Genomic DNA, 57128 nt, shown 5'->3' on the forward strand with positions numbered 1-57128 from the left:
AGGGAAAAAATAGGGCCTCGAGAAGCCTTAGAAAACTCACTGATGTCTTAGCTGTCTCAAAGATTAAGGAGCTACAAAGCCTACGAAGAACGCTCATGACATGGCGTGAGGAGATCTTAAATTATTTTGAGAATCGTATTACAAATGCGAGAACTGAAGGATATAACAATGTCTGTAAACAGCTCCAGAAGAGGGCTTACGGATATAGAAACTTTAATAACTATAGATTGAAAGTATTGAATGTCTGTTGTTAAGGGCTTGAGTGCAGAGCGTTCCACCATTAAGGGAGTAGAACCTAATTTAAGCTATGATTTAGCAGAGGCCTTTCATTTAGATTTCACTTTTGAAAAATTAATTCCCATTAAACCGGTTTATCTTCATTGAGGCTAAAGGATCTATTTATAAAATCATATAAAGATTTGATATTAACTACTGTAGGGAATGTTGTTCTGAGCCCGTAAATAATCAAATTTTAGATAAAAAAAAGCCGCTCTATAAATAAAGCGGCTTTTTTATGGTGCCCCGGGGGGGACTTGAACCCCCACGGCCGTGAAGCCCCGGGATTTTAAATCCCGTATGTCTACCATTTCATCACCAGGGCAAAATTTGGTTTAGTCAGATTACCAGAGTATTTCAAAATGTCTAGACCTCAAAACAAAAAAATCTCTTATCATTGATTGGCTTGCCTACTGTGCTAAAATTTAAGACAATATATTCTTTACGAGGAATAAAATAAAATGAAGTATCATTTGCTTATATTATTGGTTCTATTATTTAGTGGTTGCGCCAAGAAAACAAAAGTGACCCCTCCTGTTGAAGCTAAGGCCTCATGGCTTAAGACTAATACGCTATACAATCATAAGAGTGTCCATGGTGATTATCTAATTCACCCTTTCTTTGACCTCGTTCCTTTTGCTTCAAAGGAAGACAACTCTATAAATTTTGTCATGACGATGCCGGTCGGATCTAATAATAAATACGCCATTGATCTGCGCTCAGGAATGCTCTATCGCAAGCATCACAACTGTAGTCAAACAGATGTGTGGAAGAAGTATGGGGGAGACTTGTCTCGTCCTCCATTTACAGAGGGATTTGTTCCAAGATTGCTCGATCAGTTAGGCGCTCCGCAGAAAATTATTGTCTTTGGAAAGCGTAGATATTTTAATGAATTTCAACTTACACCGACTCGTTCTCAAAGGGTTAGAGTTGTTGGTGCTGTTTTGCAGCAGTACTGCGAAGATTTCCCATGTCGAGGTCGAAATAAGTGGCTCTCTAAGCTTGTTCTCATTGCAGTTAATCAAAATGATCCAAGCTATAAGAAAATTACTCATATCAATCAACTTCGAAAAACTCTCGATTGGAATTATATAAAGGCCTATATTGAAAATAGTGATGGAAGGCAAATCTCAAAGAGCGATGAGGTTCCAAGCTATAGAGTGATAGGTAATATTGGTCCTAAAGAGGCCTTGGTTAATGGACTTTCAAGAGGTCATCTCTTTCAATATGAACAATTAAGTGGCCTTAGAAAGAACTGTCATAAGCTCTATGACTTTTTGTGGAAGAGCTCTGAGCTCATTAGAAGTTCTAAATTAGATGTAAAAAAGAACTCAAAAATTTATAGCGAGTCTGTTTACGATAAAAAAGATACATTTACTGGAAATGTTATTAGTGCTGAGATCAATAAGTCATCTAAAGATAATGGACTCAGTGACGCAGAGAACTTCAAAGACTTTGCTATTTACTTTAAATCATTTCATGCCAATTACAAAAGTCGCTACTTAACTTGTCAAAAGTTTGTTCGAGACACTAGTATTAATGCTAACCCGAGAAGAATGTGGTTTTTTTCATATCTTAGTTCATTTCTCTATGCCGAAGATCTAGGACATGTTTATTCTTGCTCTAGACAGGCATGGATCGAAAACCCTATCCAAGTTTCAGGTAAGCGTATGTTCTCTGCTGAGAATCACCTGCGTAACTGTACCGCTCGTGAGCTAGATCGGGCCTTCGACATGAGCGTTACTCTATTTGCGGGTCTTTCTAGGTCTTCTAGGGCCCACTACCGCTATATTGAATATGATGAAGGTAATGGTGCGAGTCATCAGAAGCTTTATTCATGGGTCTTTAATAATGGAAGTGAGTACTCTTGTGATAAAGAGCGCGTAAAGAATCTCTCAATTTTTCCACGAGATATTAATTGGGAGAGTTTTGGCGCAACAGGTAAGAGAAAGAGAACTGATATTATTGAATAGATCAGTTTACAACCTCAAAGTAACTTCCTAAAATAAAAGAAACTTTTTATGAGGAGCTCTCTAATGAGAGACAATATTCCCACCTTTTTTGATACACAGCAAGGTAATGGGATTGAGAAATTATCTCTTACAACAAATGCTGCAAGCTTTCTTGAGAAGTTTAATAATTGGATAAATGTTAACTCTTCAATTCCATTTATATTTGATACTGCGTGTTGTAGCGTTGAGTACTCTTGGAGATATAAGTTTAATTACTTCGAAGAAGATTTTGAGCCGGAGCAATTACCGGCCCAACAAAGTGATCTTCTCTTTATCGGAGGAACGATCAATAGAAAACTCTTACCTTTTCTATTAGAAACATATGAGAAAATGCCTAAGAAGAAGTGGGTTGTTGCTATTGGAGCGTGTCCTTTATCTGGTGGACCATTTGACTCTTATAATATCGTCACTGATATCTCTAAATATATCCCAGTAGATATTGCTATTGCTGGTTGTCCTCCAAGACCTGCAGATATAGAGGCCGCAATGACTCTTTTAAAAGAGAGAATTGCTGCTGGAGTAATGGCCAGTGAATAAATCTAATAATTTGAGAGACTTTTTTCAAGAAGATATTTCTTTTATTGATGATCATCAAGCGGTTCTAAATGTTAGTATTTTAGATCGTCTGTACCCATCTCTAGAGAAGTTGAGAGTTGATTTTGGCTATATTCTTTTAGTCGATATTTTTGGACAAGACTTAAGTGCTCTTAGTACTCAGGCCAGCTCTGATAAACCATTTCAAGTAACTTATGTTCTACTCAATATGGAATATCATCATAGAATACGAGTTAATGTTTTTGTTGATCTCGATTCTGGAGATGTTCTTCCTTCTGTTACGGGACTGTGGCCTTGTGCTAAGTGGTGTGAAGTTGAAGCGTCGGAAATGTTTGGTATCGCTTTTGGAGACAGTTCAAAACTGAGACTACTTACGAAAAATGACCTCCAGGGATATCCTCTTCGTAAGTCTTTTAAGTTCTCTGATGAGCAGTGTGGGCGCTCTAGTTTAGAAAAAAACTCGCAAGAGTTATTTTCTACAGATCATATAAAAGAGAAATATAAGAAGAACTTTATCGACGAATTTTCAATCGGACCTATTCATCCTGCTATGAAAGGGGCGATGATGCTTCACCTTCAGGTAGAGGGTGATGATATTATTCAATCTAAGCTCGAAGTTGGTTTTCTACATCGAGCAATAGAGAAGTCTGTTGAGTCAAAACGATACTCACAAATTATTGGACTGACTGATAGATTGAATTACTTCTCAAGTGCATCGAATAATGTTGGTTGGACTAAGGCCGTTGAGGAGTTAGTTGGACTTGAAATTTCAGATAGAGCAAAGGCCATGCGAATGGTTGTTTGTGAGTTAGCTCGTATTACAGATCACGCCCAATGTATTGGTTCGATGGCCCAAGGTGCAAAAATCCTTGAGTCCTTTGAAATAACTCTTAAAATTAGAAAGATTATCTTCTCTCTATTTGAGCAATTGTGTGGCGCTCGTGTAACTCATGGGATTACTCGAATTGGTGGAATGGCATATGAGTTACCAAACGGATGGTCCAATGATTGTCTGCTAGATCTTAAGCAAGTTTCCAAATATGTTGATGAAATCGAATCTTATTTAACTAAGAATACTTTGTGGATGGATAAATTAGCAACGGCTTCTCTTAAGGCCTATGATGCAATCTCATGGGGGATTACTGGTCCAAACCTAAGAGCTTGTGGTGTAAATTACGATATTAGAAAAGTTTCTCCATACTACTTCTATGAAGATGTAGACTTTAAAATACCTTTAGGAATTAATGGAGATAGTTACGATCGTTACTTAGTAAGGTTAGAAGAAATTCGACAATCAGTTAAAATCATTACTCAAGTCTTAGATAGCTTACCTCCAGGCAAAATGCTAAGTGATGATCTTGTTACTGAGTTAGACTTATCTTTATTAGGCTTTAAGTCAGATGCGGGGGAAATCTATTCAATGACAGAGGCTCCAAATGGAGAGCTAGGATTCTATATTCGATCTGACTCACAAGTGTGCCCGTACCGCGTGAAAATTAGACCACCATCTTTCTTTAGTGCTCAGGCCTTTCCTTCTTTACTAGAAGGGGTCAGAGTAGCAGATGCTATGGTTTCTCTCAGTTCAATGAATATTGTGGCAGGAGAGCTAGATAGATGATTTTAGAAAAAGAATTATATAATTCAATAAGTGAAACCAAGTCTTTTTTTAAGTCCCTCTACACCTTCTTAATTTCAAGTTCGAGTAGTATTTTTAATAAGCCTAAGAAGACCCAGAGTGCGAAATTTCGTGGACTACCAACATTAAGCAGTGCAAAGGATTGTACTGGCTGTAGTGATTGTGTCGAAATTTGCCCAACAAACTGTCTCACCATTGAGCTTAACAATGACCGTCTTGTTAAAATGAACCTAAATGTTTTGGCCTGTACATTTTGCGGACTATGCGCGGAAGTATGTGCAGATGATCTTATTAGTCTAAGTGGAACACGTCCTCTGTCATCGCACTTTGAGAGCAGATGGACTATTGACTTAGTTTCTGAAAATGAACAATAGGGTAGAGCTATCAATCGTTATTTCTACGTTCAATGAACTTTCTCTAGGTTATCTAGAAAACTCTCTCAGCACTCTATCGAAAATAAGTAATCTCGAAATCATTTGTGTCGATGGAAAAAGTACTGATGGAACTTTAGATCTTTTGAATAAATATAAAGTTAAATTAATTGAAACACGTAGCCACTCTAGAGCACATCGACTTAACCTTGGAATTCAAGCGTGTAGTTGTGATTTAATCCTCTTATATCATCCTAGAAGTTTTGTTGATCCTGCAGGAATAAAATATCTTATGAAGCATTCGCAAGACCTTCTTTGGGGAGGCTTTACTCACCAATTTGATAAGAAGCACTGGCTCTTAAAGTTTACTTCTTGGTATTCGAATGAAGTGAGGGCACGTTTGCGTGAGATCTTCTATCTCGACCATTGTATCTACTTTAAAAGGTCGCTGTTACCGGAAGATCAGCAAGTTGTTAATGAAGTCGTTATTTTTGAAGATACTTTATTTTCTCAGAAGTTGAGTCGTTTAGCTCCTGCAAAATTATTAGAGTTTTCCTCAATAACTTCTGCTATTAGATTCAATAAGAATGGAGTATTTAGGCAAGCTCTTTTGAACCAGGTTTTAAAAGTGTGCTTCTTATTAGGTTTATCTGATGAGCAAATGAATAAGGTCTATGAAAAAGGGTTGGCCTTAAACTCTAAGTATTAAAAATCTTAGATGGCCTTCTCGAATGAATATCTGCTTGCTTAATCATTTTTAAAAAATCACTACGTCTCACTTCGCTTCCTCCAAGGTCTTTAATAATAGGAGTTACCATTTGAGTATCAAGCCACTCAATTCCATTTTCATGAAGTTTATTCATTAGGCTGTAGAGTGCAAACTTTGAAGCGTTATCCTGAGTGTAGAACATGGATTCACCAGAAAAGAAATTTCCAATACATACCCCATAAAGTCCACCAACAAGTGTTTTCTGATTATCAATCATATCGTAGGTCTCAACACTATAGGCCAGACCACAGCTATTAAAGTCGATATAACTTTGAATGATTTCATCTGTTATCCAAGTATCATCTTGGTCTTTACGTTTTGCTGTGGCACAGTTTTGTATAACCTGAGAAAAATTTTGATTATATTCGACCCAGTAGCTAGTGTTCTTGATAAATTTTTTGAAACTTTTAGAACAATGAAAGTCTGAATATTTCAAGACTCCTCGCGGATTTGGTGAAAACCATGCCAGCGGATACTCATCTGAAATTGGCCAAGGAAAGATACCATTTTCATAGGCCAGAAGAAGGGAATCAATTTCAAGATCTCCTCCAATAGCGAGAAGTCCACTTTCATCGGCCGACTCAACTGGTGGAAACTTTAAGATACTCATCTGCTCATGAACTCAATTAGTTTTGAAGAAATGGCCGCCCCATATGTTAAAGTCGTATATGGCTCGGCATGCTCCACATGATCAGCGCACACTAGTGGCGCAATCTCAACCATATCTGCACCAGTAATTGGAAAAGATTCGGCCAGAGTCGATATTATAGTAACAGCTTGATCAGGTGACATTCCACCCGGCTCCGGTGTTCCGGTGGCACTCGCATATATTTCATCTAGGGCATCAATATCAAAACTTACATATAGCTCATCAATTGACTCTTTTTTTAAATACTCGACAGTTTCAAGAGCTATTTGTTGAGCGCCTGTTTTAGAAATTTCATCAGACCAGAATTGTTGCACACCAAAGGTTGATTCCCAGTGACCACGATCTTTACCACTAGAGCGTATTCCATATTGCATGAGGTACTGCGGCTTTTGTAGATACTCTAAAATATGAGTACACCAACTACCAAAACAAATATCTATACCCAATCTCTTCGTGAGTAAATCTGTGTGAGCATCAAAGTGAATAATTGCTACTTTCTTTCCTTGCTTGGCCTTTGCTTTTAGATAACTCTTTACTAGGGGATAGCTTACAGAGTGGTCTCCACCGATACTGAAAAGTTTCTTATTTGGAAAATTCTCATGTAACTCATCACAGAACAACTCCGTTAAACTAAGAGGGCTAACTGGTAGTTCTAAATTTTCGTTTGCGTATAAGGCGGATCTGCAACTATCGATTGTTTCATCATTTAAATACTTATCATGAAGCAAGTGAGGAATGACTCTAATATCTCCAAGGTCACTATATATTAAGTCCTCATGTTCTTGAAGTAATGTATTTCTTAAAAAAAGTGGACCCCAGTTTGCACCTCTTTGGATTCCACCTCCGGTATCACTACAAACACCTAGTAGGCAAACTTGATCATTATTTAAAGTTTCCTCTAACGAGTCTTGCCAAGATTTTTCAATATCTGTTGAATCTTTATAGAGTGTTTTATGGAGTACTTCTTTTCTCTCTTTTGCTGTATTAACCGTAAATACTCCATTACCAGGAGGACATAACACATTCTTTGAAAGATTTAAAAAATCATTATTCATAAATTTCCTTATATGAGGTAATTTTCAGTAAGTTTATTTTGTAGTAACGAGTCTTGATACTTCGTCGTAAATTTTTCAATAGTGTCGCACTTATGAATGAAGTCATTAACTATTGCCCACTCAAAATTAAGTATCGATGTATTTAAAGTATTGTGAACTCCAGCAATATGAGAAGTCAGAGTAATATTTTGAACTCCAATAAATTGCTTATTATCAAAAGGTTCTTCTTCAAAGACATCTAAATAAGCATGAGATCTTTTATTCATTAGAAGACTATCAATCAAATCACTTTGAACAACGCACTTTCCTCTCGCCGCATTTATGAAAAGAAAGTAGGGCGCAAGCTTTGAGAGAAAGTCCTTATTTATCATTCCTTCACTTGTAGGGTTAAGGCTACATGCCATAATGACAACTTCAACACCTGTTGGGTCTAGATTATCAAGACCTTTGAAAGGATCGTGAATAATTGGACTACAGCCAATAGTTTTTAAAAGTAGCTCAACTCTCTTTCCAATATGACCATTTCCAATGATGAGTATTTTTCTATCACTTAAAAGGTTACGAGACCACTTTCTAGAAACATCCCAAGAGGTACTGTGGTGAATAGGACTTGTATGATTAAAGAGGGCCGACATAATATAAGAGACGACAGCATTCATTCGAATTTTATTACCAATAATAATTGGAAACTTTGCATTCTTTACAAAGTCTAGAGGATAGTTATCGTAGCCTGAATTAGGATGAATCATTAAGTCTATGTCGTCGCGCCCTTGGAGTTGCGAGATATCTGTGTTGCTTGTTGTTATGATGATCTTTCTTAGGTCTTCTTGTGGTTGTCCTCCGTAGAGGACTTCCGGTATTATTTCAAGATGTTTTCTTTCAAGTTCAGCAAATTGATGACCTTGATAAGAGGAGATATTTTGTCTAATTACCTGATACTTTTTTTCTATACCCATAAATCTTAGCTCTAAGTGTAGTAGGGCCTTGATAAACTCTTTGCTCAAATTTATCTCTACAAACCCTAATCTCTAATCTTCTGCTTCTTCGGCTTCCGACTCGAATATTATTCTTTACTACAGTCTTACATACAACGGACTTCTTGTCATATGAAGTTAGCTGCTTAGTGCTTCTTTGTTTATTTACTGTATAACCTAGTTTAAGGGCCAATTGCTCCTTGCTGACGTATGTAATGGTACCTCTTTTTTTAGACCAAAGGTTTAGTGTAAAACTCACAGGTGTATTCTTAAAATAAATAAGCTCTGCGACATTGTCTGGTGATATAGTAGGGCGTCCTAATATATATTCTGTTGGCCAATTAATTTTTCCAAAAGCAAAGAAGATAAGTTCAGAACATACAATTTTATCTGTTGTTTCTACGTCAAAATTGAAGTCATAATCTTTTCCTAACTGATCGAAGGCCCGCTTATAGACTTCTAGTGACTGGGGTTTATCACTTACTTCTATATCTGAACGCATTATGAGAATGTCGTCGATCTCCATAAAGTGATCAATAGTAGTAAGTCTTACTCCAGGTCTAACTGCCTCAATAATGACATAACCGTTTGAGATTTGCTCTTGGAATGGTTTAATAATTTCGCTATCCCAAAGACCACTTTCAACTAATTGTTGCTTCGTTCCTAAGTAAATTGCCGCATGACCGAAGTGTCCCGGAATAAATGTGTCAGTAAGCGCAAAAGGAGTCTTTTCCAAAATAATGTCTAATGGTTTTAAGACTTGATTAATCTTTTTTATGGCAACAGGATCATTATATAGATTACCATGCCTCCATCTGACTTTACCGATAAGGTTTCCAAAAATTCCGCTAATAGCATTCGTTACACTACCAAGTACTCGCACCATATTATCGACAAAGACATAATTTTTTATATTTATTTTTTGAGAACTCTTAATAAATTCATAAGCAAATGAGGACTTAATCCAATTCGCAAAATGTACATTCATCCCATCTAAGTTCTCAATCTCCATACTCGTAAAACTATCGAAGTCCTTTAAGTAATCTCTAACACTTTCAAGATTAGACTTCTCAAAAGAGTGAGAGATCATAGAAATTAACTCATGTGCATTTTCATTCTTGTCTTGAGCTGTCTTAAGAATATTTGTTAACATTCTTCTAACTTTTGTATTGTCGTAATAATATTTCTTATTCTTGTAATAACTTTGAAATAGGGCCAAATAGCTTGTGGCCCATAGGAGATCTTTTGATAGTCTTTGAGAGTCATTAACTTTTAGATAATCATTGATTTGATTCGGTCTTGCATAGGTATTTATCTCATTAATTTGGATTGAGATTTGATTATAGACAGTTGTAAGTCCTGAGATAATGTAGACTTCTTCACCTGTAAGAACCTTACTTTGCTGTATGTTCTCATTTATATTTATACCAAATTGAATGGAAAACTTATCAAGCTTTTCTAACTGCGAAATAAGAACGATAAGCTGTTCTCTTTTAATATCCAACTCGCTAGATTTATCATCTTTAAAATATTTAGAATCATTTATAGCTTCAAAGACCTCATTGATGACATCACTATTAATTGCAGCACCATGAGCATTGGCCATAAATATGTAATTTAGAATTAGACTCAGAAGAAACTTCTTCATACTCCACCCCTTGGATGGCCATTTTTCTCACTCGCGTCACGATGCGTCAACGTTCTCTGTAATCTTTACTTTAGCTAAGGGCTTGATTTTATGTTAATTTATTGACTTGATTGTCTATTCAACCTAAAAAGGTTAAATAGGTCCTATAAGAACGTAATTAAAGAGGCGAGAATGATTTCGATTAAATCGAGTAGAGAAATAGAATTAATGAGAGCAACAAGTAAGTTGGCTTCCCAAACTTTAGAATATATCGAGCCCTTTGTTGTTCCAGGAGTTTCTACTGAAGAGCTAAACAAGCTTTGTCATGACTATATCATTGAAAATGGGGCCTACCCGTCGCCATTAAATTATCATGGATTCCCTAAGTCTATTTGTACTTCTAAAAATGAAGTCATCTGTCACGGTATTCCATCAAAAAGAGATGTATTAAAAGATGGTGATATTCTAAATATTGATGTCACTACTTACTTAAATAAGTTTCACGGCGATACTAATAAGACATTTCTTGTAGGGAACGTTAGTCCTGAAGTTAAGAAACTCGTAGAAGTTACTTATATGTGTATGCGTGAAGGTATTAATCAAGTTCGTCCAGGTGCTCATATCGGTGATATTGGTGCAGTTATTCAGGAGCTAGCTCATGGATATGGTTACGGAGTAGTGGAAGAATATTGTGGACATGGAATTGGTAGAGAATTCCATGAAGAGCCTCAAGTTGTTCACGTTGGAAAAAAAGGAACTGGCGCGGAAATTAAGCCGGGTATGACTTTTACAATTGAGCCTATGATTAACTTGGGTGGAAGACACTGCAAAGTTTTAAAAGATAATTGGACTGTTATTACAAAAGATAGAAAGTGGTCAGCACAATTTGAACACACAATTTTAGTAACTGAACAAGGCCATGAAATTCTAACTCTACGTTCTGATGAAGAGAGTGTGTTTGAGCTTTAATCAAAAACCTTTTCTTATTTCAGCGCAGTCTAAGTTTCGCCTTGCTGGTGAAGACTACATTGTCTATCTTGATATTAATACGAGATCACGGCTTGAAGGGATGTACTTTGAGTGCCCCAGCGAAAGTGAATGGTTCGAATACTTTAACTCTCTCGCTCTAGAGTTAGAGAGAGTTTCTCTAAAAGATATTCCTAAAGTTGTCAGCTTTTGGAAGGCCACTACTTGTGGGCAACTTCATTCTAAATTATTTAATCTTCCTCTTTCACTACTTAACCAAGCACTTGATACCTACTATGGTAGGTCTTTAGGACATAGTGAAATAAGCTCTATGCCTTCTGAAGAGCTTCTTTGTCGCTGCTTTGGAGTTTATAAGCAACAAGTTGCAGACATTATAAAAGAAAAACCGAGTGCAAACTTAATTGATATATCAAATTCACTTAAAGCAAGTATTGGTTGTGGTAAATGCTCTGAGTCTGTTGTGAAATTTATAGACTCTTGTTGTGCAAAGTTAACTTTAGAAAAGAGTGGGGTCGCTGACTTAAGTGCTGAGTTTGATGAGTTCTCTCAGCGAATAAGACCCTTAGGTATGGCCCCTAGTGAATTTGTTTTAAAAATTGATTCTCTAATGAAGAAGTGGATTAAAGAACAAGAGCTCTCTAGAATTCACATGGAAATTGTTTCAATAAAAGGTCACTGTCTTGATTTTGAAATTCGTGGAACAGATTCTGGTAAGTATATTCTCGAAACTTTCTGTGAATATATTCAAGACAAGTTAGGCTTATCAGTTCGTTTTAATCTTCTTTTGTAATTCTTTAAACTTCGTCTCGCATCTTTCGTAGATAGCATCAAGATGTTTTAGTTTGTCGAAAATAATTCGTATTGATTTTTTGTTTTGAATTAATTGACCAGGTTCTGTGTCTTCTTCTAGATATTGATAGCTATTCATAAGCGAGTGCAACTCAGGAATATTTTCTTTAAAACAGTGAGCATATCTTGTATGAGATTGAACGATTGAGAGAAATTGGAAGAAAATATGTGGAGCATTCTCTACTAGGGTATCGAGGCCAGAGTCGTATAGGGCCTCTAAGTGAGCGGAGCCCATCTTCACTTTTTCAAAGATTTTCTTTTCATTAATTAGAATATTTTTCATCAGGCCAACAGAAGGTGGGAACTCTCGACGTTCACAAATTTCTTCGTAATAAGAGTTTTTAAGTTTAAAAATCCCTGTTGAAGCGGCCTCATTGATAAAGTATTGATTTAGAAAGTACTGTGGTCCTGTTCTTTTATTAACGTGTAGCTTTTGCTCTTCTTGGCCAAGACAAAATAGAAGATCTCTTCTTGGAGAATTTGCCAATGTGCTTACGCAATGTAGAGTTAATATGAACAAGAGTATTGCTTTCAAACGGTCTCACTTTGCCAAAAACATGTTTGTCGGTTATAAGTAAATATCGGTATTTAGCGATTTTCCTTAAGTAATTTTGGCGACTTAAGTGTAAAATATCAAGAAAATATGTACAACTATTGGAGATTACATTGAAAGAGATGTCCCTAATTGAACATTTAGAAGAGCTGCGAACAGTTACAATAAGAATTGTGATAATTTTGGCCGTAAGCTTTATGGTCTGTTATTCATTTGGTGATACTATCTCAGAGCTTCTTTTAACTCCTCTGCGTAATGCCTTAAAAGGACCTAACTCTACTGGCTCGATTGTTTATTTAGGACTACTGGATAAGGTTCTTAGTCAGTTTCAAGTCGCTTTTTGGTCGAGTTTAATCGTTTCTTCTCCTCTTTGGTTCTACCAACTTTGGAAATTTATTAAGCCTGGACTTTATGAACATGAGATTAAAGGAGTTCGCCCTTTTCTGATAGTAGGCTTCTTCCTCTTTTGGCTCGGGATTAGTTTTGGATACTTTCTCGTTTTTCCTCTTACTTTTGAAACTTTAATGGGCTTTGGTGTAGGAGATGTAACGGCAACGATCTCCCTAAAAGAGTACTTAGTTCTGGCCTCTAAAGTCCTCGTTTTCTTAGGAATTATTTTTCAGCTACCAAATGTTTTGCTTATACTCGGTTTTATGGGAGTAGTAACAAAGTACTCTCTTAGAAATATGAGGCGATATGTTTATGTTGGGTTTGCGGCCTTAAGTGCGATAATGACTCCTCCCGATATCATTACTATGATGGGCCTATGGGTGCCCTTAGTACTTCTGTTCGAGTTAGGGATTTTGGCCGTTGCCATGATTGTTCATCCTTACTTGGCCAAGCACCATAGTGAATAGTAACTAAACTTTCTACGAAACCTTTGGTCGTGTAATACAAAGAGGTGATGAGTTAGGTGGACAGCTCAGAACATTGACCAGTGGCTTTTTCTTCGTTGTTTTGTTTAATGGTACATGCTTAGTCATCAGTACTGATGAGCAAAGCATGGCAAGTGCTAGTAGTGACTTCATATAATTCTCCATACGTTCCGCTTAAGTCATTCTAAAGCTTATTTAATTTTAGATAAACTTTCTCATAAAAACAGTACCTTAGGATCTTAAGATTTGATCTCTTTGACAATTGTTCATGGCAGAGAACCTATTTATTGATACTTCTGTGGCTAGGTCGCTAGAGGTATTCTGATAATGAATTGAGTATTCTTGCAAGAGGCATTATAGGTGAGGCTACCTTTGTGATTCTTGATAATTTGAGATGCTAGAGCTAGACCGATTCCGGTTCCTTTATTTTCCTTAGATTTCGTGGTGAAGAAGAGATCAAAGAGCTGATTTCTATTTTCTTTTGGTATTCCGTCTCCAGAGTCTGTAATTGTGAACACGACATTTTGATTTTCTGTGTATGAATTAATATTTACCCACTTTTGCGGTAATGAACTTATTGCATCAACACTATTATTTATAAGATTAACTAAGACTTGAATAATTTGAACTTCCCTGGCCAGTATTGTTCTTTCAAAGCAGGTAGAAGTGAATTGATAATTCATCTCTAGAAGTTCTAATTTAGGTGTAAGAATATCTTCAAGCTGAGTTTTAATATCTTGGATACTAATCTTTGAGAATTTATCTGAATCAGCATTGTAGCTAAGAGTTTTGATACCCTTGATAATATTATCAATGCGATTAGAGTTATCCTCAATGCTTTGGAGCTCTTTCAATGAGCGTTGATCTAATCCTCTCTCTTGGGCCTTGCCCCTTAATGACTTTAATCTCCAGAGGATGACTGTAAGAGGATTGTTGATTTCATGGGCAACACTTGCAGAGAATTGTCCTAGAGCAGCTAGACGGGAGTTAGAAACCATTTGAATTTTTTGATTTTCTAATTCATTTTCTAACTTCGCTCTCTCCTGAGTTAAGTAAACGAGAATTACAACCCCTAGGGTAAAAGAACCGACCAGTATCCAGTAAATTCTTTCAAATAAGACATTTCTCCTTCTTATATTTTCAAACTCTTTGGCCCTCTTTATCCAGAAGTTTGATTCAGCATGGCCAAATATCTTATTCAATTCAGTAAGCTCGACGTTAATTTCTTCTCTGATAGCATTATCTGATGAGTTTAATTTCCTATCTAGCAATGTCTCGTACAACTCAATGAGAGCTTCAAACCTTGGTATTAATTTATCAAGATCTGAGTTCACATTATCCATGTCTAATTCAGACTGTAGAGAATAGATAAAACCTAGAGATGTTTCTAGATGGGTGATTCCTTCGACCAGTTGTTCTTGATTTGAGTTTTTAAAACCTAGGTTTAAAAAATTCATGGCCTTGGTATTGGCCGTGATTACTTGAAAGTGTCCTCTGGAAAAGAGTCTAAATGAGTAAACTCTTTGTAGAGATTCTTTATTGGTATTAATAGACCAATTGCCGCCAATAAAAATAAATAAAGCTGATAAGATAAAAGCAATATTTAGAAAGAAGTAATTCTTTTTTAAATGGTTTGAAGAAGACAGAGATTTCACTACTTAATTATGATCCTCTTTACAAACCAAACCCAGTTGATTCCCTCTTTAGCGAGCTCTCCTTCACTTAGAAGACCCTTTCCTGGAATAACTATTCTTGCAGGCCCTCTTTGAGAAACAGTTAAGTACTGGCCATCTCCTTTGAATGCTAGAATCATTTTCTCACTGGCCGCGAGGGACTTTGAGATCGTCACTTTATAATCATTGATAGCGATGACTTCCATACTTGTTGCGTTACTGTTTCCATGGATTTTAAAAATCTCTGATAGATAGATTCCAGTAAACTTAATTTTCTTATTACTTGTGTATGGGTCGATGATCTCTTGGTCAACAGTTGGAAGGTCTGAGAGTTCATCCATTTTATAGACTTTCTTCTCTTTAACATTTCCTTCGATGTAGACTTTCTGTCTAGGAACTTTTCCTGTCGTGGCCATAGCACTTAAAGTCATCATAGTGAGTGTGAGTGTGAGTGTGAGTGTTAGTATTTTAAACATTGAAATCCTTAATATTTATTTAATTGAATGGGTATTTTTAGCAAGAATAGAGAGGGTTGTTAAGATAATTTTAGAATTGAAACATACTGCGTCACCACTATATAGGCCTTCAATTTTTAACAAATCATTTGTTGTTTAACTTTTTGAAGCTCTAGGTGTAAACTGTATATAAATATCAATTACTTAAGGAATTTCTATGATTTTAGTTACTGGTGCTGCCGGATTTATTGGAAGTGTATTAGTTAAAGAGCTTAACCTGCTTGGAAGAGAAGATATTATCATCGTAGATCGACTTAGGGATACAACTAAGTGGAAGAACCTAGCAGGGCTTAAATACGCTGAGTATGTTCATGCGGATGAGTTACTTTCTCTTATTGATGGATTTGAAGAAGAAATTAGTTTTATTTTTCACATAGGTGCTTGTTCTTCTACGACTCAGATGGATATGGACTACCTCATGAGAAATAATGTTGAGTATTCAAGATTTCTCTTTGAAGTGGCAGCAACTAATAATATCCCATTTGTATATGCCTCATCGGCAGCGACATATGGAGATGGAGAGTTAGGCTATAGTGACGATCACCAAAAAATTAAAGACTATAGACCTCTGAATCCATACGGCTACTCAAAGCAGTTATTCGATGAATGGGTTCTAAAGCAAACACAATTTCCTTCACACTGGTTTGGACTTAAGTACTTTAATGTTTATGGACCGAATGAGTATCACAAAGAAGATATGCGTTCTCTCGTACATAAGGCCCATGGTCAAATTAAAGAAACTGGGAAAGTAAAATTATTCAAGTCGCATAAAGAAGGCTACGAGGATGGTAAACAACTGAGAGACTTTATTTACGTTAAAGATATCGCTAGAGCAATGCTGGAGATGATGAATCCAAGCTCTGCTAATTTCTCAGGAATTTATAATCTAGGAACAGGTAAGGCCAGAAGCTTTCTAGACTTTATGAAAGCAACTTTTAAAGCAATGGATAAACCTGAGAATATTGAATTCATCGATATGCCTCTTAGTATTAGAGACCAGTATCAGTATTACACTCAAGCAGATATGACTAAGTTTAAAGAATTTCTTCCTAACTTTAAGTTTACGACTTTAGAAGATGGCGTCGAAGACTATGTGAAGAACTATCTTGATGCGCAAAATAGTTACTACTAAATAGGAGAGTTATATGCCTTTTAAAGGTGGTATTAAAGAGGCCGCAAAAATGCTTGCTTCCCTTAGCACTCAAGAGAGAACTAGAATCTTGGCAGATATTGCTAAGCGTGATCCACAAAGGGCAGAAGTCTTAAAAAAAGAAATGGTTACCCTTGAAGATCTTAAGTATATAACCGTAAAAATGTTGGTAGAGCTGTTGCGTGAAGTTAAAATTGAAGACCTTGCCCTAGCTCTAAGACTGGGTTCAGAAGATTTAAAAACTCATATTACTTCAAATGTTTCTAGCTCCATGAAAGAAGAGATTAATTCAATCCTAAACACAGGTCCTAGACCCGTGAGTGAAGTTGAAGAGAGTATCGAAAAGGTAATGCAGGTGGTAAGAAAGAAGCTTGATAAAGGTGAGCTTATCTTGTCGCAGGACGGCGAAGAACTGGTATAATTTCTCTAGTCTATCTAATAATTAGATAGGCGGTATCCGACTAATATTGTTTATTTCCCACACCTCTAGGACTATATTGCACTTGTAAAGAAAAGTTGGTCCAAATACAGTTCTAAAAAGTGAGGTGACCTATGAAAAATCTAATTTCGTTTCTACTAATATTTTCTTTATCGGCCCCAATAATGGCAGCCGGTAATTGTGTTCAAATCCTTTCGGATAACCATTCTAATGACAGCAGATCCTATCAAGTTTATGACATGGATCTTGAGAAAGACTTTGACGAGTCTCCTGAAGAATACTCTCTAGAGGCCCTTAACTCTCTTCTTTCAAGACTTGGATGTGATTCAATGTCTCAAAAAGATGAAGGTGAAGTTGTTTGTAAAGAGATTATGCCAGGTAATAACTTTTCAAAAGTTTGTTATCTTGAAAATGAGCTAGGGTACTTCTTTATTTCTAAAGATATGCTCGACAGCGTTAATATCATTTATAATAGATGGGATTAATCATGAAAGCTTTGATTCTAATTATTTTTCTTTTCATTGGTGCTAATGCCATCGCTAGTGATGATGTTCCTTTGAAATCAATCCCATCTATTGAAGAAGTGTCTTGGGCACTAGAATCTTCTAGATGGGACATTGAAGAGTCAATCTACTTTTCTTTTGAAGAAGTTCAAGATCCATCAAAAATGATCTGTTCTTCAAAAGATAAGAGTGAAGTTATAAGTTTGTTTCAAATCGCCTTCGAAAGATTTAGTAATTACTATCCAGACGAAGAGCTTCCATACAAGAAGGCCTTAAAAGAGCTTAATAAGTATTTAGACGGTAAGGTTCTTGATTACTGCTATAGTGAAATTGACGGTGAAAAAATCCTTCAAGTTTACTATAACTCAAAATTCTTAGTCTCTATTGGTCAGTAGTTTCGTTTGTGTTAATTCTTAAAGATTTCTTGAAAGATAAGAACTTATACTCTTAATTTCTTTTCTGTATTTATCTTCTCTACGTTCTACTTAAAAGAATTCAATAAAATGATTTTGATTACATTTAGATTCAACCTATAATTAGGGAGAGTAATTATTAGGAGAAATATTATGAATTTTAAATTAGTAATACTAATATTAGTATCAAGTTTAATGACAAGCACTTTGGCTAAGTTTGAAAGATTTAATATCGATCCAAGAAAGTATAGTTTAGTTTTGGACTATCATGACGATAGAGATGCTGAAGATGAAAAAGGTCTCAAAGAGAACTACAAATTCAAATTTCCTCTTATAGAGTTCTATACAAACAAGGAATTGAACGGTGCTCCTGTTGGAAAACTAAATGAAGAGGGTCTTTACATTGAAGGCAAGAAGGTTTGTTACACAAAAAATATTCTTGCTGATAATTATAATATTTTGCTTGAGGATGTCGTCCTTCCTGGTTATCTCGGAGATGGAGATGTATACACCGTTGGTGAATACTCGAATGGTATAAAATTTAACGCTATAAGGTGTCCATTCTTAGGATATAGACAGGAAGCCGGTTTGAAACTAATGACAGCACTAGTTTTAGAAGATTACGATGAAAAAACTAAACTGGCTAAAATACGTCTTGGCGATGGAGTTGCCTATTTTTCAGCTAAAAAATTGAGTCTTCATTATTTACATAGACCGCCACTACAGACAATGGATCACTATGGAGTTGATCCAATAGAGTTTGCTAAGCATATTGAGTCTAAGTTTGCTGAATATTTAAAAAAACGAAGGGATCGTTTTAAACCTAAAGTAAGTGGTGAGACTTTTGAGCAGCGATACGGACTAGAGAATTACTTTTCTCTATCTAATCTTGATTGGATGGATAGGTATGGTGCTAAGGAATATAAAGAAAGTTTAATTAAGAAATATGGAAAATTACAAATTATAAAGCATTTTGATTTTGAGAATATGTTTGTTACGGCGTCTAAATATAAAAATAGTATCAAAGGGAAGAAGGATATAGTCGAAATATATTTTATTAATAAAAATATGGATAGCTATAGCTTATTTAAGAATTTTGATAATAATCACATAAGATACTCTGATTTCAAAATTGGATTCTTAAAGGGCTATGATCAATTTAAGAGATCTCGTGGACTACTTATTCCGACGCAGGAGTATGAAGGATATCCAATGGATGATTTTTAATAAGTCATTCTCCAAGTCTTTGGAAGACTAGGAGACCTTATCAAAGCTTCTCATTGCTCTTTTTTGCCTTTGTTCGTATTGATAAAGAGCCTCGCTATTAGTTCCCGAGGAGCATTACAGGAATATTGTAAATGAATCTTTAGTTTTATCTTACAACACAATGGATAGAATTTATAAATGGACACAGATGGAGGAGAGCATAACGAATGAAGTACTTTTTAGAGATCTGGAAGAAAGTCGCGACGTATGTACATATTAGTTTCATTATTGCATTCATTGCGTTTATCTACTCTAGAACATAGGACTTTGTTGGATGGAGAAGATTCCCAAATTATCGATCATTGCAAAGATGTGAATGTAGAATACTTTTATGGAGAAGGCTATACATGTGTCGATGAGGATCAAAATGCAATAGGATTTACCTCTAAGTATGGTAATGTTGATCATAGGCCTGGTTTTTATGATATGTTTCCTTTGGCGGTCTTAGACGAAGGTTGCACCACTACATACGAGCTTCCTGAGAAAGATATAGCAATAGAGTGGAGTCTTGATTAATTTTGATGTTATAATACGATGAGGTTTAATTTATGAAATTACTAAAATATTTATTCTTAATTGCTTTGTTTGCTAGTTCCACTTCTTCACTTGCTAGACCAGATAAGTCTAGTCATGAGCTTTTTGAATTGAATGTGGGAATCGGTGATTTGGATTATCTGCCAGAGGTCAAGATAACAGCGATTGACCTTTATGAGTCTCCATCCCTTAAAGCCAGGGTTATACAATCTGTTCCACTTAAAAATCCCGACGGGAGCAATACCCCTGGTTATTATGCTATAGATTTTGATGATAAGTCAGGAGTATTTTGGCACCAAGGAATTTACAGTAAAGAAAAGAGTGGAGATTTCTATAAAGTTTTTTATAAAGGAAGCTACTACTGGGCACATAAGAAGAGTTTTATGTGGATTACTAAGATTGAAGATAAGTTTATAGGGGGGATGGTATTTCTCGCTGCTGATAAATTGACCTTTTATGAAAGTCCCGGAGGAAAAGTATTTAATAAACCAAAGTCGATGCTTGATTATATTGATAAATCTCCTAATAAGGATAATTATTTAGAGTTTAAGGCCGTTGCTTATAAGTGGATAGACTCAAAACTTTGGATTCAGTTTGAAGAAGAAAAAGAATCTTGCGGAATAAAAAACTATACTTTTAAAAAGAAGAACGTGAAGTTTTGGGTTCACCCATATGATAAGAATGGAAAGCCTTTTGATGAAAAGGGAAAACCTTTTTACATATATTCTTATAAGGGGTGTTAGGCCCTGCAATCGCTATGATGGCTTAAGAAATGCAGCGTCTAGAATTTTTATGTTTTGTCCTAATAACCAAAGGTGCCATGCTCTTTTGGTTTAAATAAGCTAAGAACTTCCATTCATTCATACTTGTTGATATGTAATAACAAAGCATTTACATCTATCAAATTTTCTTTGTGCTTAAGTTGTTTAATAAAGTCATATTGTGTTGTTAAATGTATCCAGGCCTGATTAATTTTGATGTTATAATACGATGAGGTTTAATTTATGAAATTACTAAAATACTTATTCTTTATTGCTTTGTTTGCTAGTTCTACTTCTTTACTTGCTAGACCAGATAAGTCTAGTCATGAGTTGTTTGAGTTAAATGTAGGAATCGCAGAAGGGAGCTACGTTTCTAATATTAAAGTGACGGCAATCGAGCTTTATGAATCTCCATCCCTTAAGGCTAAGGTCTTGTACTCTATTCCTTTGAAGCGACCTCAGGGAGTTATCTCTGATGGGTATTATCGACTAGATTTTGATGATAAGTCAGGAGTATTTTGGCACCAAGGAATTTACAGTAAAGAAAAGAGTGGAGATTTCTATAAAGTTTTTTATAAGGGAAGCTACTACTGGGCACATAAGAAGAGTTTTATGTGGATTACTAAGATTGAAGATTTATTTAAAAGTAATATGATTTCTATTGCTGCTGATAAATTGACATTTCATGAAAGCCCCGGAGGAAAGGTATTTAATAAACCTAAGTCAATGTTTGATTTCATTAATAAATCTCCTGATAAAGATAATTATTTAGAGTTTAAGGCCGTTGCTTTTAAGTGGATAGACTCAAAACTTTGGATTCAATTTGAAGAAAAGAAAGAATCTTGCGGAATAAAAAACTATACTTTTAAAAAGAAGAACGTGAAATTTTGGGTTCATCCATATGATAAAAATGGCAAACCTATGTACCAATATCCTTTTAAAGGTTGTTAATATTTGTAATTGACATGAGCTATTGAAAAAATGAAGTGTCTTAATTATTATTTTCCTTAATTAGCCATTGGAAGACTAGGAGACCTTATCAAAGCTTCTCATTGCTCTTTTTTGCCTTTGTTCGTATTGATAAAGTGCCTTACTATTTTCATACTCCTAGGGCAATTCCATCTCTTTCTTTGATTCTTTTGTCTAGTTCATGTATGTTATGAGGATAATAGACAGAGGAATTACAATGGATTTTATTAAGAGTATTTTAGACGCTATGCCATCTGATTGGCTCCAACTTACTACCCATCGCTTAGATATTTACAATGAAGAATTGGCCAAGGTTGAGTTCTTAGAAAAGCTGCAATCTTTAAACTCTAAAAGTAGTGACTTTGAAAAAGAGCTAAAGAATCTTCCTACTGCATTTGACTATATCCGCCTCGGTCATCCTCTGTCATGTATTTTAGAATGGACTATTGCCAAAGAAAGAAACCTAGATGAAAAGAATGTCATAAGCTTTTCTTCTCAAACAATGCCTATCTTAGCAATCCTTAGAAAGAATCTTCTCTCTAAAGTACCTACTCAAATTCTTTATAAGAATGAATTACCAAAGCACTTTGATGAGTCCATTCTAAAAGATATTTATGGTTATAACTTTGAGCTTAAAAGAACAACTGATTACTGTGAAGCTGCAGACTTCTCTGGAACAACAGTAGCTCTATCTTCTTTTGATGAACTCTTTACAAGTGAGCTAGAAGCAAGTGCAGACTTTACTGTATTTGCAGATTCCCAATTAGGTAGTGTCATTCTTGTGAATGGAAGCGAGAGTGAAGCTTATATTTCTGAAATTCAACACGTAAGAAGACGTGAATCAATTGCGATGACTCCAAACGATTGTCTAAGTGTTCTAGAGCACTTTGTTGGAGTTAAGAAATTATCACCTGATTTAGTCGGTGAGAGCAAAAATAGAACTCGTGCTCTAAGTGCCATTAAAGAAATCACGAATACATCAACTGATGCATCTTTAGGTTCTTGTGGATTATCTATTCAGTACGCCATCATGATGGGACTAATCCATCATAGCTATGAGGTTTACCCAGGTAAGAAGATTAAGTTCATTGTTCCACCAAATTGCTATGGGGGAACCAATGACCAGGCCAGAAGAGTGGCCGCTTGTATTGATAATGTTGAGATCTTGGATCTACCAGTCGATGGTGGAAAGGATATGGTTGCTAGTGTTGAAAAAGTTTTGTCCCAAGTGGCAAGTGCCGACGCTATTCCATTTATCATAGCTGAAATTCCTACTAATCCTAGAGTTGAAGTTCCTGATCTTGATAGACTTAGGCAGGCCCTAGCAAAGAAGCGTCTCACAAGTGAAGGTGCAACTGCTGTTGCCCCGGTATTTATTCTAGATCAAACATTTTGTCCAAATGTCCTCTTCCTTGGTCAGGGGGATTTTCTTTCTAGTGTTAAAACAATCTCCTATGTAAGTGGTTCTAAGTTTCCTTCTGGTGGTCTGTGTACTGCTGGATACTGTGTGACAAATGAAATTGCTAATGAACTTGGAAGCTATATAGAAAAGCACTTACAGGTTTGTGATAATCAAGCAACACCTTTTCAAGTTGAGACTTTAGCAAATCAGATGCCTTCAATGGTAGAGAGAATCAGCGAGGCCTATAAGAATACTCGTGCCTTTGTAGACTTTATTGAACAAACTCTACCTGAGGCGAAGATAAACTTCGTCTCAAAAGAGCTCGCAAGTAAAGGCTTTACTCCATCAGTTTTCTCTCTTGATCTTCCTACTAAGGGGGATAATGCACGACAGAGAGAGGCCCATAAGAGAGAGCTAAATTTATTGCTTATTAAGATGATGATAAATGAAATTCCTGATGAGAGTAAGCATTGTGTGAGCTATGGACAACTGAAAGGTTGTTACTGGACTATTCCTGCGACTTCAACTCAAGGAACGACTAAAGAAGGTGATAAAGACTATATTGTCAGAGTCGCAATCTCTCCTATATTTGATTTAGAACAGCATAAGAGTGTCTTTGCTAAGTTCTGTAATCAGCATATAAAGTAGTTGATAATTCTTTACGAGTATAGATAGAAAAATTTATGATTTCTACAGCTTCGATCTCTATACATTTAGACGATTTGAGTTAACATAGTTTCACGGAGAAACTATGACAGATAAAGCATTTTCAGCAAAAGCACTTTTACATAAAATTGATACGGGAGTTCTCGCTACTCAAATGAACTATGAAGGAGAGGTCTATCCATACGGATCTATCTGTCCGTTTGTTCTAACTCCAACTGGAGAAGTCATTATTCTTATTAGTGAAATTGCAATGCATACTAAGAATATTCATATTGATCCTAATATCTCCTTTACTGTTTACGACCAAACGGCTCCCAATAAGCAAAAGGCATCGAGATGTTCTATTGTAGGTAAGGCCACGCTTCTTAAAGAAGGTGCACAAAAAGAGCTTGCCTGTGAGCTATATACAAAGTTCTATCCCGAATCTAAGCGCTACTTCGAGGCCCATGACTTTAACTTTTATAGCTTAACTGCTGCTAGAGTTAGATTTATTGAAGGATTTGGCAAAATAAGCTGGATTGAAGCAAGTGAATTCGCTAGTGAAATACCGAATTGGTGGGATGATAAGCAGGGGATAATCGATCATATGAATAATGATCATCAGTCTGCTCTAAATAAGTATAGAGATCAGATTCTAGAGCTAAAGGGGGAAGTCTCTCTCTTTGATATTAGCGCTGAGGGCTTTCACTTAAATGTTGAAGGCAGTATTCACTTTATCAACTTCTCTAAACCATGCCTTGAAAAGGATAGTGTTAGAGAAGAGTTCATTTGGCTTTTAAGAAGCTTGGATTAAGTTGGTAAGCTCTTTTATATGTTGTGGTAGTTGCTTATAGCTTAGAGTTGTCATGAAAATTTCTGAATTAGGAAGCTTTGGCAACTCATAGATACAAAGAGATTCATTCTTCTTTAGTACATGGTAAGGCACGACTGCTAGGCCGAGATTATTTCTTACAAGTGTGAGAATGGTATGAATTGAATCTACTGTTATAACAGACTTCGCCTGTTTCTTTGAGAGTTTAAATAAATTATCGCCGTCACTAAAAACAATCCATCTATAATCGTGTAGCTTCTTTAAATCGACTTCACTTTTAGAGATAAGTACCAGCTTTTCACTAAAAAGTTTTAAAGAAGAGACAAGTTCAGACTGTAGATTATCCGTCGAGAAAGTTATATCAAACTTTCCTTCTTCGATTCCGGCCCTAAGTTGAGGCTGATCTTCAATATGAATAGAGATTTGTCTTTGATACTTCTTACAGTACTTCGTCAGATAGGGCATGAACCAATTCTTTAGAAGACCATTTAGGATACCAATACGAAGTGGTCTATCATCTTCTTTTTGAAAAATATTATCACTCATCTCATCAAATTGTTTGGCAGCTAAGTAAAGTTCCTTACCTTTATTAGTTAAGAGTACTTTCTTAGATGATCTAATAATGAGTTCTTGGTCAAGACTCTCTTCGAGAAGCTTGATTTGTCGGCTTACTGCCGATTGAGCAATTTTTAATGATTCTGCAGCTTTTGAGAAACTTGAAAATTCAGCAGTTAAAAGAAATGCCTTTAAGTATCTATAGTCCACTTGATCCCCTTCTAAATCAGAGGGGGAGTGAGCTCCTGATCTTTACGCCAAAACTTTCCTGCATATTTCTTTTGCAGGTGATTAGTGATGACAAATCCCTCTGTATCTTTTTCAAAGTCTTGAATAAAGTCTACCGAACTTTCTTGTAGATAGAAAGAAGCAAAAGGATCCATTATAACGAAAATTTCTTCGTCACAATTTTCAATTTGAATGAGAAAGTCATCTTCTTTTAGGTCTGTGAAACCTGCTGAGTAAGTGAAACCGTCACAGCCTTTGCCAGAAACTAATATTCGAAAATATTTTCCAGCTAAAGTGAAGTCGTTTTCTAAAATTAATTTCAATTGATCAAGAGATCTCTGAGTAAAAAATACGACAGGTTTCTCTATGAGCTCTGGGTTAATTTTATTTTCTTTAAAGGCCATAAATGTTCTCTTCTTCGTGTAGTGTGCAGTGTGACAAAGCTTGTGGAAAAGTTCTTTGTCATGTAAATTTTGAAAACTCATTTATCTAATGAGTAAGTTTCTAGCTTAAAGCGAACCTTAATTTCAAGGGATTTTTTAGAAAGGTTTTATTTTTATGAAATTGAAGTACAAAATCAAGATTACTCAACCAGAAACTCACTACTTAAGTGTGATTATTTCTGGAGAACGCACCGCAAATGATGAACAATTATCTTTCTTTATACCTTCATGGTCACCTGGGTCATACCTTATGCGTGAGTATGGAAGAAATATCAGAAACTTTAAGGCCTTAAATTCCACTGGTGAATATTACCAATTTGAACAGGTTGATAAGGGTGTCTATCTTGTTGATTTTAAAAATTCTGATCTAAAAGGTGAGTCTTCGAAATTTGAAATATCTTATGATGTTTACTGTCACGAGCTCACTGTTAGAACTTCACATGTAGATATTAATCACGCTTTTATTCATGGGCCTAGTGTGCTGATGGGAATCTTAAATAAGCAAATCCTTGAACCTGAATTAGAAGTTCAATTTCCGGCCCTTTGGTCGAAGCTATCTACAGGACTTAAAGATATCTCGACTAAAAGAGAGGTCTTTCTCTATGGGGCCAAGGATTATGATGAGCTTATTGATTCTCCAATAGAAATTGGTTGTCAAGAAACAGATGGCTTTAGAGTTAATGGTGTCGATCACGAACTATGCTGGTATGGACCTGTCATGAAGCATAGTCACAATTTAAAAGCAGATATTAAAACAATAGTTGAGACTGTTCTTAAAACGACTAAAGATATTCCGTATGAGAAGTATACATTTATGACTCATTTTTCACCGGGACTCTTTGGGGGACTTGAGCATAGTAACTCGACAGTTCTTCAGTATGGCTCTTTTGCGATGACAAGTCGTAAGGATTATATTGGTTGGTTAGAACTTGTTGCTCATGAGTACTTCCATACTTGGAATGTAAAAAGAATTCGTCCAGTTGAGCTTGGGCCATTTGACTACTTAAATGAAGCAAAAACAAAAATGCACTGGCTAACAGAAGGTCTTACAAGCTTTATGGACCAGCTCTTTGTATTTAGAGCGGGACTCACAACACTAAGTGAGTATTTAGAGTCAATGGTAGTAAATCTTAATAGATACTACGCAACTCCTGGAAGAAGATTTCACTCTCTTGAAGATAGTTCATTTAATGCATGGATTAAACTTTATAGACCAGATGAAAACTCTGCGAACTCTTCAATAAGCTACTACCTAAAGGGTGGACTAGTATTCTTCGCTCTTAACGTAATGCTTGTGAAGAACAACTCTGGTATTGATGCTTTATTTGATTTACTTTGGCAAAGGTATAAGTCTAATCCTGACTTAGGTGTAAGTGCAGATGAAGTGTATGCGATGGTTGAAAAGCTCGGAGGTGCGCAAGTCAGTGACAAGTTTAAGCATATGATCGAGTCTTGTGAAGAAATCGACTTTGAGGCAATTTTAAAAGAGATGGGAATTGAAGTTGAGTATGAGCAAAGTGATAAAGTTAATCTTGGCCTAACTCCACTTTATCAGGGCGATAATATTACCATTCAAAGTGTTGTTCTTGATGGTGTGGCCTATAAGTGTGGGCTCAATGCCGGAGATGAATTGATTGCAATAGATGGAATGAGATTGAATAAGACGAATTTTCCTAAAAGTGAAAACTTCTTAGAAGTAAATAAAACATATACTTTTCTAGTTGCAAGGGTTGGTGTTCTTAATGAAGTTAGTGTGCTTTGTGAAAAAGGACCACGAAAAATTAAAGCACTAAAGAGTAGTGATGAAGCTCAAACGATTACTTTTTTAAAATAATTGCATGAGTAAGGAGTTTGTCCTCCTTACTCTCTAATTTCCAAAATCCACTTAGGTCTTTGCATTGGCTTAAGTGGAAAGTTCCATCTTTCAAAATATTTATATCTTTAAGCACTAGTGTTTTTTCTTCTTGATAGAGAGGGGATAGAGCTTTAAAGGCCGCTTCTTTGATACACCAAAGTTCAAGTGTGTTAGTGATTTGATCAGATTCATTGATAAAGAATTTATATATCCCTTCTTTGATTTCTCTTGTTGAGACTTCAAGATCTACTCCAATCGAGCTTAGTTGATCAGAGTCGCTGACACTGGCAACAGCAAAGTCATTGGTATGTGAAATTGAGACTAGAATTCTGCGATCTTCTTTAAGGTATTGATGATTAATAATCTCTAGCTCATCATATTCTAAGAAGTCTCTATCGCTCACCATTTTTAGCGCACCTTGTAAAGCAAGGCGTGAAGTATAGTGAAGTCTGGCCCTTTTAGGAGCTGGGTATCTGTGAGAGACTTTTTGGGGAATCTCGCCCTCATAAGTATCTAGCAATACACAATGAAGGTTGTCGAATAGATTGGAAATTTCTTGTTGCATAAGCGTTATCGATTTGTCATAACTATTAACTCTAGGAGAAGATTAACTATGATGCCACACGAAGTAAATGAAGCAATTGCTAAAGTTCTATTTTTTATATTTGCAACATTAATGCTTTGCATGACTCGCGTCAATGCACTTGAAGATCTTCTTAACTCTTTCTAATTAGAAGAAACCTAATTCCTTAAATTTTCTCTTTCACTAGCTAGCTTTAAATTGTAAACTCATATCATTGATGATTTTAATGACTTAAGGAGCGAGCATGCCATCAAAGCAAAGTAGACTTAGTGCAAAAAAAGTGGCCGTAAAAAGAACAGAAAAAACTTTCAAGCGACCAGTTGATGCGAAGGGTGATTTTCTAAAGGCCAGTGAGTATTACGGACAGAATGTCTTTCATTTCTCAACTGCACCAGGAATTCCTGAGTCTGTTAAATTAGAACTTAAAGAAGTATCGACGCTTGGTTCATCTCTTAAAAAAGAGCATGCGGACCTCGTGGCCAAGGCCGTAACTGAATGGGCCGTCTCTAAAGGAGCCACGCACTTTTGTCACTGGTTTCAACCACTAACTGGATCAACTGCTGAAAAGCACGACGCATTCTTAGATTTTGAAAATGATCTACCAATTGAAAAACTCTCGGCGACACAACTTGTACAAGGTGAGCCAGATGCATCTTCATTTCCAAATGGAGGTTCTAGATCTACATTTGAAGCAAGAGGTTATACTTCTTGGGATCTAACTTCTCCAATGTTTCTTCTTGAAGGACCAAACGGATTAACTCTTTGTATACCAACGGCATTTGTTTCTTACTATGGAGATGCCCTAGATATTAAAACACCACTACTTAGATCGATTACAAATTTAAATGAACTCTCTACAGAGTTTATGAACTTAATTGGTTTAAAGGATGTAAAGAAAGTTACAGTAACTTGTGGTGCCGAACAAGAATACTTTCTTATCGACAAGGGCTTCTACTTCGCTAGACCTGACCTTGTAATGACTGGAAGAACTCTATTAGGTTCTCTTTCTCATAAGAATCAGCAATTAGATGATCATTATTTTGGAAGAATTCCTGGAAGAGTTCTAGCATGTATGGAAGAGATTGATTATGAGCTTCACAAGTTAGGAGTTCCTGCTAAGACAAGACATAATGAAGTTGCACCTGGACAATTTGAGCTTGCTCAAATCTTTAGAGATGCAAACGTATCGGCCGACAATAATCAGTTAGTGATGGCGACGATTAAAGATGTGGCAGAAAAGCATGACTTTATTGCACTTCTTCACGAGAAACCATTTGCAGGAGTTAACGGTTCTGGAAAACATCTAAACTGGTCTATGGCCACAGATACTGGTCTTAATCTTTTAGAGCCAGGTAAAGAACCTCACTCGAACCTTAGATTCCTAGCGGTAACGGCCATCGTTATTGAAGCTGTTCACAGAAGATCCAAACTACTAAGAGTTGCAATTGCTTCTCAAGGAAATGATCACAGACTAGGAGCAAACGAGGCCCCTCCTTCAATAATGTCAGTATTTACTGGTAGTAACCTTGAAGGTATTTTTCAAGCAATAAAAGATGGTAATACATTTAGTCCAACAGGGGATGTAACACTTGACCTTGGAGCTCATCAGTTAGCAAACTTATCAATGGATAATACTGATAGAAATAGAACTTCACCTTTTGCTTTTACAGGAAATAAATTTGAGTTCAGAGCAGTCGGTTCGACTCAATCAATTGGTTTTCCTCTGAGTATTCTAAATGCTGCCGTGGCCGAAGTATTTTCTGAAGCGGTAGAGTTTTTAAAAGAAGAGATTAAAACTGGCTCTGAAACCGAGATTAACACTGCTCTAATGAAATTAACTAAGAAGTTAATTACTAAATCGTGGAATATTATCTTTAATGGTGATGGTTACTCTCAGGAATGGTTAGAAGAAGCGCAAAAAAGAGGGCTGCCGAATTTAAAAACAACTGCCGACGCTCTACCAACGCTTTTAGACTCTGAGCAAACAAAGTATTTAGAAGAGACAGGAATCTTTAAGAAGAATGAATTAGAGATGCGCTACAATGTTCTTTGTGAGAGATATATCACTCTAAGAGAAATTGAGTTCTCTACACTCATTGGCCTAATTGAAAAGAATGTTCTTCCAAGTTCTCTTGCATATAAGAAGAAACTTGGTGAAGTTATCAAAATTCAAAAAGATATTGGACTAGAGTCTTCTGTTGAAACTGAGATGTATAAGAAGTTTAACTTTGCTGTTGAAACTCTTTATGCAACTCTTACGACTTTCAAGAGTATGGTGGCCAACCTTCCTCATGAAGAGGATAAGAGAGCACTAGAGATTGCCAATGTTGTTTACCCAATGTCTGAAAAAGTTGCTACAGCTAGTAATGAAATTGAAGATATGATTCCAAACACTCTTTGGGAACTTCCAACTTTCTACGAAATGTTATTTTTAAGATAATTTCTTACTCGCTCTTTTAAAGGGCGAGTATTCCAATATTCCTAGGGGAGAGCTTTTCATCGAAGAGCTCTTTCATTTGAACTTTATGACCTGCTTCTTCTAACCATAGACAACGATCAGTTAAGATATAGTGCTCCAAGGCCCGACCGAATTGCCACCTAATTATATTTGCGAGATAGAGATCTTCTACTTTCTTTCTAATTTCAATATTCTCATAGTAGTTATTGAGATCTTCTAAAGAGTAATCATGTTCAATCTTTAGAGCTGCTAGCTTCTTTTGAGCATAGCTTGCAAAGTCTCCCCAGTACTCTCTTCGATGAGAGTCTCCAACAGTTAGAAAGGAATTCTTCTTAAGTATCTCACTTAAGAGTAGGTGAAGAGTATAGCGATAGAATTTTACTCTTTCTTTAAGCTCAAACTCTTCAAAGCTCATACTTGAGTAACCTCTAGTGGCTATAGTTAAAGACCAATTGGTGAACTTCAAATTAGTATGAGTCTGGGCATAGCTAGAAAGGTTTAGATCCTTGTTAGGGTCCTGTCTTAAGTAGCAGCAACCAAAATTTAGAAGCGACTTAGTCTTCATTTTTATATGGGTTTCTATAAGTGCATTAGCAAGAGAGCCGCAAGTGTGTAGGCCAAGAGTCATGGAGTCGTTGGAAAATATCTGGGCCATTTTCTTTGGATCTTTTTCTTTAAGAAAATCCATGTGAATAAACTCTAAATCACTTGAACCTTCTGGTAGTGGAAATGCTTTGGCCCTTTTCATTCCAATTTCTTGAAACTTCTTATCTATATCGATTGTCTTAGTTCTAACACCGTAGTAGTGAGCAAGAATTCTCGCAAGGTGACCAACTCCTCCTCCAATATCCGTAGTGTGAGAAAATTGATACTTATGGTTTAGCTCATTTACTAAAGAAGTAATCAAGGTGATCTCATGACGTTTCTTTTCTTTAACTTTACGAAAGGCCCAGTCTGGAAAATCTTTCTTGTCATAGTCAGCAAACTTTTCAAGCTTAGTCAGTTGTCCCAATCCATCAACCATTTCTTTTAGATCTTTGTGAGTAACGAAACTAGTATCTCCAAAGCAGTCAAAGCGCCATAGCTGCTCTTTTGTAAGACCTCTTAAATAGTCCAACCACTGCGGATCATAATCTTCCATGACCTCTGGGTAGTCCTCAAGTAGCTCTTTTGCCCAAAAATTGCGATATGGAGCTAAATAATGTGTGAGTCTGTCAAAGTGCTCTTTAAAGTTCAAAGTATTTCCTATAAAATTTAAAGAAGTTATAGAGCATCGCCTCTAGTATTTAAAGTTTAAATGGAGAATTGGGTGGAATTTCTAGGGCAAAATATTGCAGTCATTGGTATGGGGAAATCTGGTATCGCCAGCGTAAGACTTTTAAGAAAGCTTGGGGCCAACGTACTTGCTGTAAATAGCGGAAATGTGGAAAAATGGAAATCTTCACTAAGTGAATTTAGTGATATTAAACTCGTCTCACAAGAAGATGCCAGCTTAGGTGAGCTACTTCTAAAAATGAACCTTATCGTTCTATCTCCAGGCATTGCTCGCGAGATTGAAATCCTAGAGCAAGTTCACGCTAAAAAGATTTCAGTCATTTCTGAAATTGAGCTGGCCTACAGGGCCCTAAAAAATGACTTATCCAAAATCATCTCTGTGACTGGTACTAATGGAAAGACAACAACAGTTACCTTAATTGATCTACTTGCTAGAGGTGCAGGTCAGGCCACCTTCTTAGGTGGGAATATTGGAACTCCATTTGCCGATTATGCTTATGAAGTTCTTTCTAAGAACAGAGCAAAAGCAGATCTTATTATCTTAGAGCTATCTAGTTTTCAGCTAGAAAGTATGGAAACATTCAAAAGCGATACTGCGGCAATTTTAAATATAACTCCGAGTCACGGTGAGAGATATAAGAATGTTCGCGACTATGCTCACGCAAAGTTTAATATTGCAGATCGTTTAAATGAAGAAGTTAAACTCTTTGTCGGGGACTTGGGAAAATTTGAAAAAGAGCTACGTACTAATTGTTTTATAGAACGTTTGCATGCTCCTGAAAGTGTGAGTGATATCTCAGTTAACTTAATTGATTCATTTCACTTAATTGGTTCCCATAATTTATCTAACTTACTCTTTGCCACTAAGCTCTTGAGTGAGGTCGCAGTTTCTTGGGAGCTTGGAACAGAAGCTCTTAAAAATTTCTATGGAGTAAAGTACAGACTACAAAAAAGAGATTCGAGAAAGGGCTTACTTGTTTATAACGATGCAAAGAGCACTAATTGGGAGGCCACTTTCACTGCTCTTAAGGCCTTCGCCTTTTCTCATCCAAGAGTTGAAATTGATCTAATTTTAGGAGGTCAGTTGCGAGGAAGTGGAGATGCCATGAATGAAAAAGCAATCTTCATCAAGTCTCTTGCCAGTAAGGTGTACTTATTCGGAGAAGCGGGCAAGGCGCTCTATGCTGAAGTGGGTGGTAAACTTAATTGCGTATATTTTGAAAAGCTAGATCAGGTGGTATTAGAAATAAAAAAAGATAAAAGAAGTAGAGGGGTTCTCTTTTCTCCTGCTTTTCCTTCCTTTGATCAATATGATAACTACCTGAAAAGAGGAGAGCACTTTGATGCTCTGACTAGTGAGAATCTTGTCCAGTAATTTTTATTGCAGATTTTGGAAGTTTCGCCTGATTATCCCTAAAAGTATCGGCCACAGTGATTTTTAAGAGAAAAACACTTAGAATTACTAAAACAACCTTTGCTAAATTAACTTGCATTTTGCTATAAATCCTTAAAATTATTTAAATTACTAAACTTTTAATACTTTTCGGTTAAAGAAAATAAAATTAAAGGAAAAAAGTAGGAGATTTTCACTTGAGACATAACTTTTCACTAGAAACACAGATTATTGAATCTAATATAGACACTTTCTCGAAGTACTTACGAGATCACTCCATTGAGGCCGCTTATATATCTAGCTTTGATATCTTTATGAATGAGTATGTCCCTTTGCAAGAATGTCATCGCTACTACTTTAGTGGATTCTCTGGATCAGTGGCAGAAGTTCTAGTTCTAGCATCAGGTAAGAGCTTACTCTTTGTAGATGGACGCTATCATGAACAGGCAGATATTGAAATCAAGGCAAGTAATGTTGAAGTTGTGAAGTGTGCTTTTGGCTCAAGTCTGTTTGAAGAGCTTCTTAAAAAGGTCAGTGAACTTAATATCTCCTCACTGTGGATGAATGGAGATAGATCAAGCCTAGGAAGCTATGAGGCCCTAGAAAAAATCATTGATGCAATTACCATCCAAAATGATGAAGCCATTTTTAATATTGTTAAGTTTCAAGAATTTTCAAAAGATGCAACACTCACTTGTGTTAGTAATGTTATTAGCGCGAAAGATAAGGTCGCTAAAATTTTAAATGACTCAGAGGCATTTTGGATTAGTGCCTTAGACTCTATTTCATGGATCACAAATCTTAGAGGATATGGTCTTCCATTTCAAAGTAGTTTTATGGCGAGATGTTTAGTTAAAAGAGATGGAATTTCGCTTGCCGTTCCTACTCATTATGAAGTTAATGAGATGGAAGATTTTATCTCAATTGATAAAATGAACCTTAAAAATTTCTCTAAAGATTGTTCTTTAGAAGGAATTGAAACTATTTTCTATGATCCACAATTAATTAACCTCACTGATTATCAGCAACTTGAAAAGAGAGTTGGTAAAGATCAACTTGTGGCAAAAGCTATGGGGATTACTAAGGCCCATGCTGTAAAAACTGCTGATGAAATAAAGTTAATGAAAGATGCTTTTAGAGCTGGAGATAAATCTATTATCGAAACTCTACGTTGGGTTAGAGATAGCTTCAATAAAGGTGAGAGTATCTCTGAAGTTGATATCTTTCATAAAACAACTCACTTCTATGAAGCGAACGGAAGTAAAGAGCAGAGCTTTGGAACAATCTCAGGCCTAGGGGCAAACTCTTCAATCATTCATTACTCTAGCCCTAGCAAAGATGTTATCGCTAAAGATTCAATGATCCTTTTACTTGATTCAGGCGGATACTTTGAAGCTGGATTTGCCACAGATACTACAAGAACAATTTTTCTTGGCAATGGTGAGGCAAGCGAAAAACAAAAGCTCATCTACACTCTAGTTTTAAAAGGAATGTTACAGGCCCAGTATGCAGTATTTCCTAAAGGAACATGGGGCTCGCAGATAGATGCTCTAGCAAGAAGTCCAATTCTTAGAGCAGGGTTTAACTATGCTCACGGAACAGGGCATGGAGTAGGTATTAATGTGCATGAAGGTGGTCTTAGGTTCTCTCCAACGTCTTCTATAGGTCTAGAACTTGGTAATGTTGGCTCCATTGAGCCAGGTATTTATTTACCTGGTTTTGGAGGAGTAAGACTTGAAAATATTGTTACTGTTGTTGAGCATCCTGAACATAAAGATTTACTTTGTTTTGAACCGCTAGTTTATATTGGATTTGATCATAAGCTAATTAACTTCGATCTATTAGAAGAATGTGAAAAGAAGTGGCTAAAAGACTATGAAAGCGAATGTGAAAAGAGAGGAACACTCTATAGCTAAGCAGCTAGAGTGTTCTGTCTTTTAAATCTTAGTGTAAAGAACATAAGCATTGCTAAAAAAGTAAATGAGAGTAATCCCTTCATCTTATCTTCATCGATATAGGCGATTGTTCCACAGCTAACAGGTTGCTCTCTAGGATATAAATAGCTAACACCATCGTGATCGTCTTGTCCTAGTAATTGTCTATTAGATATATTCGCGTAGTACATAAGAGAGTCTCTAACAGGTGAGTGACCAAGCCCAATTGCATGACCAACTTCATGGGCCAATACTGAGACGAACTCTTCTCGACTTAGAGAGGCCAGACCTGAGCCTGTCTTATTATTTAAAAGGATAACAGAACCTTTTATTGCAGTTCCAGAAGTATGAATTGGAAGAGTAACTGCTAGGACACTATTTGATGGAAAGTTTGCTGAACCTGTTCCTGTATCCTTATTACAGCTCATCAAGATTTCCGTAACACCAGCAAGGGCAGGATTTGGAGTACACGATCCTGAATTAGAGCTGCAAATTCTTTCAGTTGAAAAGTCGTTACTGACTACGATGTGAGAACCTCTTCTAAGCTTTAGCTTACTTGTTGGAACTGTATTCCAAAATTTTTCCATACCTTCTAATGCCATTGATAAAATTTCATCGTTTGTAAAAGGAATTTCATCACAGTCGTGAGTGGCCATATTAATGACAACTTCCTCTTTATCAAATGAAGCAGCAAAAGAGGTATTGAGCGTAAAGGCCTGCGTATTGAGAGAGATGCTTGCTAAAAGAGCAATGATTAGATTTACCATAGTGTTGATCCGAAGTGATAGTAGAAGCTTAGGGTGTAACTCAGAGATCTAGACTCGGAGTCTGTTACGTTTACAATCCATGCCTCAACTCTAGTTGAGACGTCTTTAGTAAACTCCCATTGAGCAGCAGTATTTAAAGTTAAGTTTCTAGAAGTAGAACTCCCATTTGGCATTGGAAAATCACTGGAGCCAGTTCCATTATTTAAAGTCTGAGTTCCCCCGTCAGAAGAAATTTGATTCATCATTAGACCAGGACCAAATTTAAATTTGAAATCTTTATAACTATAGGCCCCAAGAGCTTGTAGCCAGTAACTCCATTTGGAGATTCTTTCATCTCTACCTGAGCAAGGAAATCCAAATGCAATTTCAGGGGTAATAGAGAAGCTTTCATATAAGTGAAACTCAGTACCGATGCTAATATAAGGATTGAAGTCAAATTTATCTGTAGAGCCAGACTCATCTGTCTGGGCCTTGCCTAGAAATTGGGTAAGGCTGCCGGCCCCTGCGTAGAAGTCTTTAATGGCCAGAAATTTATCTTCTTTAATGACAGTTTCTGCCGCAAAGCTAGACATTGAATAATATGCGATTAACGCGATAAGATATAGTTTTTTCATTCGAATATTGTGATAAATCTTAAAGGGTCTGACAATGAATATTTGGGTATTCAAAAGAGAAGAAAGCATTTATCATTACTAGTAAATTTTGATCAAGGAAAAGACCATGTTTGAAAACTATAAAACACCGAAAGAACTTATACCTAGTGACCCTCGATTTGGTTGTGGCCCATCTCTAATCCCAGTGGATTTCTTAGAAAAACTTGCTGCGACAGGTCCAAACTTATTGGGAACTTCTCATAGAAAACCAGCTGTTAAAAATCTCGTTAAAGAGGTTCAAGAAGGTTTAACTAAATTCTTTAATGTTCCAAGCGACTATCTTGTTGTTCTGGGTAATGGAGGAGCTACTTTCTTCTTCGATATGATTGCCCTTGGATTAGTTGACAAGAAGGCCGCTCACTTTACTTGTGGAGAGTTTTCTTCAAAGTGGTTTAAAGCAAGTAAGGATGTTCCTTGGATTGATGCCCAGGAAATCAAGTCGGAATACGGAGACGGAGTTAGAGCTGAAAATATTGCTGACGCAGATCTTGTAGCTGTTACTTTAAACGAAACATCTACTGGTGTTCAGTTAGAAAGCTTGCCAACAGTTGATGCTGATACACTTCTATGTGTAGACGCCACAAGTGGAGCTGGACAGATTAGATGTGATATCTCTAAGACTGATGTTTTCTTCTTTTCTCCACAAAAAGTTTTTGCTTCTGAGGGGGGATTATTTGTGGCCTTTATGTCACCAAAAGCTCTTAAGAGGGCAGCTGAGATAGAGAAGAGATCAGATCGTTATATTCCTGGAATCATGAGTTTTGATGCTGCAATTTCAAATTCTGAAAAAAATCAAACTTATAATACTCCTTCAATTTCAACTCTCTTTTTCTTAAATGAGCAAGTGAAGCTTATGAATGAATTTGGTGGTTATGAAAAAGCTTGTGAGTATGCCGATAAGAAAGCACAACTTCTCTATTCTTGGGCCGAAGAAAAACCTTACTTAAGCTGTTATGTAGCAGAGAGTAAGTACCGCTCAAGAGCTGTTGCTACTATTGATGTTGATGATAAGTACAATGCTGAAGATATTATTGCTGCCTTTACTAAAGAAGGTACAGTTAATGGTATCGATGCTTATAGAAAACTTGGTAAGAATCAATTTAGAATTTCTATGTTTCACAATGTGAAGTTTGAAGATCTAGAAAAACTTACTAAGATGATTTCTCTAGCTATAGAATCTTAAAACTTCTTACTCTTTCCTAGATTACCTCTAGGAAAGAGTTCATAGACCCTTTTCCCTTGTCATTAAATACCTTTTTTGAAATAATTTTTTTTTATATTTTAAGGAGAGAATTATGAAAGGTTTACTAATTAGCGTAGCTCTATTATTTGGTTTTAACACTTTTGCAACCTGTAGTAATGAAGCGTTAAGTGAGATCGGATTTAAGATTGAATCTACTAAGTTTCATAGCAATACAAAGAAAGTATTAAATTGGCTATCTCATGATGAAGACTTTTTTGTAGATGATATTGAGACGAAGTTCTTTTCAACTCAATACGGTGGATATGTTCAGTTTAATTCTTACGATCATTTATCAACACCTCAAATGGAAATGTATGGTGATATCGTAGTCATTAGGGCGCTATCTTCTGATGAAGTTCTAGAAGTACGTTGGTATAAGAATGGAATTAAGCATATCTCTTACAATGCTAAGAAGCAGGGATGTGCAAGCGACTTAGTTCCTTACGCAGACAACGCTCTTTTTTAATTTCTATTTAAGCTGGTCATTATCTTAGGCCAGCTCCATTCTCTAGTAGTTGACTAAATTTATAGGCATCACTATTTGTATCTCTAATTGTGTAACTATCTAAATTTAGGAAACTAAGTTAGGAAAAATTATTTAGGCTTCATTCTCGTACTAAAACTATATACAATATTAAAGAAAGTTTAGAGGAGCCTAATGAAAAAATTATTTTTTATACTATGTCTTTTATTTCAGAGTTCAATTTTTTCAAAAGATGCTGATCTTACGATAGAACAGATAGAGCAGATCTTCACGACTGAGCTAAAAAACGCAAAGAAATCAAAAACTGAAACTTTTCAAATTTATAACCTTGTTGCAAGAGAACTTTATAACTATAACTACTTCGAAAAATCTAAAGAGTATTACGAAAAAGCTATTAAGTTAAATGTATCGAATGCTGATCTAACTGAAGCTTATATTAATTTAATGGCAATTGATCATGCCCTAGATAAGAAAGTTTCAAAGAGTAGTTATGATAAGACTATGGCCTATTTTAAAAAATCCGGAAAAATAAAGGATGCAGGTATTGAGAGATATATGAAATTCATAGAAAGCAATTTTATAAATAAGACTAGTAGTATGAATTACGAAGGCTTCTATGGTCAGTACTCGAAAGATACATCTATTAAGAGTTTAGTTGAAAAGAAAAGTTATAAAGAAGCACTATCTTTAATCAATGGGTCCAATATTGAGACTCGTGATATTAATACTAAGATTAAATATGACATTCTTAGAGGACTGGTCATTGGAAAGAAGAAGTTTCCACTGGCCTGTGAGGAAGTCTTAAATAAGTATCCTAATTCATTTTCTTGGAGAATGAAAACTTGCAAGGTTCTGATTCAGTATCAAAATAAAAAAGTTCCGAGTAAAGATGATATTGCAGGTATTCTAAGTTCTTTGAAAAAAGATAGAAGTGAGTCAATGGTCTACCTCGTTAATGCGTTGGAGGATTTAAAATGAAAAAGAACTTCATTTTCCTCCTATTCGTCATGCTTTTCTCTTCTGGTTGTGATCAAACAGGTCTAGGAGTAGGGAGCGCCATTAAAAACCTTTTTTCACTTCCAGTAGATAAGATTAGCGAGGGAGTAAGTCAGTACCAATATGCTTCAATCGAAAAAAGAGATAACGCGAAGTCTGAGATACCTGCTGAATGTTGGGTAAAGAGAAAGAGTGTTAGTGAAGGTCTAGGAGATATCCAAAAGATTCACGACAAAATTAGAGGTAGTGTCTGTTCATGTGTTCCTTGGGGAACTTGTTCAAAGGATGAATGTCCATGCTCTAGGTTGTGTCCAGATAACTTTGATATTTTTAAAAGACCAGAAGTTAAGGATATCTCTGACTACTCTGCAAAGGAAAATTCCTTAGCATTTAGAAATGGAGGCGGAGGTTCACAACATGAGGCCACACAAGGTTACTGTTGGGGACATGCATCTGTATCTTCTAAATTTAATCGATTAGGTTTCTTTGATAAAGAATCTAAACCACCTTTTTCTTTAGATAGTACAAATGAGCAAGAGCAAGATAAGGCCGTAGAGTACTATAAAGATATTATTGATAAAATCGTTGATAATCAGACGGTAGATATTCCAGGGTTTGAAAATTTGTATGAACTATCATCTCATGAACGTCTTCAGTCTTATATTGCTGATCATGTGGCAACATCTTGGTCTAAAAGAGCAATGTCTACTCAAGGTCTAGATATAGCCTTGAGCTCAAAACCAATGAAAAAGAATAAAACGGATAAATTAATAAAAGACATTGTTAAGAAAATTGATCAAAACCAACAGCCTCAAATTGTTTTTACAAAAAAAGGAAGTATGTTCTTAACTCATGCTGTTCTCGTGTCTCATTATGAAAAAGGTGGCGATGGATCGACAAGATTATGTCTAAGAGATAATAATAATGATCGCGTTTCAATTACAAGAAGATCAGAGACCTCTAAAAGTAAACCTTTTGGAGGAAGCTGTAGAGACTATATTCGTGTCTTAGATGATGGTTCTCTCTATTATAATCGTTGGGGAGATTTAGGCGGTGTGACTATGGCCTATAATGAGACGCCAGATTCTCTTAAGCAGTTTAAGAGTTTAAAGCAAAGATGTGCTGACAAAAAAGGCTGTCAAGACTAGAGCTACTTATCTGTACTATTTAAATTAAAGTAGAGCTTTCCAAGATAATCAGTTAATGTTCCAGAAATAGGGTCTCCGTTTGAGACCTTACATTTTTCAAACGTAAAGATTTCAGTATCAAGAGCATCATCTTCGTAAATAGAAGCGAATAGTCCTTCTCTAAAATAATCAATATTTCTAATCTTAAAAGTACATCCTAATGGTTTAAGTTCCACATCATAGGCAGTCGCAATGAACATTGATTCTGCATATTCATATCCTTCACGATAGGAAACATCTTCTAATGAACTAACTTCATTAAACCAGCAAGTAGGTCTTTCGAAATCTAGGGCTCCATAAATATAGGTCGTGTATCTACATGAAACTGGTGGATAATCGTTATATTGAGTAAGCGCTATTTTAGATGAATCTAAACTTAGTGGATCATTATGTGACTGCTTAGGCTTTAAATAATTGTCCACAGCGAGTTGATCTATAGATATCTTCATTAGATTATAACAAAGGACTAGCTCTTCAGTTGAGTTGTACTTTTGTTGGCAAAGATCACGATGAAATTTAGGAATCTCTACTTCTTTAACCCTTCCTTTTAAAAATTTCTTTAGACAGTAGTTTGTTGCAAAGTAATCAGATTGGGCCTCTGTACTATATTTATGAGTAGGCATTACTTTAGGCATTCCTCCAATAAGGTGGCCTAATTCATGACAGACAGTTAGGGCGAAAGTCTCTACTGTCATGGGAGAGATTTTCGCGTATCCACCGTGAAGATTAATGACGCCTTTTCCATTCTTACGACTCGCCCCTGCATTCACAGTAGGAGACTCAAAGTCTAGGTTTAGAGAAATTTCTAAACCAGATGATTCAATCTCTTGTTGCATTTGCTCTAAGACTACTTTTGGAACAGCGTTGAACTGATCTTGAGTAATTGAACCCATTGCTGAAAAGGTAAGAATGTAGATAAGGAGTAGTCTTAGCATTAGCTCTTATTGTACTTCTCTAAGAAGTCCTTTTTAAATTCAGTAAATCTATCTTCTAATATTGCTTCTCTTGCTCTTTCAGCAAGGGATTTGTAGAAAGCTATATTATGAGCAGTCGCAAGGATTGCACCTAAGATCTCATTAGAGTCAAATAAGTGTTTAACATAAGAGCGAGTAAAGTTCTTACAAGCGTAACATTCACAATTTGGCTCTATTGGAAAAAAGTCTCTTCTATAGTTCTTATGCTTAATTCTAATCTTACCTCTGTTTGTAAATAGAGTTCCACCACGTGCAAATTTAGTAGGAATAATACAATCACTCATATCAATTCCATTTTCCCAAATCATAAGAAGGTCTTCTGGATTACCAACTCCCATAACATATCGAGGTTTATCAACTGGCATTAGTGGAGCAGTATAAGTAACAATTTTCTCCATTAGCTCTGGGCCTTCTCCAACTGATACTCCACCAATTGCGTATCCAGGTAGATCTCTTTTAACAAGTTCATCAACACATTCAGATCTATAATCATCATATGTTGAACCTTGAATGATTCCAAATAGGGCCTGCTTTGGATTAGTCCAAGTTGTGATACATCTATCAAGCCATCTGTGAGTTCTATCGATAGAAGTCTTAGTGTACTCTCTAGTAGCTGGGTAAGGGATACATTCATCAAAGGCCATCATAATATCTGAGCCAAGATTTTGCTGTATTTCAATACTTGTTTCTGGTGAAAGGAGAACTGACTTTCCTTTATGGTCTTTAAACTCAGCTCCTTCTTCTCTAATTCCCTTCTTTTGCAAAGAGAATACTTGGAATCCTCCAGAGTCTGTTAGAATAGGTCTAGGCCATCCCATCCACTTATGTAGTCCTCCGGCCTTCTTAATAAGATCAGACCCTGGGCTTAGATGTAAGTGATAAGTATTTGAGAGGATTATTTTTGTATCCATATCTTCTAGAACACTTGGTTGAAGTGCTTTTACAGCACCATGTGTTCCAACTGGCATAAAAACTGGAGTAGGTATATCGCCGTTTGGTGTTCGGATTACACCTGCACGTGCTTTTGAATTCTTGTCTTGATGTACTAATTTAAAGTCAAAGTGTTCTTTAACTTGGTCCTGGATTCTGGACATATTCTATTCTCCTATAAATGATATTGGAGAGTTATGACAGAAAAACCAGCAAATATCCACTGCTTTGCAAAATTGATAGACTAAAATCGCACTTAAAGACTAAAAAATGATAAATTCTTCTCATTAAGAGCAAAAGAGAGCTTCTTTAGGGAAGAATGAAGTTCTTCAACTCCTCTAAGTTGCTTGAATTCAATTAGCTCTTCTAAGAATATATTTGTACTTTGAATTTGTTTAGTTAAAAAATCAATATGGGCCGCGTAGCTATCGCTCTTTGTACTAAGCTGTACTAACTTCCTTGCTAGCTCAAAGTAGTATTCGTAACTTGAGGCTATTTCAATATCTTTTAAATCTCTTTTGGAGCTATGTAAGTCACTATATAACTCAAGCATCTTCGCACTATCCCAAGAGCTGGCCGTGTCGCTATCTTTAACTATGAGAGCATTTTGAAATAAAAGCTTAGTGACTGACAGATGATCTGAAGCATGAACCTTGTTGGATATAGATTTGTAGACATTCATCTCGCCTAATTGGTTTACCATTAAAATATTGATGACTTGTTTCTTTCTCGTAGAATTGGTTACAAATAATAAGAATTTCTTATCACTCGTGTAGAATTCAATACTAGACTTGCTCGTTAGGGACACTTTATCTTTTAGAAATGAGTTGACGAAAATGAGATCTTTTACAAAAGGTCCATGCTCTATAAGTAGGGCAGGAGCTTTTTCTAAGTTCATCGATAGAGAGTTAAGCACTAGGCTTTGAATATCTGCAATAGACTCTTTACTTAGGTTTAAATCTTTTTTACTCGTAAGGGTCTTGTACAAGTGTTGATACTGGTACTTAAATACTGGGTTAATTGTAGCTAACTTAGGGAAAATCTTACTTAGTGATTGCGTCTGCTGAAGCTTAATACTAGTTGAGACAAGTTTTTCATTTAAGCTTATTATTTCTAAAGAACTTTGGTTTTCTTTTACTGAGGGTGAAGGAATCACTCTAAAGTTTTCATTCCACTTGCCTGAAAACTTTAACTTCATAGGCTTTAGGGGCCATACTTTAGTAGCACGAAACTCCTTTGGAACTTTTACATTTAGGGACTCATTTACAGTGTAGTTATCAAACTCACTAAGGTTCAAAATCACAGGACTGACAAAAGGAAGTAAAATAAATATAGGAAGAATTAGAATAAAAGAAATTATAGAAAAAATCTTCGATCTACTCGTTAGAGCAGATCCTGTTATAAATTCTTTTAAAGTTCTTTTCCCAATAACACAAGGTGCATCGAAGATTAATAGTGGCGTTGTCACAACCGAGATAAGACTTCTAAGGATTGCTTGAATCCTAGAGATAAGTACTCCACGGCTAGACTTAATTCCTACTAGAAGTTGTCCAATATTTACTCCAAAAATGAGAGAGCTTATAAGATCCAGAGCAATAAAAGTAAGAATTATAGAAAATAAACTCTCAGTAATATGATGAGAGTATGGGACTTCTTTAATTAGGGGTAAGAGCTTATTGTAAGCAGCACTAAAATGAGTTGCGACAGAGGAGTCTTTTAAAAATTCAAAGACAAGTGTGTATGTAATTGAAGCGTTAATAACGAGAGCGAAAAGCCTTAAGAAAGGACCTGGTGGAGAAACTTTTACAATTGTCGCAGCTGATTTCTTTATTTCAATTTTTCTTGGATCTTCAGAGAAGTCTCTCTTTAAAAAACGAGTTTTTAATCTCTCTATTAAAGTCGAACCCTTAACTCCTTCAAGGAATGAATGATCTTCATCATCATCTTCTTCAGATTCTTGTATTTGCTCCTCAGTCATAGAATCAAATTGAAAACTTGGATCAGTCTCGTCTTCAAAGATTGTGTCGCTTAGTTCATCTGGCGTTGGAGCCTCATCTATTGGAGCTTGCTGCTCTTCAGTGACTTTCATCTCTTCAAAAGTATCATCTATATTTTCTGGTTCAGTTTGCTCTGTTGCCGGGGCAGGTGGAGTCTGTTCTATAGAACCTTCTAAGATCTTTATCTGAACTTCACCACACTTTATAATATCTCCTATATTAAGAAGATACATCTTTCCATGATTGAGCTTTTGCTCTCCAAGATGAGTAGGGTAAGTTCCGCCTAAGTTATGCAAAGAGAGGATACCGTTGTGAACTCTAAAACTTAGATGCATTGGAGCAAGTCCATAATCTTCTATGCATAATTCACTTACATCCGTTGAGCCTAGAGAAAGCTTGTTTTCAAGTGGAATATTATGCGGAGATTGATCTGGAAAGTTAATCTCTAATTCAAAACTAAGTGGCCGAGTCAAATACTATCCTTTTTTATATTCTGTAGCTTTATTGTCTCTATTGATTGGTTTTTATGCAAGCCTAACGACCTTGATAGGAGTAAAAAACTTGGTCTTACGCGTTGCGTGGAAGTTTCTCCCATGTATTTACAATTATTCGTATTTTATTATCATATTAGTAAATAAATTTTTAATAATCACCACATTTCAAGGACGAAACCATGCTCTCAAAAAGCTTGAAAACAATAAAGTTGTTTTCTATTTTCACAGTTCTCATCATGGGAATTGCAAACACTCTTGCGACAGAGAATTATGACGTTGTTAAGCGTTTTAAACTCTTAGAAGACAAATTTAAAACAATGGATATGTTAAATGCTCCAGGGCATGATTTCTATTTAGATATTGGCGCATTAGTAAATAAAAACCTGACTGGATTTATTGATGAAGCAAAAGAAGTTGATAAGGCATCTAATGCACTTACAGCTGCTCAAGACTTTCTTAGAAAGTATGATAAGACTGAACAAAATGCGCGTCTGCGTTTCGGTTTAGGATTTCCACTTCCTTCATTTACTATTATGGGGGCTAAAATAAGACCTAGTGTAAGAACTAGAGTAGGAGTTGGTGTACTAATGGGGATTCGTTCAAAGAACTTTACTCCTGCGGACGCTCTAGAATTTCTTCCTTCTGATTTAGACCCGTCAATTAAAGCAGTCCTCGATAGCTGTAATTACTCATCAATAACTGGTGGGCAAGATTTAGTTCAATACGCAGTCACTAATTGTGGACTTGATTCTACTTTAGCTGCTCCTTACTTGAATAAGTATTACTATCCAAACGATACAACTGTTCCAGTTATCTATAATTATGTACAAGGTGAAGGTCGTGCTGGTCTTTACTTCGATTACAACTACGAAGAGAATTGGTTTGGATCTTTCAACCTTTATGGTCTAGGTAGAGCGGATTTAAAGATGATTGTATCGGATCAGACTCTTGCTGGAAAAGAAGAAATTGCTGACTTTGGTGATGATCTAAATACAACAGTTAATTTAACTACGGACTTAAAATTTGGTTATAAGAATAAGTCTCTTAGAACATTTGCTGCTATTGAGGAAATTCAACTTGCAACAATGACAGATAATGAACAAAAAGCAGGAAAAGTTCTTTACGGAGAAAGTGTTCTATTTAGACTACATGGTGAGTATATTTACACTCTTTCTAACTTTGACGTAAAAGCTTTTGGTGGTGCTCACCATAGATCAGGGTATGGACTAGGTGATGGTTACTATCTAGGAGCAGATCTAAGATTACATGTGTGGGAAGAAAGAATGAAATTAAGATTTAGAGGAATGATCGATGGAGAGCATTTTACTTTTGCTCCTATGCTTGATCTTTGGCTACTACGTCTTGAGTATGTTCTTAAGCAACCACTTTCTTCTGAGTACCAAGGTGTGAAGCCTTCTAGACTTCATGCTTTAAACTTTAGACTTGAATTTTAATTAGACTTTGTTGGGCCTAGAGACTCTAGGCCCTTCTCTTTCCTCTAGTATTTCTTTAAAAACAATAGTTTAGAATCATTTTGAAACCTTGTAATTTCTTTAATCCTTAGTGACTTTGAGTTCTAACTCTGTTAAAAATCACAGACTTAGAAATGAATTAATATTGCAAGGACAGTTATGGCCAACTTTAATGACCTATTACAACACGATGAACTTAAAGCTTATATCAAAGAACAAGGCTTTCAGTATCCTACTCCTGTTCAATTAAAGGGAATACCACTTCTTAGTGATAAGAAATCAATTTCATTACTAGGTAAAACAGGAACTGGTAAAACATTAGCCTACGCACTTCCTATTGTTCAAAATGTTAAGAATGACGAACAAAGTGGAGTTGAAACTAAGGCCGGGCACCCTAAAGCTGTTATCGTTCTTCCAACGAAAGAATTAACTTCTCAAGTGTTTCAAGTTTTTAAAGATATATCTCACTTTTCTAAACTAAGAGTTAGAAAACTCTTAGGTGGAGAGAAAGGACAAAAGAGTAAAGACCTTGGTTCTCAAAGCTTTGAAATTTTAATTACTGGTCCTGGTAGACTTGCGGCCATGCTTGAGAAAAAGGAATTATCACTTACTGATACTAAGTATCTCATCCTAGATGAAGCAGATACACTTTTAGATATGGGATTCTTTAAAGAGATCAAGAAACTGTGGAGCTTTTGTGAATGGGAAGGAACAACTGTAGGGCTTATCTCTGCTACAATGCCAAATGATTTTGATAAATTTAAAGATGAAGTTTTCGAGAAAGTAGATTTCGAAATGTTAGAAGTAGGTGGTCATGGAATTAAGCAAGATATTGAAACTTTCAATATCGATCTTAGCTTTAAAGAAAAAGAAAAAATGACTAAACTCTTCTTAGAAAAACAACCTTCAGGTAGCGGAATGATTTTCTGTAATCGAAAGGAAACTTCCGAAGAGCTACATAAGTTTTTAAAAGAGCAATTTCCAAGTAAGAGATTCTATATTTTACACGGGGAGATGGAAGCAAAAGAGCGAACAAGCTCGTTTAATAAGTTCAAAGAAAAAGGCGGTATAATGGTTTGTACCGACATCGCTGCTCGAGGTATTGATATACCAGCTCTTGGTTGGGTTCTAAACTACGATCTTCCTTTTGAGGCCGTATTCTATATTCATAGATCAGGTAGAGTAGGAAGAGGTGGTAGAAAAGGATCTGTTTATAACTTCGTAACGAGTAAGGACTTTAACCTTATTGGTCGTATTAATACATCTATTAAAGAGCAATCTCTAATAAAGCTAACGACAATCAATACTAAGCTTCAAAGAGATATGGCGAAGAAGAAAGAACAGAAAAAGCTTCCTAGTGAACCAGTCAAGAAAGTGAGAAAGAAAAGACCTCAAGTAGGTGGAAACAAGTCCCCAAGATATAAAAAGGGTAAATGATCGTTTGTTAAAAATTTAGTTTGCGATATAATGAGAGCATGAAAATTGCTCTCTTTTTTTTACTTTTAATTTTCTCATCTTGCTCCAAAGACTTGAAGTATCCAGCATCAGAAATGTGGTCCCTGGCCTATAAGAAAGATCCTTCGATTGAACTCATTTTAGTTACTGATCCTGCACGAAGAATTCTTTGTGAAAATTATAAAGTTAAAGGCTGTATCGTTGGTTCAGGAAAGAGAATTAAAGTTCGTCTCGTTGAACTTATTGCAATTGAATTTGAAAGTGAAAAAGATGCAAAAGCAGCAGCTAAAGCGTACGATCAATACTATGCAAGAAATTGGTTCTTTGATGATGTGAAGGGGGAGCCAGTACTAGAAGACTTTGTTAAATCTGTCTACGATGCTAAGAACCCTAATTAAAAAGAAATCTTTTAAATCTTTTTTCAAAGTCATTAATCTTCTCTTCCCACTCTTTATATAGATCCTCATTGTCAGAGCAGATATTATTAGCGAGAACACCTTTAAATAGCTTTATCCATCTATCAAGTTCACCAGGATTGATATTTAATTTTCTATGTAATTCAATTAAATCAAAAGGAGATTCAGTTAAGAGCTTTTCTCTTAGTAGAATCATTCTCCAGAATTTTTCTATTCTTGGTAGGTGATCTTTAAATGCTTCAATTGGTGGAGTCAGTGGATCGGCCGATTTCAACTTTTGAATTTTTCTAAATTGATATCCTATCAGCATATCTGTTGTGGCCAATTTGTAGAATTCCAATACAATTTTAGTTATTTCTTGAGTGTTTCTGTCAGGCATTTCGCGACTCTATCCTATTAAATTCGGGAGCTTAAAATAAAATAAAACTAGTGTAAAGTACTCGGTTTTATTTCCGATACATATAGTACAGCATTTATCGGAGCAAAACACTATGAAAAAAACTATTCAATCTTTGGCATTACTTGGACTCATTATTTCGAACTCAAATGCTTATAGTGAAGAAGTAGTTTCTCTTAATCAAGGTAGCTGTTGGTACCAAGAAAGAGATTCAAAAGTAAAGGTCGCATCCTTTAACTCTGGAATTAGTGTCGAGTTAAATGATGAATACTTATCAAGTTTGAATAATTTAAATTTGCCGGTAAACTTTGATGAAAAATATTCGTCTCAACTTCACTGTAGTGGTCATGGTGTAAGCCTTGTTATGCATGTGCAAGAAAAAGAGAAGAAGTACTGCTTGTGGTTTAAAATAGAAAAGAATGCATTATCTATTCAATCAATTGGTTTAACGGACTATGATTCGAATTGTGATGGTTATAAAGAAGCTGAATTGCTAGTTACTTTGAGTTCTGAAGCAGAACTTGAAGATGTAGAGAAACAAATTTCACAAAACCCTGCAGTTCAATCAATAACTAAAGCTTCTAGTAATGTACTACATGTAAAACTAACTGATGAAAGTGGTGGAAGTGAAGACGTAATTGCGCAACAACTAAAAACTCACAGAGCTATAAAGTATGTAGAGAAATCTTACTTCTATCATCCAGTAGGGGAATGGGGTGAGCTAACTTCTCTTAAGAAATAAAAAAGCCTCACAGAGTGAGGCCATAAATTATTTTCTTGAAGAAAGTTCAGACATCGTCTTTCCTAACGATTTAGACTTTCTTTGAATGAAGTTATTTTTTTCAGAAAACTCAGCTTCTTCTTTACAACCAATGCAAAGCTCAGCAGTCATTCTTGCCATTAATCTTTCAAAATTAATTTCAGCATCACAGTCTTCACAAAGACCATATGTACCTTCATTAACTTTTCCTAAGGCCTTATTAATCTTCTTTAGATAAAAGATGTCTCTATTTCTGAAACGAATTTCCTGAGAAGTTTGAACATTTACTGAAGCTTCATCAACTGGATCACTTAGTTCGTTTTTATCAAGACAGTAACTTTCGTTATTTTGAGTCTTGTTGAAAATACGTTCTTTCTCAGCTAGCAGCGCATCTTTAAGTTGCGTAATCTGTTTGTCGCTGAGGTAACTGTTTTCTCTTGTCATGAGTTTCCTCTCCTCGTTTTTTTGATCTGTAGTGTGTGTGTTATAAGTGTAGGTTAGTTTTATCTCATCAAAATCTTGAATAAAAGAATTCAAATATTTTAATTTCTTACATCTGCTAATCTACGTTTATTTAGAAGCTAATGTACTTATGACTAGGAGCACTCGTAAAACTTATTAATCTTACAATTGTTGACATGTTTACACGGTTATAGTTACTTGACGCAGTCTGTTCTAAATTCTGCTTCGCAATAAGGGCAGAAATGCCAGAATTGAAGGTCTATTTCGCTCTTGCAACTATCGCATTGAATAAGAGTTTCAAGATCGCTAAATAGTTCAGTAGAGCCTACGAAAATATCTTTTCGCATTGCTCTTATGGTGACAGGATGGGCCTTAAAGCCACCTGGAATAATAGGATCAGAAAGAAATTTTCCTGGGCTTACATTCTTATCCGGCCTTATCTGAACTTTAACTTCCTCGTGATCATCAATAAAGTGTTTTTGGTTGGCAGCATTCGTAGCTCGCATAAGTTTTTCATATGATTTTTGAGGATCAAATCTATTACTCACGTGGACTCCATCTCTTTTCTAGCATTTCTATAATTTGTTTTGATGCCTTCTTATGCTTATCAAATATTGCAAGCATTCCAGGCCTTGCATTTATTATATCATCTTTTAAAAAAATTGCTTGGCTACCGAGTTGTTCAATTGTTCTTAACGTCCACTCTAAAACCTCTGGATCTTTATGAGTGAGTAGCTCTTTTAACTTGGTGATTAAATCAAATGGAACTCGCTGTCCCAGTTTATGATTATACGAAATGATATGTTTTGAAGCAGCACTTAAATTATAGATAATAGTCTGAGGCTCATTCACTTCTAGGAAAGTTTTATAAATATTTTCAGAAAATAAGTCACTGTAGTTTTGAGTATTATCTAAAATACAAAAAACTTTATAAAGTTCTGAATAAGAGCGCTTCTCTAAAAGAGAAGTCCAATGATCGTTGATCTTTGCAAACTCTTCGGGAGAGTACTTTATTAAAGGTCGCTGTTCATTTTTAAGCTTTAAAATAATTTTTTCGAATTCTTGATCTACATACATAACTTAAAAATAGCATATGCAAGTAATTATAGTCACACCATTTTAAGTTTCAATGCCTTATCCTACGTAATTACAGATTGTTAGAAAGGGTTAATTTTTCTTTATAGCTTCTATTTTAACTTTAAGGCTACAATAAATTCTAGGGAGATTATTTGAAAAAACTTATTCTTATATTTATTTTATCCACAGCTTCCCACGCCAGTTGGGTTGGTTCTTGCTCAGTTAACAAGAAGTACATTGAACAGAAGCTAGAAGAGATTGAAGATAATTCAGGGCATAGAGATGTTTCTGCAGATGTTGATTCTCTTTATCAAACTGTGAGTTACTCCTGTAAAAAATTACCCAAGAATGTAGACTTAGTAAGTTACTTCGATGAGATAAAAAAAGATGGTTTAAAAAATCACCTTGAAACTATGATCAGTGAGGCCAAGAGAGTTAGTGACTATAGAGCTCCCACATGGGAGTTTGAAGAGCTAGAAAGAGTTTCAAAGATATTGAATATTTCTAACCCTATGACTAAGACTCAATTCAATTCCCTTGCAAGAGTGGGAAAGTCTAACTCTCTAAAGAAAAAGAAGAGTTGCACTAATATTGATAATCGAAAAGAGCCTCTTATTAAAATTGTAAATGGTAAGAAAGTTGATATACCGAGAAATCAGGACTCAATTGGTTGGTGCTATGCTTTTGCTGCGGCAGATTTAATGAGTCATAAATTAGGAAAAAAGATTTCAGCAACTGACGTTGCTAACGCATATAATGATGGGAGTCTAAGTGAGTTCTTTGGGTCCAAAGAATCAGATATGGAAGGGGGCTTTACAGCTTCGGCGGCCAATAGCGCACTAAGTAGGGGGCTTTGTTTAGAAAAAAGTCTACCAAGTGACGACTACCAGTATTCTACAAACTTTAATCTTCTAAGTGCTTATGAAAGTGTTGAGCGTCTTTATGAAACATATAAGAATCGCACTACGAAGAGAACTTCAAGAGGAATTAGGTCTCTATATGGTAGTGATTTAACTCAGGCCCAAAATCAATTTAAAGGTGATCTTGCTTGCAATAAAATATCTCACGAGGCAGGAGCTATTTTTCCAAATGTATCAGTTCAAGATATTTATAAAATTGTAAAATCATCTCGTAGTAGTAATGATTTCATTGATAAATTAGTGAAAAAAAGCTGTGAACCTAGAGTTAAGCCTGCAGTTAAACTCTCTTTTGAAGCTGATGGTGAATTTACTTTTAATAGTACTATGATTAAGACAATAGATAAGAAACTTGAAGATGGAGACATCCTAGGGCTACATTACAAAGCTGGAACACTTCGTAATCTATTAGATACGCCAAGTAATAGTAGGCATGCATCAGTCATTGTTGCAAGACGCTTTAATGAGGCTTCTGGTTCTTGTGATTACTTAATTAGAAATAGTTGGGGTAATACTAGAGGCTCAAATTATGATGAAAGAACAGATAGCAATAATGGTAATCACTGGATGCCAGAGGAGTATCTAATAAAAACCATGCACGGGATTACTTATGCAGATTAAATTCGGACTTATCGTAGCTATTCTCATTTCATCTTCTCAAGCAAAAGAGACTTGCTCAGCAGGGAAGATCAAGTTTATCAATAATCAAAAAGAAAAAATAGAAAAGCTTACTTTCTGTACTGACTCAGATAAGTATGGAGAGTTTATCTACTCGAAAGACTGTCAGGGTTTATCTTGTAACTTTTTAAAAGACCCTTATAAAAGACCTGCTAATTTAAGTAAGTATGCTAAAAGCGTAGGTTCGCCTGGTTTTAAATTATGTCGGGAGTTGAAAGGTTCTCCACAGATTATTCAATATCAAGTTAATTCTGATGAGTGGAAGCAGGACTCAAGATGCTTTTTTGGAAAGTCTAGTTTTGTTTCAATCAATGTTTTAATGACAATTTGGAAAGACTTTATTGTCTATTAAATCACATCCCAAGTATGGTCAGCGTTAAGCACCACCATGGCCTCAAACTCCTTGTATGGACTTGTTTGTCCCCACTCACTGGGTGAGATAATTGAAAGGATATAGGTGTCGTCCTTTTGCAAATAGAGATAATAAGTTTTACCAATTATTGGATCAACACTCATTTTGGCGGTATAGATCTTCTCACTGATTTCAACTCTCTTTTTTAATTTAGCTGCTTGTTCGATAAGTGGCCTCATTTGTTCCATGAGTTGGTCCATTTGATTGGCCGTTTGTTGGTGCATGGCCCTTAAGGCCCTGCTCTTAATCTTTCCTTCGTCTTCAGGACGAATAAGAGCACTACTTGCTGAAGTGGCAAATTCAACCAGACCTGGAAGGTCTGCAGAGTTGAGCTTTAACCTCTCTCTATCAACATTTCTTATATCAATTTCTTGCCCTAGGCGGTCTTTCTTATCGCTCATAAGACTAATATATAACGATTTGTCACAATTTGGAGGCCAAAAGCTTGAAAGTCGAGGATTTTCTATGTAAAGACTACATTGTTTGGCCATGAGAGCTCTCATTTCGTGATATAAAGGGCCAAATCCATAAAAGGTTAGGAATTTTGAGTAAGTATTTAATGAACTCCATTTATAGCGCAACAGAGGGTGAGGGGATCCATATTGGAACACCTCAAGTTTTCGTGCGCTTTCAAGGCTGCTCAATTGGGTGCTTAAATTGCGATTCTAAAGATACCTGGGAGTTTACTGGACAAGAACTTACAAAAGATCAGGTTCTAAGTGCAATTGAAGATGCAGGTGGTAAGAGATTTAAGCGTGTCTCTATTACAGGTGGTGATCCACTACACCCTACGCATGTTCCTAATGTTTTAGAATTAGTTAAAGAACTAAAGTCTCGTGATTACTATGTAAATATCGAGGCAGCTGGAACAAGAATTGTGACAGAGATTTTTGATGAATTAGACTTCATCAGCTTTGACTATAAAACACCATCAACCGGTGTGAAGACTAGGGCATCTCATATTTCGAAACTAAATGAGCTATATTCAGGCAAATTTCAAGTAAAGGCCGTTATTGAAAGTAGTGAAGATTTTCAAGCAACTCTAGATGCATATAATATCGTCCTTTCTACCAATGAATCGTTAAACTTCGTTTGGTGTTTAACACCATCTTATAATCTTAATGAAGAATTTCCATTAGAGAGATTTAGAAATGTGATTAAGTGGAATGAAGAAAACGGTGCTCTTTTTAGAGTCATTGGTCAGCAACATAAGTGGCTTTTTGGGCCAGATGAAAAACAAGTTTAAGCAGCTAAAGTAGGGGTATCTGTACTTACAGATTTTGCCTCTAGCATTTCCGTACCATATTTTTGAAGAGTGTGAATATCTAGTAGAGCGTAATCTAAATCATTAGCATTTTGCTCTTCTTCAGAAGTATATGTATTGCATATAACAACTAGTCTAGATCCTTGCGGAACTTTCTTTAATGCGATTTTAATAATGGACTTTACTTTTGAGAGTTGAGGCGCACAGTATACGAGATACTTCTTATCCTCTCTTTTGGCAGTAAAGTGCCAGAGGTTTGCTTTATTCTTTGAGATAATTACTTCGTGATCAAACATCTTAAATGTAGTCGTACATGTGGTAATGTATTTTTCAATTTGTTTCTTTGAAGTCACTTTGTCCTCTCAATTTTGTCGTGAGAGCATATTATATCTCACACACCTAAATATCGGATATGGACAAGATATCTTTAGTAAGATTTATTACAAAACCTCTAAGTTATTGATTTTCAGAGTTCAAATTTAGAGTGATTTTCTAAATTTGAAAGCTAGTAGTAGCCAGCCAACAATAAATGCCACTCCTCCGACTGGGACTACCATTGCAAAGGTCTTAATACCTGTAACTGCGTAGAGGTAGCAGCAACAGCTAAATAGTATAATTCCACTAAGGAAGAAGAAGAATTCTCTCGTAAGCTTGATAGAAAAGCTCTTTTCAAGAAGTGCGAGAAATACAATCCCAAGGCCATGGATGAAGTGATAATTAACTCCAGTTTTAAAAGTCGCTAATTGTTTTATACTAAGAGACTTTTCAAGAGCATGGGCCCCCATGGCGCCAAGAGATACGGCCAGAGCAAGAATAAATGCGCCAATAAATACTTTCTTTGATGAAGTTAGCTCCATTTGTGTAAATCCTTTTTTGATAGTGGATAGAGATTAAAGGTTCCCATTGCCTTAGCTATTACCCTCTTGTCATTTTCTGCAATAATTTCACCATTACAGACAACTAAAGAGTTTCCTACATAATCCAATTTTGCTGTCCCTATAAGTTTATCTCCAATAAGGGCAGGGGCTATGAAGTTAGTTTTAAACTCTACTGTTGAACAGAGTTTATCAAGAGTCACTGAGTAGCTCAACACTGTCAAACCTAAAACACTATCCATCATACCTGCAATAACAGCACCGTGACATGTTTGTGGACTACTTAGATGTCGCTCATCCACAGTCAGAGTGTAGGTCACTTCAGCTGGGCCTGTCATCGTGTATTCTAGACCCAGAGTCTTATCAAATGTAGAAATTTTTCTAAAAATAGTGTCTAGTTCTTGTGGAGTCATAACTACCTTAAAAGCTTGATAGGATTAATATTACTAAGGGCCTTTTTAATTTTTAAGTTCTTTCCATCTTTCTTTCCAAGAGCTTTAGAAAGTCCATTCTCCTTAACTCTAGACGAGCTAGAGTAGGAGAGTTTTCCATAGACCTGCTTAACTTTCGTTTCCAGGTCTTTTTGAAGGGAGATAAGTTCTTTTTTAGTGAAAGACTCCGCCTGAGTTTTTACAATACTTTCTTTATAGCCTGATGCTAGTCCACGAAAGTAGGAGTTCTTAGCGGTTTGCCCTTTTAGAGATGGATTTTTACTCTTTGTGAGTAACCATAGTCGCTCTAACTCTTTATCTAAGTATGAGCAAATATAATCTGCAAGTTCAACACTGGCCCTTGTTCCAATAACTTCAAGATAGAAGTAGCCTTTTGCGTGATTGAATACGGGCTGTACGTTGAATGTTGTGAGAATTTCATAGATGGCCTTGACTTTGGAATTAACTCTAGGGCCACTCATTATTTTTAGTAGAAATGTTTCCTCTTCAAAGGCATGTTCTAGATCTTTATGAGAAAGGTTGAACTTCAATAAGAGCTTATTGGCCATCGCAGTGGCAGCTTGAGATTCATTCTCATTTTCAGATTGTGCTAGATTAAAGAGCTTGTTTATTTTCTCTTTAAGTTTTATATTTTGATCAACTACATTTTCAAATTGTGGGAGTTTCTTCTCCAACACGATTTTAGCTGAGTAGACTTCTTCACTCCAATTAAAGCTCTTACAAACTTCACGATACTCCTTTCCATGGTCATCAACAGACCTTCCATAAATAAGAAATGTGATTAGGTGAGCGAGTTCGTGTCTAAGAACATCATCGATAAGCTTCGGGTCATTTATAAGGAGTAATCTCTTATTGAGACCAACTTGGTATAGCTTTTCGTTAAAGTATCCCAGTTGATTGTCGTGTTCGAAAACAACAAAGTTCAGAGGAACATTATAATTTTTCCACTTTAGTCTTGATCTTGAAAAAGTAAGTCTCATTTCATCTTTTAGAATTTTCTTAACTCGACTTTTACAGATGAGAAGAAATTTATGAATTGAGTCTGAGTAGATTTGCATGATAAAGAAGGTCCTCTCTAAAGAGAGGACCAATAAAACTAGTCTTTAGATTTCACTGCAGCAGAAAGAAAGTCTCTGTTCATTCTGGCAATATTACTGATTGAGATACCTTTAGGACAAGAAGCTTCACACTCTGCTTCGTTAGTGCAGTTTCCGAAACCAAGCTCATCCATCTTCGCTACCATATTTTTCACTCTTTCATCAGCTTCAAGCTTTCCTTGTGGAAGAAGTGATAATTGAGAAACTTTAGCAGAAACGAACAGCATTGCAGAAGCATTCTTACATGAAGCTACACAGGCACCACATCCAACACAAGAAGCTGCGTCCATTGCAAGCTCTGCATTTTCTTGTGGAACTAAGATAGCATTTGCATCTTGTGCGTTTCCTGTATTTACGCTTACAAAACCACCTGCTGCGATAATGTCATCAAATGCCTGACGATCTACCATAAGGTCTTTTAGAACAGGAAAAGCTCTTGCTCTAAAAGGCTCAATTACGATTGTGTCTCCATCTTTGTACTTTCTCATGTGAAGCTGACAAGTTGTCGTCTCAGCTTCTGGACCGTGTGCTTGACCATTAATCATTAGTGAACACATTCCACAAATACCCTCTCTACAGTCATGATCATATGCAACAGGATCATCACCTTGAGAGATAAGTTTTTCATTTAGTAAGTCAAGCATCTCTAAGAAAG

62 protein-coding genes and 1 tRNA gene (1 of these 63 running past the window's edge) are annotated in these 57128 nt (G+C 35.9%); 34 read left to right on the top strand and 29 right to left on the bottom strand.

The annotated features are described in order from the left end of the window. On the top strand, positions 1–254 hold a 254-nt coding region (locus DPQ89_RS12400; protein WP_164848317.1), incomplete at its 5' end, for a transposase. Between the two features lie 261 nt (positions 255–515). Here the strand turns inward: DPQ89_RS12400 and DPQ89_RS12405 are convergent. Continuing rightward, a tRNA-Leu gene (locus tag DPQ89_RS12405) sits at positions 516–601 on the bottom strand. Between the two features lie 136 nt (positions 602–737). Between DPQ89_RS12405 and DPQ89_RS12410 the strand changes: the two genes are divergently transcribed. The 5 genes from DPQ89_RS12410 to DPQ89_RS12430 all read left to right on the top strand — a co-directional run bounded on the left by DPQ89_RS12410 (position 738) and on the right by DPQ89_RS12430 (position 5559). Continuing rightward, positions 738–2249 carry a hypothetical protein gene (locus tag DPQ89_RS12410; protein ID WP_127717341.1) on the top strand — a complete coding sequence of 504 codons (1512 nt, stop codon included), beginning with the start codon at positions 738–740 and terminating at the stop codon, positions 2247–2249. A gap of 63 nt (positions 2250–2312) precedes the next feature. Further along, entirely contained in the window at positions 2313–2825 is a 513-nt protein-coding gene (locus DPQ89_RS12415; protein ID WP_164848383.1) for an NADH-quinone oxidoreductase subunit B, read from the top strand. Next, the gene (locus tag DPQ89_RS12420) at positions 2818–4461 is read left to right on the top strand and encodes an NADH-quinone oxidoreductase subunit D (RefSeq protein WP_127717343.1); all 1644 of its coding nucleotides are present in this window, start codon (positions 2818–2820) and stop codon (positions 4459–4461) included. Before DPQ89_RS12415 ends, DPQ89_RS12420 begins: the two co-directional genes overlap by 8 nt. Then, positions 4458–4853, top strand: a complete 396-nt coding sequence (locus DPQ89_RS12425; protein WP_127717344.1) for a 4Fe-4S dicluster domain-containing protein — start codon at positions 4458–4460, stop codon at positions 4851–4853. The genes DPQ89_RS12420 and DPQ89_RS12425 overlap by 4 nt, the downstream gene beginning before the upstream one ends. Further along, on the top strand, positions 4843–5559 hold the full coding sequence (locus DPQ89_RS12430; protein WP_127717345.1) for a glycosyltransferase: 717 nt from the start codon (positions 4843–4845) through the stop codon (positions 5557–5559). Before DPQ89_RS12425 ends, DPQ89_RS12430 begins: the two co-directional genes overlap by 11 nt. On the opposite strand, the gene aat is transcribed toward DPQ89_RS12430, so the two are convergent. The 4 genes from aat to DPQ89_RS12450 are packed head-to-tail and all read right to left on the bottom strand — an operon-like array spanning position 5549 to position 9945. Continuing rightward, positions 5549–6229, bottom strand: coding sequence for a leucyl/phenylalanyl-tRNA--protein transferase (aat, locus tag DPQ89_RS12435; protein WP_127717346.1), 681 nt, complete (start codon positions 6227–6229; stop codon positions 5549–5551). The two genes, DPQ89_RS12430 and aat, sit on opposite strands and share 11 nt — an antisense overlap. Beyond that, positions 6226–7323 carry an arginase family protein gene (locus DPQ89_RS12440; protein ID WP_127717347.1) on the bottom strand — a complete coding sequence of 366 codons (1098 nt, stop codon included), beginning with the start codon at positions 7321–7323 and terminating at the stop codon, positions 6226–6228. Before DPQ89_RS12440 ends, aat begins: the two co-directional genes overlap by 4 nt. Positions 7324–7331: 8 nt before the next feature. Further along, positions 7332–8279 carry a D-isomer specific 2-hydroxyacid dehydrogenase family protein gene (locus tag DPQ89_RS12445; RefSeq protein WP_164848384.1) on the bottom strand — a complete coding sequence of 316 codons (948 nt, stop codon included), beginning with the start codon at positions 8277–8279 and terminating at the stop codon, positions 7332–7334. Continuing rightward, positions 8248–9945, bottom strand: coding sequence for a YiiX/YebB-like N1pC/P60 family cysteine hydrolase (locus DPQ89_RS12450; protein ID WP_127717349.1), 1698 nt, complete (start codon positions 9943–9945; stop codon positions 8248–8250). The genes DPQ89_RS12445 and DPQ89_RS12450 overlap by 32 nt, the downstream gene beginning before the upstream one ends. A 171-nt stretch (positions 9946–10116) precedes the next feature. On the opposite strand from DPQ89_RS12450, the gene map reads away from it, so the two are divergent. After that, positions 10117–10893, top strand: a complete 777-nt coding sequence (map, locus tag DPQ89_RS12455) for a type I methionyl aminopeptidase (protein WP_127717350.1) — start codon at positions 10117–10119, stop codon at positions 10891–10893. Then, positions 10883–11701, top strand: coding sequence for a (2Fe-2S)-binding protein (locus DPQ89_RS12460; protein ID WP_164848385.1), 819 nt, complete (start codon positions 10883–10885; stop codon positions 11699–11701). Before map ends, DPQ89_RS12460 begins: the two co-directional genes overlap by 11 nt. Here DPQ89_RS12460 and DPQ89_RS12465 read toward each other — a convergent pair. Beyond that, a complete protein-coding gene (locus DPQ89_RS12465; protein WP_127717352.1) occupies positions 11675–12295 on the bottom strand; it encodes a hypothetical protein in 621 nt (206 codons plus the stop codon). The genes DPQ89_RS12460 and DPQ89_RS12465 overlap by 27 nt on opposite strands. Positions 12296–12435: 140 nt before the next feature. Between DPQ89_RS12465 and tatC the strand changes: the two genes are divergently transcribed. After that, positions 12436–13170, top strand: coding sequence for a twin-arginine translocase subunit TatC (tatC, locus tag DPQ89_RS12470; protein ID WP_241558855.1), 735 nt, complete (start codon positions 12436–12438; stop codon positions 13168–13170). Positions 13171–13182: 12 nt separating this feature from the next. On the opposite strand, the gene DPQ89_RS18530 is transcribed toward tatC, so the two are convergent. The 3 genes from DPQ89_RS18530 to DPQ89_RS12480 all read right to left on the bottom strand — a co-directional run bounded on the left by DPQ89_RS18530 (position 13183) and on the right by DPQ89_RS12480 (position 15337). Beyond that, complete coding sequence (locus DPQ89_RS18530) at positions 13183–13341, bottom strand: hypothetical protein (RefSeq protein ID WP_164848386.1); 159 nt, start codon at positions 13339–13341, stop codon at positions 13183–13185. 149 nt (positions 13342–13490) lie between these two features. Next, the gene (locus DPQ89_RS12475; RefSeq protein WP_127717354.1) at positions 13491–14843 is read right to left on the bottom strand and encodes a sensor histidine kinase; all 1353 of its coding nucleotides are present in this window, start codon (positions 14841–14843) and stop codon (positions 13491–13493) included. Further along, positions 14843–15337: a molybdopterin-dependent oxidoreductase gene (locus DPQ89_RS12480; protein ID WP_127717355.1), complete on the bottom strand. Its 495-nt coding sequence runs from the start codon at positions 15335–15337 to the stop codon at positions 14843–14845. The genes DPQ89_RS12475 and DPQ89_RS12480 overlap by 1 nt, the downstream gene beginning before the upstream one ends. Positions 15338–15533: 196 nt before the next feature. Here DPQ89_RS12480 and rfaD point away from each other — a divergent pair, with 196 nt between their 5' ends. The 10 genes from rfaD to DPQ89_RS12530 all read left to right on the top strand — a co-directional run bounded on the left by rfaD (position 15534) and on the right by DPQ89_RS12530 (position 24272). Further along, a complete protein-coding gene (gene rfaD, locus DPQ89_RS12485; RefSeq protein ID WP_127717356.1) occupies positions 15534–16508 on the top strand; it encodes an ADP-glyceromanno-heptose 6-epimerase in 975 nt (324 codons plus the stop codon). A gap of 13 nt (positions 16509–16521) precedes the next feature. Beyond that, a complete protein-coding gene (locus DPQ89_RS12490) occupies positions 16522–16947 on the top strand; it encodes a FliG C-terminal domain-containing protein (RefSeq protein WP_127717357.1) in 426 nt (141 codons plus the stop codon). A 131-nt stretch (positions 16948–17078) separates the two neighbouring features. Further along, positions 17079–17450: a hypothetical protein gene (locus DPQ89_RS12495; RefSeq protein WP_127717358.1), complete on the top strand. Its 372-nt coding sequence runs from the start codon at positions 17079–17081 to the stop codon at positions 17448–17450. Between the two features lie 2 nt (positions 17451–17452). Continuing rightward, complete coding sequence (locus DPQ89_RS12500; protein WP_127717359.1) at positions 17453–17863, top strand: hypothetical protein; 411 nt, start codon at positions 17453–17455, stop codon at positions 17861–17863. 171 nt (positions 17864–18034) lie between these two features. After that, positions 18035–19108, top strand: a complete 1074-nt coding sequence (locus DPQ89_RS12505) for a hypothetical protein (RefSeq protein WP_127717360.1) — start codon at positions 18035–18037, stop codon at positions 19106–19108. A 309-nt stretch (positions 19109–19417) separates the two neighbouring features. Next, the gene (locus tag DPQ89_RS12510; protein WP_127717361.1) at positions 19418–19663 is read left to right on the top strand and encodes a hypothetical protein; all 246 of its coding nucleotides are present in this window, start codon (positions 19418–19420) and stop codon (positions 19661–19663) included. 32 nt (positions 19664–19695) lie between these two features. Continuing rightward, positions 19696–20424 (top strand): hypothetical protein, encoded by a 729-nt coding sequence (locus tag DPQ89_RS12515; protein WP_127717362.1) that lies wholly within the window; start codon positions 19696–19698, stop codon positions 20422–20424. 261 nt (positions 20425–20685) lie between these two features. Next, positions 20686–21393 carry a hypothetical protein gene (locus DPQ89_RS12520; protein WP_127717363.1) on the top strand — a complete coding sequence of 236 codons (708 nt, stop codon included), beginning with the start codon at positions 20686–20688 and terminating at the stop codon, positions 21391–21393. Positions 21394–21628: 235 nt separating this feature from the next. Beyond that, the gene (locus tag DPQ89_RS12525; RefSeq protein WP_241558848.1) at positions 21629–23461 is read left to right on the top strand and encodes a cystathionine beta-synthase; all 1833 of its coding nucleotides are present in this window, start codon (positions 21629–21631) and stop codon (positions 23459–23461) included. Between the two features lie 103 nt (positions 23462–23564). Beyond that, entirely contained in the window at positions 23565–24272 is a 708-nt protein-coding gene (locus DPQ89_RS12530) for a HugZ family protein (protein ID WP_127717365.1), read from the top strand. Here DPQ89_RS12530 and DPQ89_RS12535 read toward each other — a convergent pair. Both DPQ89_RS12535 and DPQ89_RS12540 read right to left on the bottom strand, forming a co-directional pair. Beyond that, entirely contained in the window at positions 24255–25055 is an 801-nt protein-coding gene (locus DPQ89_RS12535; RefSeq protein ID WP_127717366.1) for a LysR family transcriptional regulator, read from the bottom strand. The genes DPQ89_RS12530 and DPQ89_RS12535 overlap by 18 nt on opposite strands. A gap of 11 nt (positions 25056–25066) precedes the next feature. Continuing rightward, the gene (locus DPQ89_RS12540) at positions 25067–25558 is read right to left on the bottom strand and encodes an iron-sulfur cluster assembly accessory protein (protein WP_127717367.1); all 492 of its coding nucleotides are present in this window, start codon (positions 25556–25558) and stop codon (positions 25067–25069) included. Between the two features lie 73 nt (positions 25559–25631). Between DPQ89_RS12540 and DPQ89_RS12545 the strand changes: the two genes are divergently transcribed. After that, the gene (locus DPQ89_RS12545; protein ID WP_127717368.1) at positions 25632–27350 is read left to right on the top strand and encodes a M61 family metallopeptidase; all 1719 of its coding nucleotides are present in this window, start codon (positions 25632–25634) and stop codon (positions 27348–27350) included. On the opposite strand, the gene DPQ89_RS12550 is transcribed toward DPQ89_RS12545, so the two are convergent. Further along, entirely contained in the window at positions 27334–27936 is a 603-nt protein-coding gene (locus DPQ89_RS12550; RefSeq protein WP_127717369.1) for a 4'-phosphopantetheinyl transferase superfamily protein, read from the bottom strand. The genes DPQ89_RS12545 and DPQ89_RS12550 overlap by 17 nt on opposite strands. A gap of 262 nt (positions 27937–28198) precedes the next feature. On the opposite strand from DPQ89_RS12550, the gene DPQ89_RS12555 reads away from it, so the two are divergent. Continuing rightward, positions 28199–30394, top strand: a complete 2196-nt coding sequence (locus DPQ89_RS12555; RefSeq protein WP_127717370.1) for a glutamine synthetase III — start codon at positions 28199–28201, stop codon at positions 30392–30394. Between the two features lie 16 nt (positions 30395–30410). On the opposite strand, the gene DPQ89_RS12560 is transcribed toward DPQ89_RS12555, so the two are convergent. Then, positions 30411–31649: a methyltransferase gene (locus DPQ89_RS12560; RefSeq protein ID WP_127717371.1), complete on the bottom strand. Its 1239-nt coding sequence runs from the start codon at positions 31647–31649 to the stop codon at positions 30411–30413. 72 nt (positions 31650–31721) lie between these two features. Here DPQ89_RS12560 and murD point away from each other — a divergent pair, with 72 nt between their 5' ends. Next, positions 31722–33062: a UDP-N-acetylmuramoyl-L-alanine--D-glutamate ligase gene (gene murD, locus DPQ89_RS12565; protein WP_164848387.1), complete on the top strand. Its 1341-nt coding sequence runs from the start codon at positions 31722–31724 to the stop codon at positions 33060–33062. Here murD and DPQ89_RS18535 read toward each other — a convergent pair. After that, the gene (locus tag DPQ89_RS18535) at positions 33040–33180 is read right to left on the bottom strand and encodes a hypothetical protein (RefSeq protein WP_164848388.1); all 141 of its coding nucleotides are present in this window, start codon (positions 33178–33180) and stop codon (positions 33040–33042) included. The genes murD and DPQ89_RS18535 overlap by 23 nt on opposite strands. Before the next feature lie 97 nt (positions 33181–33277). Between DPQ89_RS18535 and DPQ89_RS12570 the strand changes: the two genes are divergently transcribed. Continuing rightward, a complete protein-coding gene (locus tag DPQ89_RS12570) occupies positions 33278–34996 on the top strand; it encodes a M24 family metallopeptidase (RefSeq protein WP_127717373.1) in 1719 nt (572 codons plus the stop codon). On the opposite strand, the gene DPQ89_RS12575 is transcribed toward DPQ89_RS12570, so the two are convergent. Together DPQ89_RS12575 and DPQ89_RS12580 are read right to left on the bottom strand one after the other, a co-directional pair. Continuing rightward, positions 34993–35781 carry a matrixin family metalloprotease gene (locus DPQ89_RS12575; protein WP_127717374.1) on the bottom strand — a complete coding sequence of 263 codons (789 nt, stop codon included), beginning with the start codon at positions 35779–35781 and terminating at the stop codon, positions 34993–34995. The two genes, DPQ89_RS12570 and DPQ89_RS12575, sit on opposite strands and share 4 nt — an antisense overlap. Further along, the gene (locus DPQ89_RS12580; RefSeq protein ID WP_127717375.1) at positions 35775–36395 is read right to left on the bottom strand and encodes a hypothetical protein; all 621 of its coding nucleotides are present in this window, start codon (positions 36393–36395) and stop codon (positions 35775–35777) included. The genes DPQ89_RS12575 and DPQ89_RS12580 overlap by 7 nt, the downstream gene beginning before the upstream one ends. A gap of 106 nt (positions 36396–36501) precedes the next feature. Here DPQ89_RS12580 and DPQ89_RS12585 point away from each other — a divergent pair, with 106 nt between their 5' ends. The 4 genes from DPQ89_RS12585 (at position 36502) to DPQ89_RS12600 (ending at position 40305) form a co-directional block, all read left to right on the top strand. Next, positions 36502–37617 carry an aminotransferase class V-fold PLP-dependent enzyme gene (locus DPQ89_RS12585; RefSeq protein ID WP_127717376.1) on the top strand — a complete coding sequence of 372 codons (1116 nt, stop codon included), beginning with the start codon at positions 36502–36504 and terminating at the stop codon, positions 37615–37617. Between the two features lie 112 nt (positions 37618–37729). Then, the gene (locus DPQ89_RS12590; RefSeq protein ID WP_127717377.1) at positions 37730–38143 is read left to right on the top strand and encodes a hypothetical protein; all 414 of its coding nucleotides are present in this window, start codon (positions 37730–37732) and stop codon (positions 38141–38143) included. A gap of 192 nt (positions 38144–38335) precedes the next feature. Next, positions 38336–39139, top strand: a complete 804-nt coding sequence (locus tag DPQ89_RS12595) for a hypothetical protein (RefSeq protein WP_127717378.1) — start codon at positions 38336–38338, stop codon at positions 39137–39139. Beyond that, complete coding sequence (locus tag DPQ89_RS12600; protein WP_127717379.1) at positions 39136–40305, top strand: hypothetical protein; 1170 nt, start codon at positions 39136–39138, stop codon at positions 40303–40305. Before DPQ89_RS12595 ends, DPQ89_RS12600 begins: the two co-directional genes overlap by 4 nt. 2 nt (positions 40306–40307) lie before the next feature. On the opposite strand, the gene DPQ89_RS12605 is transcribed toward DPQ89_RS12600, so the two are convergent. The 3 genes from DPQ89_RS12605 to DPQ89_RS12615 form a co-directional block, all read right to left on the bottom strand. Beyond that, entirely contained in the window at positions 40308–41279 is a 972-nt protein-coding gene (locus DPQ89_RS12605; protein WP_127717380.1) for a hypothetical protein, read from the bottom strand. Next, on the bottom strand, positions 41279–42412 hold the full coding sequence (gene tgt / locus DPQ89_RS12610; RefSeq protein WP_127717381.1) for a tRNA guanosine(34) transglycosylase Tgt: 1134 nt from the start codon (positions 42410–42412) through the stop codon (positions 41279–41281). The genes DPQ89_RS12605 and tgt overlap by 1 nt, the downstream gene beginning before the upstream one ends. A gap of 92 nt (positions 42413–42504) precedes the next feature. Further along, positions 42505–44718: an FHA domain-containing protein gene (locus DPQ89_RS12615; RefSeq protein ID WP_127717382.1), complete on the bottom strand. Its 2214-nt coding sequence runs from the start codon at positions 44716–44718 to the stop codon at positions 42505–42507. A 200-nt stretch (positions 44719–44918) separates the two neighbouring features. Between DPQ89_RS12615 and DPQ89_RS12620 the strand changes: the two genes are divergently transcribed. From DPQ89_RS12620 to DPQ89_RS12630, 3 genes are all read left to right on the top strand, one after another. Then, entirely contained in the window at positions 44919–46193 is a 1275-nt protein-coding gene (locus tag DPQ89_RS12620) for a hypothetical protein (protein ID WP_127717383.1), read from the top strand. Positions 46194–46370: 177 nt separating this feature from the next. Further along, positions 46371–47648 (top strand): DEAD/DEAH box helicase, encoded by a 1278-nt coding sequence (locus tag DPQ89_RS12625; protein WP_127717384.1) that lies wholly within the window; start codon positions 46371–46373, stop codon positions 47646–47648. A 38-nt stretch (positions 47649–47686) separates the two neighbouring features. Continuing rightward, the gene (locus tag DPQ89_RS12630) at positions 47687–48064 is read left to right on the top strand and encodes a hypothetical protein (RefSeq protein ID WP_127717385.1); all 378 of its coding nucleotides are present in this window, start codon (positions 47687–47689) and stop codon (positions 48062–48064) included. On the opposite strand, the gene DPQ89_RS12635 is transcribed toward DPQ89_RS12630, so the two are convergent. Continuing rightward, on the bottom strand, positions 48057–48461 hold the full coding sequence (locus DPQ89_RS12635; protein ID WP_127717386.1) for a hypothetical protein: 405 nt from the start codon (positions 48459–48461) through the stop codon (positions 48057–48059). The genes DPQ89_RS12630 and DPQ89_RS12635 overlap by 8 nt on opposite strands. A gap of 112 nt (positions 48462–48573) precedes the next feature. Here DPQ89_RS12635 and DPQ89_RS12640 point away from each other — a divergent pair, with 112 nt between their 5' ends. Continuing rightward, the gene (locus tag DPQ89_RS12640; RefSeq protein WP_127717387.1) at positions 48574–49221 is read left to right on the top strand and encodes a hypothetical protein; all 648 of its coding nucleotides are present in this window, start codon (positions 48574–48576) and stop codon (positions 49219–49221) included. 27 nt (positions 49222–49248) lie between these two features. On the opposite strand, the gene DPQ89_RS12645 is transcribed toward DPQ89_RS12640, so the two are convergent. The 3 genes from DPQ89_RS12645 to DPQ89_RS12655 all read right to left on the bottom strand — a co-directional run bounded on the left by DPQ89_RS12645 (position 49249) and on the right by DPQ89_RS12655 (position 50778). Further along, positions 49249–49683 (bottom strand): TraR/DksA family transcriptional regulator, encoded by a 435-nt coding sequence (locus tag DPQ89_RS12645; protein ID WP_127717388.1) that lies wholly within the window; start codon positions 49681–49683, stop codon positions 49249–49251. Between the two features lie 212 nt (positions 49684–49895). Then, positions 49896–50249, bottom strand: coding sequence for a hypothetical protein (locus DPQ89_RS12650; protein ID WP_127717389.1), 354 nt, complete (start codon positions 50247–50249; stop codon positions 49896–49898). After that, positions 50242–50778 (bottom strand): hypothetical protein, encoded by a 537-nt coding sequence (locus tag DPQ89_RS12655; RefSeq protein ID WP_127717390.1) that lies wholly within the window; start codon positions 50776–50778, stop codon positions 50242–50244. The genes DPQ89_RS12650 and DPQ89_RS12655 overlap by 8 nt, the downstream gene beginning before the upstream one ends. Positions 50779–50930: 152 nt before the next feature. Here DPQ89_RS12655 and DPQ89_RS12660 point away from each other — a divergent pair, with 152 nt between their 5' ends. Then, positions 50931–52316: a hypothetical protein gene (locus tag DPQ89_RS12660; protein WP_127717391.1), complete on the top strand. Its 1386-nt coding sequence runs from the start codon at positions 50931–50933 to the stop codon at positions 52314–52316. Next, positions 52306–52725 carry a hypothetical protein gene (locus DPQ89_RS12665; protein WP_127717392.1) on the top strand — a complete coding sequence of 140 codons (420 nt, stop codon included), beginning with the start codon at positions 52306–52308 and terminating at the stop codon, positions 52723–52725. The genes DPQ89_RS12660 and DPQ89_RS12665 overlap by 11 nt, the downstream gene beginning before the upstream one ends. Here DPQ89_RS12665 and DPQ89_RS12670 read toward each other — a convergent pair. After that, complete coding sequence (locus DPQ89_RS12670) at positions 52722–53186, bottom strand: DUF2452 domain-containing protein (protein ID WP_164848389.1); 465 nt, start codon at positions 53184–53186, stop codon at positions 52722–52724. The genes DPQ89_RS12665 and DPQ89_RS12670 overlap by 4 nt on opposite strands. A gap of 143 nt (positions 53187–53329) precedes the next feature. Between DPQ89_RS12670 and DPQ89_RS12675 the strand changes: the two genes are divergently transcribed. Then, positions 53330–54031, top strand: a complete 702-nt coding sequence (locus DPQ89_RS12675) for a 7-carboxy-7-deazaguanine synthase QueE (RefSeq protein WP_127717394.1) — start codon at positions 53330–53332, stop codon at positions 54029–54031. Here the strand turns inward: DPQ89_RS12675 and DPQ89_RS12680 are convergent. From DPQ89_RS12680 to DPQ89_RS12700, 5 genes are all read right to left on the bottom strand, one after another. After that, a complete protein-coding gene (locus DPQ89_RS12680) occupies positions 54028–54402 on the bottom strand; it encodes a hypothetical protein (protein WP_127717395.1) in 375 nt (124 codons plus the stop codon). The two genes, DPQ89_RS12675 and DPQ89_RS12680, sit on opposite strands and share 4 nt — an antisense overlap. Before the next feature lie 126 nt (positions 54403–54528). Next, a complete protein-coding gene (locus DPQ89_RS12685) occupies positions 54529–54906 on the bottom strand; it encodes a DUF423 domain-containing protein (RefSeq protein WP_127717396.1) in 378 nt (125 codons plus the stop codon). Continuing rightward, on the bottom strand, positions 54897–55337 hold the full coding sequence (locus tag DPQ89_RS12690) for a PaaI family thioesterase (RefSeq protein WP_127717397.1): 441 nt from the start codon (positions 55335–55337) through the stop codon (positions 54897–54899). The genes DPQ89_RS12685 and DPQ89_RS12690 overlap by 10 nt, the downstream gene beginning before the upstream one ends. Before the next feature lie 2 nt (positions 55338–55339). After that, the gene (locus DPQ89_RS12695; protein ID WP_127717398.1) at positions 55340–56434 is read right to left on the bottom strand and encodes a SprT-like domain-containing protein; all 1095 of its coding nucleotides are present in this window, start codon (positions 56432–56434) and stop codon (positions 55340–55342) included. 38 nt (positions 56435–56472) lie between these two features. After that, positions 56473–57128: the 3' portion of a succinate dehydrogenase/fumarate reductase iron-sulfur subunit gene (locus DPQ89_RS12700; protein WP_127717520.1), read on the bottom strand. It continues 94 nt past the right edge of the window; 656 of the gene's 750 nt are visible here — the last part of the coding sequence; the start codon falls outside the window, past its right edge; its stop codon occupies positions 56473–56475.

This window comes from Halobacteriovorax sp. HLS, assembly GCF_004006665.1.
Classification (GTDB): Bacteria; Bdellovibrionota; Bacteriovoracia; order Bacteriovoracales; family Bacteriovoracaceae; genus Halobacteriovorax.

Excerpts from the sequence above, each read along its gene's own strand:
- rfaD (WP_127717356.1), top strand. The coding sequence starts at position 15,534 with ATGATTTTAGTTACTGGTGCTGCCGGATTTATTGGAAGTGTATTAGTT.
- DPQ89_RS12625 (WP_127717384.1), top strand. The coding sequence starts at position 46,371 with ATGGCCAACTTTAATGACCTATTACAACACGATGAACTTAAAGCTTAT.
- DPQ89_RS12630 (WP_127717385.1), top strand. The coding sequence starts at position 47,687 with ATGAAAATTGCTCTCTTTTTTTTACTTTTAATTTTCTCATCTTGCTCC.
- DPQ89_RS12450 (WP_127717349.1), bottom strand. The coding sequence starts at position 9,945 with ATGAAGAAGTTTCTTCTGAGTCTAATTCTAAATTACATATTTATGGCC.
- DPQ89_RS18535 (WP_164848388.1), bottom strand. The coding sequence starts at position 33,180 with ATGCAAGTTAATTTAGCAAAGGTTGTTTTAGTAATTCTAAGTGTTTTT.
- DPQ89_RS12685 (WP_127717396.1), bottom strand. The coding sequence starts at position 54,906 with ATGGAGCTAACTTCATCAAAGAAAGTATTTATTGGCGCATTTATTCTT.
- DPQ89_RS12655 (WP_127717390.1), bottom strand. The coding sequence starts at position 50,778 with ATGTATGTAGATCAAGAATTCGAAAAAATTATTTTAAAGCTTAAAAAT.
- DPQ89_RS12480 (WP_127717355.1), bottom strand. The coding sequence starts at position 15,337 with ATGTTTAAAATACTAACACTCACACTCACACTCACACTCACTATGATG.
- DPQ89_RS12665 (WP_127717392.1), top strand. The coding sequence starts at position 52,306 with ATGCAGATTAAATTCGGACTTATCGTAGCTATTCTCATTTCATCTTCT.
- DPQ89_RS12640 (WP_127717387.1), top strand. The coding sequence starts at position 48,574 with ATGAAAAAAACTATTCAATCTTTGGCATTACTTGGACTCATTATTTCG.
- DPQ89_RS12415 (WP_164848383.1), top strand. The coding sequence starts at position 2,313 with ATGAGAGACAATATTCCCACCTTTTTTGATACACAGCAAGGTAATGGG.
- DPQ89_RS12695 (WP_127717398.1), bottom strand. The coding sequence starts at position 56,434 with ATGCAAATCTACTCAGACTCAATTCATAAATTTCTTCTCATCTGTAAA.
- DPQ89_RS12580 (WP_127717375.1), bottom strand. The coding sequence starts at position 36,395 with ATGAAAAAACTATATCTTATCGCGTTAATCGCATATTATTCAATGTCT.
- DPQ89_RS12690 (WP_127717397.1), bottom strand. The coding sequence starts at position 55,337 with ATGACTCCACAAGAACTAGACACTATTTTTAGAAAAATTTCTACATTT.
- DPQ89_RS12575 (WP_127717374.1), bottom strand. The coding sequence starts at position 35,781 with ATGGTAAATCTAATCATTGCTCTTTTAGCAAGCATCTCTCTCAATACG.
- DPQ89_RS12530 (WP_127717365.1), top strand. The coding sequence starts at position 23,565 with ATGACAGATAAAGCATTTTCAGCAAAAGCACTTTTACATAAAATTGAT.
- DPQ89_RS12590 (WP_127717377.1), top strand. The coding sequence starts at position 37,730 with ATGAAAGGTTTACTAATTAGCGTAGCTCTATTATTTGGTTTTAACACT.
- DPQ89_RS12430 (WP_127717345.1), top strand. The coding sequence starts at position 4,843 with ATGAACAATAGGGTAGAGCTATCAATCGTTATTTCTACGTTCAATGAA.
- aat (WP_127717346.1), bottom strand. The coding sequence starts at position 6,229 with ATGAGTATCTTAAAGTTTCCACCAGTTGAGTCGGCCGATGAAAGTGGA.
- DPQ89_RS12500 (WP_127717359.1), top strand. The coding sequence starts at position 17,453 with ATGAAAGCTTTGATTCTAATTATTTTTCTTTTCATTGGTGCTAATGCC.
- DPQ89_RS12440 (WP_127717347.1), bottom strand. The coding sequence starts at position 7,323 with ATGAATAATGATTTTTTAAATCTTTCAAAGAATGTGTTATGTCCTCCT.
- DPQ89_RS12410 (WP_127717341.1), top strand. The coding sequence starts at position 738 with ATGAAGTATCATTTGCTTATATTATTGGTTCTATTATTTAGTGGTTGC.
- DPQ89_RS12425 (WP_127717344.1), top strand. The coding sequence starts at position 4,458 with ATGATTTTAGAAAAAGAATTATATAATTCAATAAGTGAAACCAAGTCT.
- DPQ89_RS12635 (WP_127717386.1), bottom strand. The coding sequence starts at position 48,461 with ATGCCTGACAGAAACACTCAAGAAATAACTAAAATTGTATTGGAATTC.
- DPQ89_RS12555 (WP_127717370.1), top strand. The coding sequence starts at position 28,199 with ATGCCATCAAAGCAAAGTAGACTTAGTGCAAAAAAAGTGGCCGTAAAA.
- tatC (WP_241558855.1), top strand. The coding sequence starts at position 12,436 with ATGTCCCTAATTGAACATTTAGAAGAGCTGCGAACAGTTACAATAAGA.
- DPQ89_RS12620 (WP_127717383.1), top strand. The coding sequence starts at position 44,919 with ATGCTCTCAAAAAGCTTGAAAACAATAAAGTTGTTTTCTATTTTCACA.
- DPQ89_RS12645 (WP_127717388.1), bottom strand. The coding sequence starts at position 49,683 with ATGACAAGAGAAAACAGTTACCTCAGCGACAAACAGATTACGCAACTT.
- DPQ89_RS12600 (WP_127717379.1), top strand. The coding sequence starts at position 39,136 with ATGAAAAAGAACTTCATTTTCCTCCTATTCGTCATGCTTTTCTCTTCT.
- map (WP_127717350.1), top strand. The coding sequence starts at position 10,117 with ATGATTTCGATTAAATCGAGTAGAGAAATAGAATTAATGAGAGCAACA.
- DPQ89_RS12525 (WP_241558848.1), top strand. The coding sequence starts at position 21,629 with ATGGATTTTATTAAGAGTATTTTAGACGCTATGCCATCTGATTGGCTC.
- DPQ89_RS12515 (WP_127717362.1), top strand. The coding sequence starts at position 19,696 with ATGAAATTACTAAAATATTTATTCTTAATTGCTTTGTTTGCTAGTTCC.
- DPQ89_RS12490 (WP_127717357.1), top strand. The coding sequence starts at position 16,522 with ATGCCTTTTAAAGGTGGTATTAAAGAGGCCGCAAAAATGCTTGCTTCC.
- DPQ89_RS12670 (WP_164848389.1), bottom strand. The coding sequence starts at position 53,186 with ATGAGCGATAAGAAAGACCGCCTAGGGCAAGAAATTGATATAAGAAAT.
- DPQ89_RS12545 (WP_127717368.1), top strand. The coding sequence starts at position 25,632 with ATGAAATTGAAGTACAAAATCAAGATTACTCAACCAGAAACTCACTAC.
- DPQ89_RS12595 (WP_127717378.1), top strand. The coding sequence starts at position 38,336 with ATGAAAAAATTATTTTTTATACTATGTCTTTTATTTCAGAGTTCAATT.
- DPQ89_RS12550 (WP_127717369.1), bottom strand. The coding sequence starts at position 27,936 with ATGCAACAAGAAATTTCCAATCTATTCGACAACCTTCATTGTGTATTG.
- DPQ89_RS12445 (WP_164848384.1), bottom strand. The coding sequence starts at position 8,279 with ATGGGTATAGAAAAAAAGTATCAGGTAATTAGACAAAATATCTCCTCT.
- DPQ89_RS12505 (WP_127717360.1), top strand. The coding sequence starts at position 18,035 with ATGAATTTTAAATTAGTAATACTAATATTAGTATCAAGTTTAATGACA.
- DPQ89_RS18530 (WP_164848386.1), bottom strand. The coding sequence starts at position 13,341 with ATGAAGTCACTACTAGCACTTGCCATGCTTTGCTCATCAGTACTGATG.
- DPQ89_RS12605 (WP_127717380.1), bottom strand. The coding sequence starts at position 41,279 with ATGCTAAGACTACTCCTTATCTACATTCTTACCTTTTCAGCAATGGGT.
- DPQ89_RS12585 (WP_127717376.1), top strand. The coding sequence starts at position 36,502 with ATGTTTGAAAACTATAAAACACCGAAAGAACTTATACCTAGTGACCCT.
- tgt (WP_127717381.1), bottom strand. The coding sequence starts at position 42,412 with ATGTCCAGAATCCAGGACCAAGTTAAAGAACACTTTGACTTTAAATTA.
- DPQ89_RS12540 (WP_127717367.1), bottom strand. The coding sequence starts at position 25,558 with ATGAGTTTTCAAAATTTACATGACAAAGAACTTTTCCACAAGCTTTGT.
- DPQ89_RS12520 (WP_127717363.1), top strand. The coding sequence starts at position 20,686 with ATGAAATTACTAAAATACTTATTCTTTATTGCTTTGTTTGCTAGTTCT.
- DPQ89_RS12495 (WP_127717358.1), top strand. The coding sequence starts at position 17,079 with ATGAAAAATCTAATTTCGTTTCTACTAATATTTTCTTTATCGGCCCCA.